General features: G+C 62.1%; 54 protein-coding genes (2 of these 54 cut by a window edge). 21 read left to right on the plus strand and 33 right to left on the minus strand.

The features are described 5' to 3' along the window. The 3 genes in view from miaB to hflX are tightly spaced (at most 26 nt apart) and all read left to right on the plus strand, a layout consistent with a single transcriptional unit that may run on beyond the window. Positions 1 to 454 carry the 3' end of a tRNA (N6-isopentenyl adenosine(37)-C2)-methylthiotransferase MiaB gene (miaB, locus tag E0E00_RS08190; protein ID WP_130812044.1) on the plus strand. Its footprint begins 920 nt before the window's first position, so only the last 454 of its 1,374 coding nucleotides appear in the window; its start codon lies off the left edge, out of view; the stop codon is at positions 452 to 454. A 26-nt stretch (positions 455 to 480) separates the two neighbouring features. Next, positions 481 to 1,443 carry a tRNA (adenosine(37)-N6)-dimethylallyltransferase MiaA gene (miaA, locus tag E0E00_RS08195; protein ID WP_242622194.1) on the plus strand — a complete coding sequence of 321 codons (963 nt, stop codon included), beginning with the start codon at positions 481 to 483 and terminating at the stop codon, positions 1,441 to 1,443. Further along, positions 1,430 to 2,770, plus strand: coding sequence for a GTPase HflX (gene hflX, locus E0E00_RS08200; protein WP_130812046.1), 1,341 nt, complete (start codon positions 1,430 to 1,432; stop codon positions 2,768 to 2,770). Before miaA ends, hflX begins: the two co-directional genes overlap by 14 nt. On the opposite strand, the gene E0E00_RS08205 is transcribed toward hflX, so the two are convergent. Both E0E00_RS08205 and lexA read right to left on the minus strand, forming a co-directional pair. Continuing rightward, the gene (locus E0E00_RS08205; protein WP_242622195.1) at positions 2,748 to 3,461 is read right to left on the minus strand and encodes a heparan-alpha-glucosaminide N-acetyltransferase; all 714 of its coding nucleotides are present in this window, start codon (positions 3,459 to 3,461) and stop codon (positions 2,748 to 2,750) included. The genes hflX and E0E00_RS08205 overlap by 23 nt on opposite strands. Positions 3,462 to 3,541: 80 nt before the next feature. Next, positions 3,542 to 4,204 (minus strand): transcriptional repressor LexA, encoded by a 663-nt coding sequence (gene lexA / locus E0E00_RS08210; RefSeq protein ID WP_130812048.1) that lies wholly within the window; start codon positions 4,202 to 4,204, stop codon positions 3,542 to 3,544. A gap of 196 nt (positions 4,205 to 4,400) precedes the next feature. On the opposite strand from lexA, the gene E0E00_RS08215 reads away from it, so the two are divergent. The 6 genes from E0E00_RS08215 to E0E00_RS08240 all read left to right on the plus strand — a co-directional run bounded on the left by E0E00_RS08215 (position 4,401) and on the right by E0E00_RS08240 (position 9,927). After that, positions 4,401 to 4,841: a LysM peptidoglycan-binding domain-containing protein gene (locus tag E0E00_RS08215; RefSeq protein WP_130812049.1), complete on the plus strand. Its 441-nt coding sequence runs from the start codon at positions 4,401 to 4,403 to the stop codon at positions 4,839 to 4,841. Positions 4,842 to 4,992: 151 nt separating this feature from the next. After that, positions 4,993 to 5,442, plus strand: coding sequence for a transcriptional regulator NrdR (gene nrdR, locus E0E00_RS08220; protein WP_130812050.1), 450 nt, complete (start codon positions 4,993 to 4,995; stop codon positions 5,440 to 5,442). After that, positions 5,439 to 5,885: a dUTP diphosphatase gene (dut, locus tag E0E00_RS08225; RefSeq protein ID WP_130812051.1), complete on the plus strand. Its 447-nt coding sequence runs from the start codon at positions 5,439 to 5,441 to the stop codon at positions 5,883 to 5,885. The genes nrdR and dut overlap by 4 nt, the downstream gene beginning before the upstream one ends. 99 nt (positions 5,886 to 5,984) lie before the next feature. Next, positions 5,985 to 7,298, plus strand: coding sequence for an NCS2 family permease (locus E0E00_RS08230; RefSeq protein WP_130812052.1), 1,314 nt, complete (start codon positions 5,985 to 5,987; stop codon positions 7,296 to 7,298). Between the two features lie 158 nt (positions 7,299 to 7,456). Then, positions 7,457 to 8,773, plus strand: a complete 1,317-nt coding sequence (locus tag E0E00_RS08235) for a solute carrier family 23 protein (RefSeq protein ID WP_130812053.1) — start codon at positions 7,457 to 7,459, stop codon at positions 8,771 to 8,773. A 197-nt stretch (positions 8,774 to 8,970) separates the two neighbouring features. After that, positions 8,971 to 9,927 carry an NAD(P)/FAD-dependent oxidoreductase gene (locus E0E00_RS08240; RefSeq protein WP_130812054.1) on the plus strand — a complete coding sequence of 319 codons (957 nt, stop codon included), beginning with the start codon at positions 8,971 to 8,973 and terminating at the stop codon, positions 9,925 to 9,927. 229 nt (positions 9,928 to 10,156) lie between these two features. Here E0E00_RS08240 and E0E00_RS08245 read toward each other — a convergent pair whose 3' ends face one another. From E0E00_RS08245 to E0E00_RS08290, 10 genes are all read right to left on the minus strand, one after another. After that, on the minus strand, positions 10,157 to 11,770 hold the full coding sequence (locus tag E0E00_RS08245) for a ClC family H(+)/Cl(-) exchange transporter (protein WP_130812055.1): 1,614 nt from the start codon (positions 11,768 to 11,770) through the stop codon (positions 10,157 to 10,159). A 153-nt stretch (positions 11,771 to 11,923) separates the two neighbouring features. Further along, positions 11,924 to 13,099, minus strand: a complete 1,176-nt coding sequence (locus E0E00_RS08250; RefSeq protein WP_130812056.1) for an NlpC/P60 family protein — start codon at positions 13,097 to 13,099, stop codon at positions 11,924 to 11,926. A gap of 174 nt (positions 13,100 to 13,273) precedes the next feature. Continuing rightward, positions 13,274 to 13,810 carry an adenine phosphoribosyltransferase gene (locus tag E0E00_RS08255; protein WP_130812057.1) on the minus strand — a complete coding sequence of 179 codons (537 nt, stop codon included), beginning with the start codon at positions 13,808 to 13,810 and terminating at the stop codon, positions 13,274 to 13,276. Between the two features lie 64 nt (positions 13,811 to 13,874). Then, a complete protein-coding gene (locus E0E00_RS08260) occupies positions 13,875 to 14,609 on the minus strand; it encodes a MerR family transcriptional regulator (RefSeq protein WP_130812058.1) in 735 nt (244 codons plus the stop codon). A gap of 3 nt (positions 14,610 to 14,612) precedes the next feature. Continuing rightward, the gene (locus tag E0E00_RS08265) at positions 14,613 to 15,047 is read right to left on the minus strand and encodes an FHA domain-containing protein (RefSeq protein WP_130812059.1); all 435 of its coding nucleotides are present in this window, start codon (positions 15,045 to 15,047) and stop codon (positions 14,613 to 14,615) included. Positions 15,048 to 15,089: 42 nt separating this feature from the next. Continuing rightward, complete coding sequence (locus tag E0E00_RS08270) at positions 15,090 to 15,467, minus strand: Rid family detoxifying hydrolase (RefSeq protein ID WP_130812060.1); 378 nt, start codon at positions 15,465 to 15,467, stop codon at positions 15,090 to 15,092. After that, positions 15,464 to 16,366 carry a hypothetical protein gene (locus E0E00_RS08275; RefSeq protein WP_130812061.1) on the minus strand — a complete coding sequence of 301 codons (903 nt, stop codon included), beginning with the start codon at positions 16,364 to 16,366 and terminating at the stop codon, positions 15,464 to 15,466. The genes E0E00_RS08270 and E0E00_RS08275 overlap by 4 nt, the downstream gene beginning before the upstream one ends. A 49-nt stretch (positions 16,367 to 16,415) precedes the next feature. Further along, positions 16,416 to 17,558, minus strand: a complete 1,143-nt coding sequence (locus tag E0E00_RS08280) for a D-alanyl-D-alanine carboxypeptidase family protein (protein ID WP_130812062.1) — start codon at positions 17,556 to 17,558, stop codon at positions 16,416 to 16,418. Beyond that, a complete protein-coding gene (locus E0E00_RS08285; RefSeq protein ID WP_242622196.1) occupies positions 17,558 to 18,289 on the minus strand; it encodes a CDP-alcohol phosphatidyltransferase family protein in 732 nt (243 codons plus the stop codon). Before E0E00_RS08285 ends, E0E00_RS08280 begins: the two co-directional genes overlap by 1 nt. Positions 18,290 to 18,443: 154 nt before the next feature. Beyond that, entirely contained in the window at positions 18,444 to 19,835 is a 1,392-nt protein-coding gene (locus tag E0E00_RS08290) for a M20/M25/M40 family metallo-hydrolase (RefSeq protein ID WP_130812064.1), read from the minus strand. A 168-nt stretch (positions 19,836 to 20,003) separates the two neighbouring features. On the opposite strand from E0E00_RS08290, the gene E0E00_RS08295 reads away from it, so the two are divergent. Then, entirely contained in the window at positions 20,004 to 20,342 is a 339-nt protein-coding gene (locus E0E00_RS08295; protein WP_130812065.1) for a DUF1292 domain-containing protein, read from the plus strand. Positions 20,343 to 20,449: 107 nt separating this feature from the next. Here E0E00_RS08295 and E0E00_RS08300 read toward each other — a convergent pair whose 3' ends face one another. Next, the gene (locus tag E0E00_RS08300) at positions 20,450 to 21,619 is read right to left on the minus strand and encodes a phosphoglycerate dehydrogenase (RefSeq protein ID WP_130812066.1); all 1,170 of its coding nucleotides are present in this window, start codon (positions 21,617 to 21,619) and stop codon (positions 20,450 to 20,452) included. Between the two features lie 48 nt (positions 21,620 to 21,667). Next, a complete protein-coding gene (serC, locus tag E0E00_RS08305) occupies positions 21,668 to 22,753 on the minus strand; it encodes a 3-phosphoserine/phosphohydroxythreonine transaminase (protein WP_130812644.1) in 1,086 nt (361 codons plus the stop codon). A gap of 228 nt (positions 22,754 to 22,981) precedes the next feature. Between serC and E0E00_RS08310 the strand changes: the two genes are divergently transcribed. From E0E00_RS08310 to E0E00_RS08325, 4 genes are all read left to right on the plus strand, one after another. Beyond that, on the plus strand, positions 22,982 to 23,758 hold the full coding sequence (locus E0E00_RS08310) for an HAD family hydrolase (protein ID WP_130812067.1): 777 nt from the start codon (positions 22,982 to 22,984) through the stop codon (positions 23,756 to 23,758). 49 nt (positions 23,759 to 23,807) lie between these two features. Then, the gene (locus tag E0E00_RS08315; protein ID WP_130812068.1) at positions 23,808 to 25,862 is read left to right on the plus strand and encodes an FAD-dependent oxidoreductase; all 2,055 of its coding nucleotides are present in this window, start codon (positions 23,808 to 23,810) and stop codon (positions 25,860 to 25,862) included. A 64-nt stretch (positions 25,863 to 25,926) separates the two neighbouring features. After that, positions 25,927 to 27,198 (plus strand): aconitase X, encoded by a 1,272-nt coding sequence (locus E0E00_RS08320; protein WP_130812069.1) that lies wholly within the window; start codon positions 25,927 to 25,929, stop codon positions 27,196 to 27,198. Further along, the gene (locus E0E00_RS08325; protein ID WP_130812070.1) at positions 27,198 to 27,647 is read left to right on the plus strand and encodes an aconitase X swivel domain-containing protein; all 450 of its coding nucleotides are present in this window, start codon (positions 27,198 to 27,200) and stop codon (positions 27,645 to 27,647) included. The genes E0E00_RS08320 and E0E00_RS08325 overlap by 1 nt, the downstream gene beginning before the upstream one ends. A 133-nt stretch (positions 27,648 to 27,780) precedes the next feature. Here the strand turns inward: E0E00_RS08325 and E0E00_RS08330 are convergent, their stop codons facing one another. Beyond that, positions 27,781 to 29,400, minus strand: coding sequence for an ATP-dependent DNA helicase RecQ (locus tag E0E00_RS08330; RefSeq protein ID WP_130812071.1), 1,620 nt, complete (start codon positions 29,398 to 29,400; stop codon positions 27,781 to 27,783). Positions 29,401 to 29,534: 134 nt separating this feature from the next. Here E0E00_RS08330 and E0E00_RS08335 point away from each other — a divergent pair, with 134 nt between their 5' ends. Continuing rightward, positions 29,535 to 30,893 (plus strand): MATE family efflux transporter, encoded by a 1,359-nt coding sequence (locus E0E00_RS08335; RefSeq protein ID WP_242622198.1) that lies wholly within the window; start codon positions 29,535 to 29,537, stop codon positions 30,891 to 30,893. Positions 30,894 to 30,939: 46 nt separating this feature from the next. On the opposite strand, the gene E0E00_RS08340 is transcribed toward E0E00_RS08335, so the two are convergent. Then, on the minus strand, positions 30,940 to 31,872 hold the full coding sequence (locus E0E00_RS08340) for a hypothetical protein (RefSeq protein ID WP_130812073.1): 933 nt from the start codon (positions 31,870 to 31,872) through the stop codon (positions 30,940 to 30,942). Positions 31,873 to 32,010: 138 nt separating this feature from the next. Next, complete coding sequence (locus tag E0E00_RS08345) at positions 32,011 to 32,727, minus strand: PTS transporter subunit EIIC (RefSeq protein ID WP_165443626.1); 717 nt, start codon at positions 32,725 to 32,727, stop codon at positions 32,011 to 32,013. 23 nt (positions 32,728 to 32,750) lie between these two features. On the opposite strand from E0E00_RS08345, the gene E0E00_RS08350 reads away from it, so the two are divergent. Both E0E00_RS08350 and E0E00_RS08355 read left to right on the plus strand, forming a co-directional pair. After that, positions 32,751 to 33,161, plus strand: a complete 411-nt coding sequence (locus E0E00_RS08350; RefSeq protein ID WP_130812075.1) for a hypothetical protein — start codon at positions 32,751 to 32,753, stop codon at positions 33,159 to 33,161. Between the two features lie 141 nt (positions 33,162 to 33,302). Then, positions 33,303 to 34,862 carry an IS3 family transposase gene (locus E0E00_RS08355; RefSeq protein WP_130812076.1) on the plus strand — a complete coding sequence of 520 codons (1,560 nt, stop codon included), beginning with the start codon at positions 33,303 to 33,305 and terminating at the stop codon, positions 34,860 to 34,862. A gap of 85 nt (positions 34,863 to 34,947) precedes the next feature. Here E0E00_RS08355 and E0E00_RS14995 read toward each other — a convergent pair whose 3' ends face one another. Next, the gene (locus E0E00_RS14995) at positions 34,948 to 35,316 is read right to left on the minus strand and encodes an ATP-binding protein (protein WP_256386427.1); all 369 of its coding nucleotides are present in this window, start codon (positions 35,314 to 35,316) and stop codon (positions 34,948 to 34,950) included. Between E0E00_RS14995 and E0E00_RS15195 the strand changes: the two genes are divergently transcribed. From E0E00_RS15195 to E0E00_RS08375, 4 genes are all read left to right on the plus strand, one after another. Then, entirely contained in the window at positions 35,239 to 35,646 is a 408-nt protein-coding gene (locus E0E00_RS15195; RefSeq protein ID WP_256386428.1) for an ATP-binding protein, read from the plus strand. The genes E0E00_RS14995 and E0E00_RS15195 overlap by 78 nt on opposite strands. A gap of 902 nt (positions 35,647 to 36,548) precedes the next feature. Further along, on the plus strand, positions 36,549 to 36,863 hold the full coding sequence (locus E0E00_RS08365) for a PadR family transcriptional regulator (protein WP_130812078.1): 315 nt from the start codon (positions 36,549 to 36,551) through the stop codon (positions 36,861 to 36,863). Then, positions 36,860 to 37,708 carry a hypothetical protein gene (locus E0E00_RS08370; RefSeq protein WP_130812079.1) on the plus strand — a complete coding sequence of 283 codons (849 nt, stop codon included), beginning with the start codon at positions 36,860 to 36,862 and terminating at the stop codon, positions 37,706 to 37,708. Before E0E00_RS08365 ends, E0E00_RS08370 begins: the two co-directional genes overlap by 4 nt. A 187-nt stretch (positions 37,709 to 37,895) precedes the next feature. Next, a complete protein-coding gene (locus E0E00_RS08375; protein ID WP_130812080.1) occupies positions 37,896 to 38,186 on the plus strand; it encodes a (2Fe-2S)-binding protein in 291 nt (96 codons plus the stop codon). A 6-nt stretch (positions 38,187 to 38,192) separates the two neighbouring features. Here the strand turns inward: E0E00_RS08375 and E0E00_RS08380 are convergent, their stop codons facing one another. From E0E00_RS08380 to coaBC, 15 genes are all read right to left on the minus strand, one after another. Continuing rightward, positions 38,193 to 38,843: an HAD hydrolase-like protein gene (locus tag E0E00_RS08380; protein ID WP_130812081.1), complete on the minus strand. Its 651-nt coding sequence runs from the start codon at positions 38,841 to 38,843 to the stop codon at positions 38,193 to 38,195. Between the two features lie 201 nt (positions 38,844 to 39,044). Beyond that, on the minus strand, positions 39,045 to 39,389 hold the full coding sequence (locus tag E0E00_RS08385) for a hydrogenase maturation nickel metallochaperone HypA (protein WP_130812082.1): 345 nt from the start codon (positions 39,387 to 39,389) through the stop codon (positions 39,045 to 39,047). Next, entirely contained in the window at positions 39,390 to 42,296 is a 2,907-nt protein-coding gene (locus tag E0E00_RS08390; RefSeq protein WP_130812083.1) for an FAD-dependent oxidoreductase, read from the minus strand. 3 nt (positions 42,297 to 42,299) lie between these two features. Then, positions 42,300 to 42,971 (minus strand): hydrogenase nickel incorporation protein HypB, encoded by a 672-nt coding sequence (hypB, locus tag E0E00_RS08395; RefSeq protein ID WP_130812084.1) that lies wholly within the window; start codon positions 42,969 to 42,971, stop codon positions 42,300 to 42,302. Positions 42,972 to 43,214: 243 nt separating this feature from the next. Continuing rightward, positions 43,215 to 43,859 carry a C39 family peptidase gene (locus tag E0E00_RS08400; RefSeq protein WP_165443627.1) on the minus strand — a complete coding sequence of 215 codons (645 nt, stop codon included), beginning with the start codon at positions 43,857 to 43,859 and terminating at the stop codon, positions 43,215 to 43,217. A 130-nt stretch (positions 43,860 to 43,989) separates the two neighbouring features. Beyond that, positions 43,990 to 44,487, minus strand: a complete 498-nt coding sequence (locus E0E00_RS08405; RefSeq protein ID WP_130812086.1) for an acyl-CoA thioesterase — start codon at positions 44,485 to 44,487, stop codon at positions 43,990 to 43,992. 7 nt (positions 44,488 to 44,494) lie between these two features. Next, positions 44,495 to 45,079 carry a cysteine hydrolase family protein gene (locus tag E0E00_RS08410; RefSeq protein WP_130812087.1) on the minus strand — a complete coding sequence of 195 codons (585 nt, stop codon included), beginning with the start codon at positions 45,077 to 45,079 and terminating at the stop codon, positions 44,495 to 44,497. A gap of 710 nt (positions 45,080 to 45,789) precedes the next feature. After that, positions 45,790 to 46,152 carry a DUF1667 domain-containing protein gene (locus E0E00_RS08415; protein ID WP_130812088.1) on the minus strand — a complete coding sequence of 121 codons (363 nt, stop codon included), beginning with the start codon at positions 46,150 to 46,152 and terminating at the stop codon, positions 45,790 to 45,792. A 3-nt stretch (positions 46,153 to 46,155) separates the two neighbouring features. Continuing rightward, entirely contained in the window at positions 46,156 to 47,430 is a 1,275-nt protein-coding gene (locus tag E0E00_RS08420; protein WP_130812089.1) for an NAD(P)/FAD-dependent oxidoreductase, read from the minus strand. Next, positions 47,423 to 48,913: an NAD(P)/FAD-dependent oxidoreductase gene (locus tag E0E00_RS08425; RefSeq protein WP_130812090.1), complete on the minus strand. Its 1,491-nt coding sequence runs from the start codon at positions 48,911 to 48,913 to the stop codon at positions 47,423 to 47,425. The genes E0E00_RS08420 and E0E00_RS08425 overlap by 8 nt, the downstream gene beginning before the upstream one ends. A gap of 235 nt (positions 48,914 to 49,148) precedes the next feature. Continuing rightward, the gene (locus E0E00_RS08430) at positions 49,149 to 51,008 is read right to left on the minus strand and encodes an ABC transporter ATP-binding protein (RefSeq protein ID WP_130812091.1); all 1,860 of its coding nucleotides are present in this window, start codon (positions 51,006 to 51,008) and stop codon (positions 49,149 to 49,151) included. After that, positions 51,008 to 52,759: an ABC transporter ATP-binding protein gene (locus tag E0E00_RS08435; protein ID WP_130812092.1), complete on the minus strand. Its 1,752-nt coding sequence runs from the start codon at positions 52,757 to 52,759 to the stop codon at positions 51,008 to 51,010. The genes E0E00_RS08430 and E0E00_RS08435 overlap by 1 nt, the downstream gene beginning before the upstream one ends. Positions 52,760 to 52,793: 34 nt before the next feature. Further along, positions 52,794 to 54,632: an ABC-F family ATP-binding cassette domain-containing protein gene (locus tag E0E00_RS08440; RefSeq protein WP_130812093.1), complete on the minus strand. Its 1,839-nt coding sequence runs from the start codon at positions 54,630 to 54,632 to the stop codon at positions 52,794 to 52,796. After that, on the minus strand, positions 54,632 to 55,498 hold the full coding sequence (locus E0E00_RS08445; RefSeq protein ID WP_242622199.1) for a deoxyribonuclease IV: 867 nt from the start codon (positions 55,496 to 55,498) through the stop codon (positions 54,632 to 54,634). Before E0E00_RS08445 ends, E0E00_RS08440 begins: the two co-directional genes overlap by 1 nt. After that, positions 55,495 to 56,611 carry the 3' portion of a bifunctional phosphopantothenoylcysteine decarboxylase/phosphopantothenate--cysteine ligase CoaBC gene (gene coaBC, locus E0E00_RS08450; protein ID WP_130812094.1) on the minus strand. The gene runs 107 nt beyond the window's last position, so only the last 1,117 of its 1,224 coding nucleotides appear in the window; the start codon falls outside the window, past its right edge; it ends in the stop codon at positions 55,495 to 55,497. Before coaBC ends, E0E00_RS08445 begins: the two co-directional genes overlap by 4 nt.

A 56,611-nucleotide genomic window follows, 5' to 3' on the forward strand; every position in this document is an offset into this window, starting at 1 on the left:
CATCGCCCTGTCTACCGACATCATCGTCGGCTTCCCTGGCGAGACCGAGGAGGACTTCCACGACACGCTCTCGCTTGTCCGTGAGGCCGGGTTCTCATCCGCCTTCACCTTCATCTATTCACCTCGCCCGGGCACGCCGGCAGCAAAGATGGTCGATGACACTCCGCACGAGGTGATTCAGGGTCGCTTCGACCGTCTTGCCGAACAGGTCGCCCAGCAGGCCCATGATGCCAACCAGGAGGACCTGGGACGGCTCGTCGGCGTATTAGTCGAGGGGCCGTCCAAGCGGGACGGCACCGTGATGGTGGGGCACAGCGAGAAGAACCGTACGGTCCACTTCCGGCTGCCCGATGGCACAAGTGCGCAGGACGCAGTGGGAAAGGTTGCCCGTGTGCGCGTCGAGGAGGCCCGGACCTGGTATCTGCGCGGCTCCGTTGAGGGTGAGCTCTTGTGAGCGATTGCCCCACAGGCGGACGGGTCGTGTGCATCGCAGGGCCTACCGCCTCGGGCAAGAGCACGCTCGCGGAGCTTGTCGCAGAGCGATTGGGGTCACCCGTTGTCTCGGTAGATGCCATGCAGATCTATCGTGGGATGGATATCGGTACGGCAAAGACGCCAGTAGCCGAGAGACGCGTCCCGCTCCTCATGGTCGATGTGGCCACCGTGGGTGAGGACTACTCGGTTCAGAGATTTCAGGATGACGCCCGCGTCTGTGTGGATGGGCTGCTGCGGCGCGGCCTGGTTCCCGTCCTTTGCGGCGGCGCGGGACTTTACCTCGACGCGGTCATCGACGAGATGGACTTTCCCAAGGGCATCAAGGGTGACCGGCGTCGTCAAGGATATGAGCGTATCGCTGCGGAGCAGGGCGGCCAGGCGCTTCATGACCTTCTGCGCGAACGCGATCCCAAGAGCGCCGCCCTCATTCATCCCAATAACGTTCGACGCTGCGTGCGTGCGCTTGAGATGCTGGACGAGGGTGTGAGCTACTCTCAAGAAAACGCCAGCCTCAGGCATCGTGAGCCTCACTATGATGATGCGCGCATCTGGGCCCTCTCCGTGCCACGAGAACGCCTTTACCAGCGCATAAACGAGCGCGTAGACAGGATGTTCGGAGAGGGCCTCGTCGAAGAGGTGCAGGGTCTTGTTGCATGCGGGCTTGACCGTTCGACTACGGCCGGACAGGCGATTGGCTACAAGGAAGTCTTGGCTGCGCTTGCAGGCGAGTGCACGCTCGAAGAGGCCAGAGACGAGGTCAAGCGCCGTACGCGACACTATGCCAAGCGTCAGCTCTCGTGGCTGAGAAGAGATGGCCGTGCACAATGGATCGATGTCGATAAGCTGGGCGTTGGAGAAGCCTGCGAGCTGATCGTGCGGGATGCGCGTGGGAAGACGTTCCCAGTGGCGTCGAGCCTGCGGGAGGGGAGTAGCCGTGTCGCGCTTTGAGCCCAGACCGACTGCGCCAGCGCGCGAGAGGGCCATCCTCGTGGGTGTCGACTTGGGCAGGAATGCCGACTGGACGCTTGACGAATCCATGGCCGAGCTGGCGCGGCTTGCCGAAACCGACGGCGCAGATGTGGTCTTCACGCTCACCCAACGCCTTGATGCCCCCGTGTCGCGCACCTTCATCGGCAAAGGCAAGGCGGAAGAGCTCGTCTCCCATGTGCGCAACCTCGACGCCGACATCGTGATATTTGATGACGAACTCACGCCTTCGCAGCAGTCTAACCTCGAGAAGATTGTGGGCGAGCCGGTCAAGATCATCGACCGCACCGCGCTCATTCTCGACATCTTTGGTGTGCATGCAACCACACGTGAGGGGCGCCTACAGGTACAGCTTGCCCAACTCCAGTATGTGCTCCCACGGCTCCGTGGCATGTGGGGTCACCTTGTGGGGGAGCAGACGCGCGGCGGCATCGGCTCTCGTTTTGGACAGGGCGAAAGCCAGCTCGAGGTAGACCGGCGCCTCGTGCGCAAGCGCATCTCGACGCTTCGCGACGAGCTTGCACGGCTTGAGACAAGGCGTGAGGTGCAGTCGAAGACGCGGTGGGACTCCGGTGTCTATCGCGTGGCCCTGGCCGGCTACACCAATGCCGGCAAGTCCACCTTGCTCAATGTCCTCACGGGCGCTGACGCGTACGTGCGCGACGAGCTCTTTGCCACGCTCGACCCCACGACGCGCTCGGTTGAACTTGAGGAGGGGCGCAAGATCACCGTCACCGATACCGTTGGGTTCATCCAGAAGCTCCCCACCACACTTGTTGAGGCGTTTAAGTCGACGTTGGCAGAAGTCCGGGCTGCCAATCTTGTCCTGCTTGTGGCCGATGCGTCTGACCCAGGCGCAGAGCGGCACCTATGCGCAGTTCGGTCGGTTCTGGACGAGATCGGGGCAAGCCAGATACCTTCTGTCCTCGTCCTCAACAAGTGCGACCTTCTCTCATCCGAGGATCTTGCCGAGCTGCAGTCCCGCTATCCTGACGCCGTTACCATCTCCGCGCGCGAGGGCACGGGTCTTTCTGGCTTGCTCTATCGGATCGCGCGCGAGGCATCGCGCGGTGACGCCACCGTCACCGTCCTCGTGCCCTTCGAGAAAGGCATCCTCATGAAGATGGTGCACGAGCGTTGCCAGGTCATCAGGGAGGTCTACACCGAGAACGGCCTTCTCGCTACGATACGCGCCTCCGAGAGGATGCGCGCCACCCTCGCGCCTTATACCGTCTCCGATGACGCTCTCGAGTTGGAAGAGCTTCCTACTCCCACACAACACCAGTGAGCAGCAGCAACACAGGCTGATGAACTACATAGACGAGGAGAGCATGACGTCCCACCAAGTTCAATACGGGAACGTGTGCGCGGCATGCCCACCTGGGGTAGCCTCGCTCCTCGAACCATGTGCCCATTGACGCTCCGGCAAGGTACATGAACACAAAGGGCACGAGGGGGTAATAGTCACCCGAGGAGAAGCCCGGACCGGGAATGCCCAGCCACGCAAGCCCAGGCGCCTCATAAAGTGCATGTGGCAGCGCGAGCGAGAGTGGGCCGATCCCAATGGTTCCCGAGGAGAAGCCAAGAAGCAGAACGAAGAGGATAAACAGGACCGCTGCCGCAATCGGACCCTGCGGAAGGCAATGGAGTTTTCCCAGCAGCCACGCCACCAACGTGCAGACGGACATGCAGTAGATGATGCCAAAGGAAATAGGCACATCAACTGCTGCAATTATCGTCACCACATAGACTGCAAGCGCCACCGTACCGTAGGCGAGCCCGCGCCTGAGGTTGCTCCTTGATAGGGGGCACATGCAGCCGGCGACGAACAGAAACGTCCACGAGATGCTGGCGCGCCAGATATCCTGTAGGGGAGGGGCAAACCAAGAGAGGTCTGCCCCGGCAAGAAAGCGCAAGTCATAGCAGAGGTGAAAGAGCACCATCGATATGACCGAGAATCCCCGGATCGCATCGAACACTCCAATCCGCTTGTGACGGTCTGCCTTGCTACTGACGCCGTCACCGACGCCAGGGCTTTTCAAGTCCGGCCCAGCCATCGCTAGGAGACTGAGCGGATAAGAGCCGTCACGCGTCCAAGGATGACAGGATTATCTGCATATATGGGACTCATGTGGTCGTTCTCGGGCTGGAGTCGGATGCGGTCCTTCTCGCGATAGAACGTCTTCACTGTTGCAGAGTCATCGATAAGCGCAACGACTATCTCCCCGTCGTGTGCGTCATGCTGCTCTTTCACAACGATGTAGTCGCCATCAAAAATCCCCGCATTGACCATGGACTCGCCGCGAACTCGAAGGATGAAGGAACTGGAATCTCCCACGATGCTTGTGGGCAGCGTGAGGGTCTCCTCGACATTCTGCTCGGCGAGAATGGGCATGCCTGCAGCAACCCGCCCGACAAGCGGAAGTGAGATAACGTTCTTGCCGACATCTTCCTGTACCGTAGCGAGCTTAGCCTGAGTGCTCCCGTCCTCCGACACCTGCTTGTCAGGAACAACCTCAATAGTACGGGGCTTCTTGGGGTCCCTACTGATGAGCCCCATCTCCTCGAGTACCTTGAGATGCATGTGGACTGTCGAGGGGGAGGCCAGGCCTACCGCGGCTCCAATCTCCCTCACCGAGGGGGGATAGCCGTGCTCGTCTGTGTAGGTGCAGATGAAGTCATAGATGGCCCTCTGGCGCTTGCTGAGCTTTCCCTTTGACATGGCGTCTCCTCTCGTCTGGGCTAATCATACCTGGGATTGCGATGTATTGCAAACAAATGTTCTAAATTGACTTGACACGAACAAATGTACGTTGATACTAGAGTACAGATGTTCGGTCTTAAACGCAAGGCTCTAATTTGTGTCCCGTGCGTTCGCTATAAACGTTCCCGGCAAGCACTCGAGAGGGGATTACATCATGGCAAGCACCAACCGCGTGTACGGTACCGAGGGCTCCTCCGCCCTTGTTCCTTCGTATCCAACGCTTACGCTTCTTGAGGGTGGGACTGGCAAGCCCTTTGTGGTGGAGCGCCAACATGAAGACAGGTCATGTCGGGACATGGCCCGCGGGAATGTCCTCACTGCCATAGTTTGCACGTTTCTGGTTTCGGTCGGGCTCGTTGCCGCGCTTCTGGTGAGCAATGCTGCCGTCTCTTCTCGCAAGGAGGCCGCCCTGGCGTCTCTCCCTGGTGAGGAGGTAGTTGTTGAGGCTGGTGACTCCGTGTGGGGTCTCGCCTTCCGGCACCCCGTCGATGGGTACAGTACGGCAGAGCTTGTCCAATGGATTACCGAGAAGAACTCCCTCGAAAGCCCGACCTTGCAGCCGGGGCAATCTGTCGTTGTTCCTGCTTCAAACTAACGTAAGCATCGGACGTTCGGGCATTAGCGGATGTTTGGGTTTGGCTTCTCCAGCGTTTCCTTCCTTTCCAGTTTGGTTTCGAAGCCATCTTTGTGATGGATATTTGGACGCTATGTGTTAAGTTCCTAGTGGAAGTCCATTAGGAGGTTTGATGCGCTGTCCAAAATGCGGCTGTGAGGAGTCCAAGGTTGTCGACTCCAGGCCATCTGAGAGCAATGATGCCATTCGTCGTCGTCGCGAGTGCGTCAAATGCGGCTACCGCTTCACGACCTATGAACGTCGTGAGGACATGCCGCTCCTCGTGATGAAGAAAGACGGCCGAAAGGAGACTTTTGACCGCCAAAAGCTCATGCGCGGTCTCTTGACTGCCACGGTAAAGCGCAGCGTGCCTGTTGAGCTGCTCGATGGCCTCATCGACGACATCGAGTCAGAGTTGCGTGATGAGGGTGTCAACGAGATTTCGTCACACGACCTCGGGAGCATGGTTCTCAAGCGTCTCGTGGATGTGGATAAGGTTGCCTATATCCGATTTGCCTCTGTGTATCGGGACTTCAAGGATGTGGACGAGTTTAGCGAGGAGTTGAGGAGTCTCAACAAATGACGGACAAGAGACTGACGCTTCCCATCAAGCGCCTTGATTCATCGGTCGACCTACCAAGCTACGCCTACGAGGGCGATGCTGGTCTTGACCTTAGGTCGAACGAGGACGTGACCCTGGCCCCCTTTGAGCGGAGGCTCGTGGGGACGGGGCTTGCCATTGCCATTCCAGAGGGCTATGCCGGCTTCGTGCAGCCTCGCAGCGGCCTTGCCCTGCGCGAGGGCCTGTCCATGGCCAACACCCCAGGGCTTATTGACGCTCACTACCGTGGCGAGCTCAAGGTGTGCGCCATCAACCTCGACCCATCAAAGAGCATCCATATCGAGCGCGGCGAGAGGATTGCCCAGCTCGTTATACAGCAGGTCCCCGTGGTCACGCTTGAGGAGGTCGGCGAGCTTGACGAAACCGACCGCGGTGCCGGTGGCTTTGGCTCGAGCGGTACATAGGCTCGTGCATTCCTTTCCACAGCGCGTCCTGCTGCTGTCCCATGGCAGCAGCTGTATGTATAGGCTCGGAACTTACAGGAAACCGAAAGGATGGGAAACATGGAGAAGTTCTTCAAGATGGGGGAGCGGGGAACATCCACCGGTCAGGAGCTTCGCGCTGGCCTCACGACGTTTCTGGCTATGGCGTACATCATCGCCGTCAACCCCTCTCTGCTTGCGGCTGCCAGCGTTCCCATGAACGCTGCCGTCACCTCGACGTGCATCGGTGCTGGCATCATGACCATCTTCATGGGGCTTTTCTCAAATAGGCCCCTTGCCTGTGCATCTGGCATGGGTATCAACGCGGTGGTTGCCTTCACCCTGGCAGCCATCAACGGAGCCGACTGGCAGGCGTCAATGGCGGTCATTTTCGTCGAAGGCTGCGCAATCCTCCTGCTCGTTCTCTGTGGGCTCCGTGAGGCCATCATGGATGCCATCCCAGTTTCGCTCCGCCATGCCATCTCCGTCGGCCTTGGCCTCTTCATTGCGATGATTGGCCTTGCCGATGGCGGCATCATCGTAGCCAACGAGTCCACCATGGTCGCCTTTGGTGACGTTACGAGCCCAACGTTTATCGTCGGCCTCATTTCGATCGCTGCTACGGTCGCCCTCTATTCGATGAACGTGAAGGGTTCAATCCTCATCGGCATCATCATCGCGGTGCTTTGCGGCATTCCCCTGGGTGTGACCCAGATGCCCGCTGGTATCGTCTCCACCCTCGACTTCTCGTCTTTTGGCGCGCCGTTCATGACGGACGCTACCGGTACCGTTGCCGTGGTCAAGGTGCTCACCACGCCCATCCTCCTCGTCTTCGCGTTCTCCCTCATGATGTCTGACTTCTTCGATACCATGGGAACGGCAATGGCCGTTGCCAAGCAGGGCGAGTTCCTCAACGAGGACGGAACCGTTGAGAACATCCGCGAGATTCTGATTGCCGACTCTGCGGCGGCGGCGGTCGGCGGCCTCATTGGCGCCTCCTCGATCACGACGTTCGTCGAATCTGCCTCCGGTGCCGCCGATGGCGGGCGCACGGGCCTTACTTCGGTCTTCACGGGCCTCCTATTTATCGTCGCTGCGTTCTTCGCGCCTGTCATCTCCATCGTAAGCAGCGCTGCCACCTGCGGTGCCCTTGTCATCGTTGGCTTCCTCATGATGACCGATGTGGTTGACATCGATTGGACCGACCTTCTCGAGGGCTTCCCAGCATTCCTGGTCATTGCCGGCATCCCCTTCACGTATTCGATTTCCAACGGCATTGGCATGGGTTTCATTGCCTATGTCATCGTCGCCCTGGTCACCGGACGTGCCAAGAAGGTCAAGCCGCTCATGTGGGTGTCTGCGGCCGCCTTCCTCGTCTTCTTCCTGCTCTCCTAGGGGTTTGCGCGGATGAGGAAATTGAAGTGATGCAACGGGGACTCGGAGGCTTTCCTTCGGGTCCCCGTTTTCAGGGGACCCGTCGTGTTGCAGCACAGAATGGCATCTGTGACTATCGGCAAGTCCCGACCAACTACGCAAGGAGTGTGGTGTATCGCATGCAACAGCACGAGCGAGAGGTAATTGGCGTTGACGACCGCGTGTCGGTCTCTCGTGCAATTCCTCTGGGCATCCAGCACATGATGAGCATGTTTGGCTCGACCGTTCTGGTGCCGGTCCTCACAGGTCTCGATTCAAACGTGGCCATCATGTGCTCGGGCATCGGAACCATCTGCTATCTCTTGGTTACGAGAAACAAGATCCCTAGCTACCTCGGCAGCTCCTTTGCCTTCATCAGTCCCATCGTCATTATTGGCGCCACACGCGGCCTCAATGCAGCCCTCTCCGGCGTTGTGGTTGCCGGACTCGTGTTTCTCGTTGTGGCAGGCATTATCAAGCTTGCTGGGACGGACTGGCTCGACAGGCTGCTTCCGCCCGTCCTTGTCGCTTCGGTCATGGTCGTTATCGGCGTAGGTCTCTCGGCTACGGCAGCGGGCATGGCCTTTCAGACAACCGCGGCCGATGGCACGACCGCCTTCTATGGGCTTGGGGCCATTATCGCTGCAATCACGCTCTTTGCTGCGGTTATCTTCTCGAGCATGGGCGGGCTGATAGGCACGGTCCCCGTGCTTCTCGCCATCATCCTCGGCTATGTCGTCTCCCTTGCCTGCGGCCTTGTCGACTTTCGGGCCGTCACCGATGCCGCTTGGATAGGCCTTCCAGAATTCCAGCATCCCGTGTGGGACTGGGGTGCCATCGCCCTTGTCGGGCCGGTCGCCCTTGTCGTGGTCATCGAGCACATTGGACACCTCCTGGCTGTGGGCGAGATCGTGGGCAAGGACTATCGACCCATGTTGCCGCGCTCGCTTGCCGGCGATGGCATCTCAACGGTCATATCGGGCCTTCTGGGAGGTCCCCCAACCACCACCTATGCCGAGAACATCGGCGTCATGAGCGTGACGCGCGTCTATTCCACGCAGGTCTTCTGGTATGCGGCGGGATTCGCCCTCCTGGTCGGTGGCTTCTGCCCCAAGCTCTCTGCCCTTATCCGCTCCATTCCGTCACCTGTCATGGGCGGTGTGAGTCTGCTGCTCTTTGGCCTCATTGCGTCGAATGGCCTCAGGATGTTTGTGACCAACAAGGTCGACTTTGGGGTCAACAGGAACCTCATGATTGCGTCGGTGGTTATTATTCTCGGCGTTGGCATGGAGACCTCCGGCATCTCTATCCCCATTGGCCAGTACGCGCTTCCGGGCATGGCCACCTCGACCCTCGTGGGCATCCTCATGAACCTCGTGCTTCCCATGCCCGCCACCGTGAATGCCGCAGGCGCCACCCCTGCCGAATCCTCAAAGTCACGGCTGCGCAACGGGTAGGGCCCTTCAGCCCTGCGGAGCCTCAAGCCCCAGATTTATCCCCAATCCCCACGAAGCCCTCGGGCTTCGTGGGGATTCGTGTCTGCCAGTGGCAACAGTATATGTTACCTAAGCGGTTGGGTATAGCAGAGACAGCAAACGCCACGGGAAAGGCCGGGGGAGTGGAACCCACTCCACCACGGTCGGATTGGATTCGTATGGGCAGCAATAACGAGCAGGTAAAAGACCTTGTCATAGTCGGCGGTGGCCCGGCCGGCCTCGCGGCCGCCATCTACGCCCAGCGCTCGCTTCTTGATGCGGTCACGCTCGAGCAGGAGGCATTCGGCGGACAGACCATCCTCACAAGCGAGATTGACAACTATCCGGGCCTTCCTCATGCGGATGGCTACACACTCTCTGAAGCCATGCGCTCCCAGGCAGCCGACCTTGGCGCCGAGGTTCGCATGGAGCAGGTGACGGGCGTCTCGCATGACGAGAAGAGCGGCCTTTTCACCCTCGACACGCCTGATGGTGAGCTTGTTGCCAGGTCTGTCATCCTTGCGGGTGGCGCCACGCCACGTCGCGCAGGCTTTGATGGCGAGGAGAGGTTCGCGTCGCACGGTGTCTCGTATTGCGCTACCTGCGACGGTATGTTCTACCGTGGCAAGCGCGTCTACGTTGTAGGTGGCGGTAACTCCGCTGCCGAAGAGGCGCTGTTCCTCACGCGCTTTGCAAACGAGGTAATCCTTATCGTTCGCAAAGATCACCTTCGCGCCCAGGCAGCCGTTGCCCAAGAGCTCGAGAATAACGAGAAGATAACCGTAAGATACCTTACGAGCATTGTCTCGCTTGGGGGAGACGAGCTGCCAAACAGCATTACGTTTAGGAACAACGAGACAGGCGAGACCACGACGGAGACGTACGATGAGGGCTCCTTTGGCGTCTTCGTCTTTGTTGGTCGCGTTCCGGCTAGCGAGCTTGTCAGGGATCTTGTCGAGGTTGACCCTGTTGGCTACGTGGTTACCGATGAGCGCATGGCGACAAGGACACCGGGGCTGTTCGCTGCCGGAGACGTGCGCAAGACGCCGCTTCGCCAGATTGTGACGGCTGCAGCAGACGGTGCCATTGCGGCAAACAGTGCTGCCGCATATCTCGGTAGGCCCGTCGAAGGCTAGCGACGCACACGCACATCGAGTGCGTGCGCGAAGAGGCCTTCTGCTCGGTGCGCCCCTGAAAAGGCCCGTGTAGGTCCTCCAGGGGCGCGTTTCCTTTCTTTCGAAATAATCCGTGATAATATATCTTATGTAAAGTAGAGAGAAGCTAGAGTAGGAGTGGGCACATGGCTTGCACCCTCGGTGCCTATGCCACCTACACCCCTACTGCGCCACCGTGCCTCTCTGCTGGCTAGCGTTCGTTCGAGGGCGACCAGTTTGTGTTTACTCCCGCACGTGTCATCTGTTGGAGCTTGAGGGCCGCGTCGCTTTCCGTATCGGTGCTCATGATGATGAGCAGCTCGTCCAAGGCCATGATCTGTGTGCTACCCGTAGGCACAATCTCCTGGCCGGCACGTTCGACCGTCACGACGCGTACGCCATCGGGCCACGGAATGTCCCTGATGGGCATGCCCTCGATTCTCGCTCCGGTGCCCACCTTGTAGGTGTGGACGATCTTCTCGCCAGCCCCACCGTTCACCATGGGGTCATCGGGCGTTACTCCCAAAAGAGCTGCTAGCAGGTGTTCGTAGAACGGGTCAACGCGCAACAGGTTTGCCGTCACGTACGCGAGTATGGCAACAATCGAGACGGAAAGCAGTGAGTCCAGTGACCCCGTGAGCTCGAAGACCAGCACGACGGCAGTCACGGGGGCCCTTACAACGCCCGAGAAGCATCCGGCCACACCGAGGGCCACGAAGTTCACCACGTAGGCCTGGGGCAGCCCAAGGGCGTTTATCGCTATGACGCCAAACAATCCCCCGACGAGAGATCCCATGGCGACAAGCGGGAACAATGTGCCGCCAGGAGCTCCCGAGGCAAAGCAGATGGTCGTGAACAGGTACTTTGCCAGCAGCAGCCCCATGATCGCCCACCATGCCAGACCGCCCGTCTTCTGGATGGTCTCGACGATGGCATCGCCCCCGCACATGAGCTGCGGAACCGTAAACGCCACAACGCCAGAGAGCGCAAACGGTATGGCGAGGCGGGCATACGGGAGGTGCCCTTCGATCCTTGCGTAGCACCGTTGGGCAAAGAACATACCCTTGTTATGCAAGGCCCCAAGCACGCCACAGGCAAGACCCATGAGAACGACGAGGAGATAGTCGACGTGTGGCAGGTCGGCGGCAAACGAGAGGCTCAGCACCGGCCGCACGCCAATCACCTGCGAGACGAGAAAGTCTGAGACAACCGATGCCGTCATGACCGAGATGACCAGCGGCGCATTGAACTCCTTGTGGATCTCCTCGACGGCAAAGAGGACCCCCGTGAGCGGCGCGTGGAATGCGGCAGACATGCCTGCGGCGGCGCCACAGGTAACGAGGAGGCGTTCCTCTCCCCTGCCGCGCTTGAGCGCCTTGGCAACCGCCTTGCCGGACATGCCCCCAAGCTGCACCGAAGGCCCCTCTCGTCCAAGCGAGAGGCCTGCGAAGGCGCAGAGCGTACCCTCGGCAAACTTTGCGGCGACAACGCGGTGCCAAGGCATGTCAATGCGGCCGATGACCTCAGCGTCTGTCTGGGGGATGCCGCTGCCTTGGGTGTAGGGCTCCCACAGCAAGAGCTTTGACACAGCCACGAGAATGACAGCGAGGATGGCAAACCAGGCGGCCACAAGGATCGCGTGGCCCGCAAACGCTCCCGTAATGGAGCGTAGGCCCTTCTCGGCAAGGGACAGTGCAAGACGGTAGAGCGTCACGACGCCTCCGCCCAGAAGCCCGGCAAGCGCGCCCTCCCCCACCAGGTTCACCTGGAACCGGCGAGAGAGGCGACGCCCCACCGTAAGCCTACGAGCCGCACGCTCTGTCATGCACCAACCACCGCCATCATCCCGTCCACTCAGACCAGCAACAACCAGCCTACTCCTTTGCATGGCCGGCGGTTAGGGTCTGATACAGACAAGAAAAACGCCCCCGTTGGTTCGGGGGGGCGCAAGCAAGCCATGCATATGCAGCAGAAGCGACTAGTACGAACCGCCGCCGCAGAAGCCGTAGATGCCGCCAACGATGACGCCGGAAGAGGGGTTGGCTGCGTGGACGATCTGGCCGTTGCCAAGGTAGATGCCCACATGGCTCCCGCCGTACTCGAAGACAAGGTCGCCATAGGAGAGCTCGTCGATGCTCGTCTTCCATCCGCCGCTCGCCTTGATGGAGCCAATCATGTCATAGGTAGTGCGCCCACGGGCGCCCCCATAGACGTAGCAGACTAGACCCGAGCAGTCGAATGCATTGGGGCCGGAGGCACCATACACATAGGGGTGCCCAACGAGCGCGAGTGCGGCCGAGACGCCGCCGCCCGAGGGTACGTTAGGGCTGCTTGAGCCGCTGTTGGAGTTCGAATTGGAATTCGAGTGGCTGTTCGAGTTGCTGTTGCTGTTCGTGTTGGACGAGGTGCCACCACTGTTGGTGTTGCCTGAGGTGTTGTTCTCGGTGGTGCCGCCGCCGCTGTTCGAGTTGATAGTCTCTTGGGTCTGGATGGCCTGGACCACCGTAGTCACCGAGCTTGCCTGCTGCGCCTCTGCAGCCGCGGCTGCCTCTGCAGCAAGCTGAGCCTGGACCTCCTCGTTGAGCGAGTCGTAGTACTGCTGGGCCTCGGCGACCTGATTCTGGTAGTCAGAGGTTTGGGACTGGAGACTGTCCACCTGCGCCTGCTGATCCGACTGCTGCTGCTCGAGGTCGCTCTTCTGCTGCTCGAGCTGATCGGAGAGCGACTGGACCTCTGCGATTGCCTCGGCATCGGACTCGGAAACCTTGTCGAGGTAATAGATGTTGGAGGAAAGCTCCTCAAACGAAGCAGAGGAAAGGATCAGGTCGAGCGCGCTTGAGGAACCCGACTTGTACGAACTCTTCATGCGGCCACCCAGTTCCTGGCGCTTCTCGTCTAGCTGGGTCTGCGTGTCAGAGATCTGCTGCTCGGTCTCGGCGATGCTGTAGCCGGTCTGCTCGAGCTCGGAGGTGGCAGTGGAGAGCTGGTCCTGGAGAGAGGAAAGCGTGGAGCCAAGGGAGTCAAGCTTGGCCTGTGCAGCGGAGAGGTCATCCTGAGGGCTTGCCATGGCAACGGTGGGTACAACCGAGAGCGTGCATGGCGTGGCAAGGGCAAGAACCAGTCCCGCTGTGACGATTCTTCTTGCATGGGTCATTGCATAAGTCCTTTCGACGCTTGGAGAACATTCTACGCCAGACTCCGGCGAACGGCATGTCTTTCCATACGATGGGCAGAAGGCTCTGGGGCGCTTTCAGGTGCCTCGCATATGCAAGCCGACCGCCCCGTTGCGGGGACGGCCGAAAAATCGCTGGTAGAATGTACCAATTCCCTACTTGACGGGGATGAGCGTGTAGACCTCCTCGTTGGGATAGTCCTTGGCGATAACGTCGCGCGGATTCAGGAATGTGAGCTCGAGGATGAAGGAGAAGCCCCCGATGCGAGCGCCGGACTGCTCGACGAGCTTTGCCGCGGCAGCGGCCGTGCCACCCGTAGCCACTAGGTCGTCCACGATGAGCACCACATCATCCGCAGTGAGGGCATCCTTGTGAATCTGCAGCTCGTCGGTACCGTATTCGAGCGAGTAGGACTGGGAGTAGACCTCACGGGGGAGCTTGCCGGGCTTGCGGGCAGGAACGAAGCCCGCACCAAGCTTGTAGGCAACCGGTGCGCCCACGAGGAAGCCACGGGCCTCAGCGCCAACGACCTTCGTGATGCCGCGGCCAAGGAAATGGTCGGCGATATCGTCAACGAGATGCACGAGGCCGTCGGGATCGGCGAAGAGCGGGGTGATGTCCTTGAAGGTGACCCCCTTCTCCGGATAGTCGGGGATGCTCATGATGCGGCTCTCGTAGTCGAAATCAGACACGTGCGGTTCCTTTCCCTATTGCTGGTATGCGTGCTGCGATAAACCCTGCTATTGCAGGGGCGCCTTATGAGCCTTCCATGCCCTTGAACGACTGGTGCACAAGACGGCGGATGAGCTCGTTTCGCACGGCGTCGGTAAGTCCGAGCATACGTGAGAAGGCCTGCTCAAAGCGCTCCCGAGCCTCGTCTGTAACCTCGACCTCGACGCCGCCGCCCCTCTTTGCATAGACAACAAGCGCCTGTTCGAACATGGCAGACTCGCGGTTGGCCGAGTTCACGTACTGGCGCAGGTTCTTGGGTCCGATCCCATAGTGGCGAAGCTCATCACAGGTGCGGATGAGCCCGATGTCATGCCCGTCCACAAGGTCGCGCCCATGGGGAGAGCGCTTAAGCGTGATGACGCCTGCCTCAGAGAGCTGGCGCACAAAGCTTACCGAGACGCCCGCGACCTCAGGCATTCGATCGATGGGGTGGAGCCTCTCAACGGCCTCGCCATTCACCGGACACATGAGTGACGCCTCGACCGCGGAATCAGCAGCATGAGGCTCCCCTGCGTCCTCCCGCTCAAGCTCGTCCCTTATGACGGAGAGCGGGAGAAACCTGTTCTTCTGCAGGTAGAGGATGGTCTCGAGCCGCTTTATGTCACGCTGCGAATAAAGGCGATACCCGCCCGGCGTGCGGGATGGGTTGAGAAGCCCCTCGTCCTCGAGGTAGCGGACCTTCGATATGGTGAGGTCGGGATAGAGGCTCTGGAGCCGCTTTACGACCTTGCCGATTGTGAGGTATCCGGCGTCAGGCATGGCCTAGCCCTCGGCGTCGATCCTGCGCGGACGAGCGTTGGTATGGAATACCATGCGGAACGTGCCAATCTGGATGGTAGAGCCATCCTTGAGCGACGCCTTGCTCACGATGGCACCGTCGACCCACGTCCCGTTGAGAGAACCAAGGTCCTCGACCGTGGCCCTCCCCTGCGGGCATGCCGAAAGATCCATCTTTGCATGATGGCGCGAGACGGTCATGTCGTTAAGAAAGACACTGTTGCGCGGGTCGCGGCCCAAGGTGATGATGGGCGTGTCAAGCTCGAACGTCTCGCCAATCTGGGGGCCCTTGACGATGGTCAGCGTGGGATGCGCAGGCTTCTGCTCGGCCATGAGGTCGGGGACGGTTGCGTCTGCGGAGGGCATGCGAAAGATCTCCGTTGCCCCCATATCGGTGGCGTGGTTGTTGGTGGGCTGCATCAAATCTCCCCTCGAATGAGCTTTACGATTCCATGATACCGCTTACCTGCAGGCCACGCAGTCCATCTCGACAAGTGCTCCCAAAGGAAGCGCGGATACCGCAACGACGGAGCGTGAAGGCGCAGGCTGTGTGAAGCGCTCGGCAAAGACCCTGTCCATGGCGTCGAAGTCTTCCATGCGTGTCAGGTAGACAGTGGTCTGGGCCACATCGGAAAGCGAGCAGCCCACCTCCGCGAGGATGGCCTCGATGATGTCGATGACGCGTGACGTCTGGGTGGCCACGCTTTGCCCCACGACCGTCTGGCCGTCTGGTGCCACGGGAAGCTGTCCCGAGGTATACACAAAGCGCCCCGCAGTCGTACCTTGGGAGCAGGAGCCATAGGCATCCGGTGCCTGGGCGGCGTTGATTGCGTATTTCATATTCTCCCCCACTCTTCGCGAATGCCGCGTGCGCCAACAAAGTCGTTCCCCGGGCGAAGGAGTCCCCAGTTGCGCAGGTTCTGCTCGCCGATCTCGACAACGTCGCTCGACTCAAGCGGCCTTGTCCAGGGGCGCCTCGACCACGCTTCCAGCACGGCGTTACGCCCTACGGGCATAACCCACTCGAACGAGAGAAGGCTGCGCCACACAACACGGACGGCGCCCTGGTGAACGAGAAGCACATAGGAGGTGACACCGGCACCATCAAGCGGAAGCCCCATCGCAAGTGCCGGGATGTGCCCATCGAGCGAGACGCTCCCCACCGAACCGCGCGCGGGCAGCGAGCGAGCGGCATGAGGCAGGTAGTCTGCGAGAAGCTCGTTTGCCCGCTCGCCCATGACGAGAAGCGGTACGAGCATGCCGCTTGCCTCTTCGAGCGTCGTGCCCTCATAGGGCGCGTTGCCGTTGCTGCTTATCTGCGAGAGAAACGTAAGCCACCCGGCAACGACCGGACCCCTGTGCGTTGGGTCGAGAAGCACGTATTCGTGCCTGCCGGTACGGGCCACAAGTGGCACCGAGGTTATGGTTCCGTCACCGGTAAGCGCAGGCTCGAAGGCGCATTGCCCTACGCTGAGCTTGCGTGCGCAGAAGGCCGCCTCGCAGAGCTCCTGGGGGTGCATGCCAGAGATGAAGCGGTAGGTTGCGCCGGTGAGGTCTGCAACAGCGGCACCCCCGAGCGCCTTCGGGAGCGGCTGCTCACCGGGGTACGAGACGGGATAGGCAAGGCCCGTGTCCTCCGCGCGCCCAAAGCCTGCACCCAAGAGAAGATGCTCCTGGTAGAGTGCGCCTCTCACCGTCTTGGGAGAAGGCCCTCTCCCCTCTTCCTGCTCGTCTGCCATGAGAACTCCCTTTTTGAAGCTGGCGGGACCAGGCCCCGAGTGACCTCTGCTATGCGGCATACCCATAGAGGGGCAGCGTGAACACGTTAACACGGGGAATGTCGTCTAGCGTGGCGTGAGCCGTGTAATGGACGCTCCCTGCCAGCCTTCCGCCCTGCGTCCATACGGACGAGCCAACCGGCTGGCCATCGTCGACAAGCAGATCTCTCCGGAGCATCGTCGTGCTATAGGAGAGGTCCCCGCCATCGGGCCAGACAACCGCGCCCTCGTCATCTGTGGGAGTAACGACGCAGGACACGGCAAAGTTGTATGCATACGGTCGCACACCCACAACCCATGACCTCTTTGCCACGGAGCGCATCTCATAGTTCTCGTATGCCCAGTCGAGAAGCGACACGGTGTCGGTGAAGCGGCCCAAGCTTGTCTGCGCGCCCAAAACGCAGGTGAAGAGTTCCACGCCATCTCGCTGGCATGCGCCCAGGAAGGCGGCGCTTCCCTCGACATAGCCGGTTTTGATGCCACGAATCCCCTTGTAGGTTCCCAAGAGCTCGTCAGTCGAGTAGAACGTCTTCTGTGTGCCGCCAATGCTTACGGTGACGGAGCGCGTGTGCACCGTGGCGGCGACGAACGGGTACTCGGAGAGTGCCACCCTGCCCATGAGGGCAAGGTCAGAGACGGTGGAGTAGTGTCCGCTCTCATCAAGGCCGTGGGGGTTCTCAAAATGGGTGCTCGTCATCCCCAGCTCTTGGGCCTTCTCGTTCATGAGCTCAACGAAGGCCTCCTCGGAGCCTGCGACGTTCATTGCGACGTTCACTGCGGCGTCGTTGGCAGAGTAGACAAGCATCACGCGGAGAAGCTCGCGCAAGGTGGGTGTGTCGCTCTCAGTGAAGCCAGCCGTCTGCGAGTCTGGCCCCAAATCAGTCGCATAGATCCGACAGGGGGTGTCGAGGTCCATCCCAGCGTCGAGGGCCACCATCGCGGTCATTACCTTGGTTATCGACGCCATGGGCATCTGGGTGTCAGCGTTTTTCGAGTAGAGGACGTTGCCTGCGGAGTCCTCGACAATCGCGCATTGGGCCTCGCTTAGGGCGGGCTCCCCGAGCGAGTCTGCGGCGAGGGCTACATGGGGAAGCAGGAGGAGAAGCGCGCAGGCGATAAGCGCTGCACCAAGGTGGTTCTTGCGGACAGGCATCACCGGTCCCCCCTTCGCTCCCCAAGTGCCTCTCGGCGAATTTGCACGCCTTCGCAGGTGTAGATGACGGCGGTGGCCACCGAGCAGACGAGCCCCGCGTAGACGAAGAAGATGCCCAAGGTGGCAGGCTCGGCGTTGAGGCCAGGGAGCCATGAGACATCGCAGAGGCCAAGGCCACGTACGACGGGAGCTCCCAGGAGCAGGTCGCAGAAGCCAAGCATGAGAAGTGCCGTTGCGACCTTGCCGATGTAGACCACGTCCACAGGTCGCCGGCGGTATCTCTGAAGAATGAATGCTCCCACGGCAAGGTAGCAGTCACGGCCAATCACGAGCACCGCCACCCAGATGGGGAGCTCGCCGGTGAGAACAATGGCCAGCACGCCTGTGAAGAGCAGGACGCGGTCCATGATGGGGTCCATGACCTTGCCCAGCCAGCTGACGGTTTGGGTGCGTCGGGCAACCTGGCCGTCAAGGAAGTCTGTCACTGCGGCGATGGCATAGAAGCAGAGCGCGAGCACGCGGTTGGTGCCCTGCACAAAGAGCACGAGGAAGGCAATCGTGAGCGCGAGGCGGCATGCCGTAATGAGGTTGGCAACGGTGAGCACCTCGAAAGAGGGGTTGTCCGGAGTTCCTACCGGTGCGGTCGTGGTGCCCTTGCGCTGCGCAGCCTCCGCGTCCGAGTCGGTCACGGTCCTGATCTGGGAACCCAGGTTCTCAAGTTTTCTTGACACAGTCCTGTCCTTCTGGCGCTCGTCCGACCCGGCTATCCACCCTATTGCGAATGCCCGAAGCCCCATACTACCCCAACTTTGGCCGGATGCCGCCCCCTCGACACCGACCCCAAAACCTGACCAAGGCCTGATGCGCACTGGGCGGCTCCCCTCCCTAGAGGATGGTCCTCTCGAGAAGGCGTACCAGCACACGGATTCCCTGTGCGTATGTTTGGCGAGAAATGCGCTCGTTTACTCCGTGGACGCCGGTCGCCTCCTCCGGAGTTGGCCTAAAGGGGATGACGCGCAGTATGGAGTCGCAGATGCGCTCGTAGCGTATGGCGTCGGTGCCGCCGCAGACAAACGAGGGCACCACCTCGACGCCACCATAGAAGTGCTCTAGGGCCTCAGCAACCTCGGCGTAGCCAGCCCCCTCCGTCGAATCTATCCTCCCCGCGGGCGTGGCGTGGGCGACGTGCACGGTGATGCCTGTGCCGAGAAGCGCATGCTCCGCCCAAGCCAGCACGTCGCCTGCCGTGGTTCCTGGCAGCAGGCGAAAGTTGACAGTCGCGCTTACGTCACCCGGCATCACGTTGGGGGTGGCCGAGCCTCCTTCGAGCATGTCGACGGCCATCGTGGTGGCTACAAATGGATAGAGCTCCCGTCGCCCTGCAGCGAGGCAGGCGATCTTCTCGGCGTTGGCGTCTACGTCTTTGACAAGGGTGCGGAGGGGCTCTTCGGCAATGCGTGGCGCAAGGGTGCGGAAGGTGTCGCGCACGATGGGTGTGAGCTCTGGTGCAGGGCGCGCCTTCGACAGGCGCGAGATGCCATCGCAGAGGCGTTCGAGCGAGGTCCCCCCAAAGGGGTTTGAGGAGTGGCCACCCCCTCCCTTGGCCTCAAGACGCAGGTCGAGGTAGCCCTTCTGAGAGATGCAGATGTCCGTGAGGACGCGTCCGGGTGCACCCCAGATGGCACCGTCGACCATCGTCGTGGTGCCCTCGTCAAGCAGCCATGCGGCGTGCATGCCGCGCTCTGCAAGGAGGGCCGAGAGCCTCGTGGCCCCGGCGCTTGCGGTCTCCTCGTCTGCGCCGAACGCAAACACGACGCAACGACGTGGCTTCTCGCCTCGTGCGAGAAGGTACTCGAGCGCCTCGAGCTCCCCCATGAGCATGTCTTTGATGTCAAGCGTGCCCCTGCCCCAGATATGGGCCTCGTCCATGTCGCCAGAGAATGCGCCATGGAGCCACTCTTCCTCGGTACCCGGCACCACGGGCACCACATCCTGGTGGGCAAGGAGCAACACGCAGGGAAGCACGGGATCGCTTCCCGGGCAGGTGATGAGAAGGTTCCTTCCCACCTCCTCGAAAGCCGAGGAGGCCATGATGTGGGGATAGGAAGAGCGGACCAAGGCATGCAAATCATCGAAGGGCGCCTGCTCGGTATTCTCGCCACGATCTATGGTCTTGCATGAGACGGCTTGCGCAAGCCGCTTGGCCGCACCGGCGTAGTCGAGGTCAGGGTAGTCCCCCTCACATTTGTAATGTGCGTATACATTGATACCGCTCATGGTCTCCTCCCTACCGTCCACGGTTGGGCTCGGTTGTCTTTCCTATGGTAGACGGCGTAATTAGGTCTGTTCACCGAGAAGGCTTGCCTTTCACGTTCAGGAAATGATTGTGCAGATAAACTGGTCAATGGGTGCACGGGGTACCCGGTCCCGGATGAAGGAGAAGCCATGGCGGAAGACGAGGAGTACTTCGAGGACGCCGAGCTCGACTTTGACGAGCTGGAAGGAGACGACTTTGGCCTCGGGGACCAAGGCGGCTGGGCCGACGATGACCCGGAGTCGATTACGCTTGAGTATGACGACGGAACCTCCGAGAAGTGCGATGTGTTGGGAATCTTCCCATACGACGGCAGAGAGTACATTGCGCTCGCACCTGAGGGCAACCAGGAGTCGCTCTATCTCTACGGGTACGTTGAGCACGATGATGGCACCAACGACATCGTTCCCATTGACGATGACACTGAGTTTGACGCCGTGGCAGCGGAGTACCAGGAACTCATGGAATAGCCTGCTGCGGCGGTGCCCAATCGCCACCTGCTGCTCACGAAAACCGCCCCGCCCGGACGCGTCCGGGCGGGGCGAGCCTTTCGAGAGGGCACAGATGGTCCTGCCACTCACTGGGCACGGATGACACGGACACGGCGTACGCCTTCGGCCTGCGCAAGGTGGTCGATCACGTCCGCGGGAACCTCGCCTGCAATATCGATGAGGGTGTAGGCCATGGAGCCGCGACTCTTGTTGGCCATGTTCTCGATGTTGATGCCCGAGTCAGCAAGGTACTGGGAGAACTTGCCGATCATACCCTGTACGTTCTGGTGGATGAGGGAGAGACGCCCGCCAGACGCGATGGGACCGAGGTCGACAGAGCCAAAGTTCACCGAGTGGGAAACGTTGCCGTTCTCGATGAAGTCGCGCAGCTCCTCGGCTGCCATCACGGCACAGTTCTCCTCTGCCTCGGTGGTGGAGGCACCAAGGTGCGGCAGAACGATGGCGTTCCTCATGTCGGCCGAGACAGGATTGGGGAAGTCCGTCACGTAGTGCGCGATGTGGCCCTCTGCGAGGGCGGCCGCCATGGCACGCTCGTCTACGATGGTGTTGCGGGCAAAGTTGAGCACCACGGCACCTGGCTTCATCTGGGAGATGAGCTCTGCGCTCACCATGTTCTTGGTCGAGTCCATGGCAGGCACATGAATGGTGATGTAGTCGCAGTCGGCGACAAGGCGGGAGAGGTCACTGGCGTGCTCGATGCGACGGTCGAGGTTCCACGCCGCAGAGACCGAGAGGTACGGGTCATAACCTACGGCCTGCATGCCAAAGCGCGTGGCGGTGTTGGCCACGGCGGCACCAATGGCTCCGAGGCCGATGACGCCGAGGCGCTTTCCGGCAAGCTCATGGCCGGCAAACTGCTTCTTTGCCTTCTCGGCGTGCTTTGCGAGATCGGGGTCATCGGTGTTGGTACGCACCCACTCGATGCCGCCGACAATGTCGCGACTGGCCAGCAGCAGGCCAGCAAAGACAAGCTCCTTCACCGCGTTGGCGTTGGCACCAGGCGTATTGAAGACCACAATGCCCTCGTCTGCGCAGCGGTCGCACGGGATGTTGTTCACGCCGGCTCCGGCGCGCGCGATGGCGATCAGGCCCTTCGGGAACTGAGTCTCGTGGAGGCTTGCGCTTCTCACCATGATGGCGTCTGCGGCCTCTAGGGTGTCAGTGAGCTCATAGTTGGCGCCAAGGCGGTTGGTGCCCGCCTTGGCGATGTTGTTCATGCAGTGCACCTTGTACATGGAAGCGGCTCCGTTTCGTGACGTGACGAGCATGATGCCGGGGTATGGCTATGCCTTGTGGGAGCGCTCGAAGCTATCCATGAACTCAACCAGCGTCTCGACGCCGGCCTTGGGCATGGCGTTGTAGATGGAGGCGCGCATGCCGCCTACGGTGCGGTGTCCCTTGAGGTTCACAAGGCCTGCGTCGGCCGCCCTTGCCACAAACTCGGTGTCGAGGTCCTTGTCGCCGGTCACGAAGGGGACATTCATGAGCGAACGGCTGGCGGGATCGGTCACCGTGGGGTGGAAGAGCTCGGAGGAGTCGAGGTAGTCGTAGAGAACCTTGGCCTTCTCGGCGTTTCTCTCGTGCATTGCCGCAAGGCCACCGTTGTCGAGCAGCCACTGGAACACGAGGCCGCACATGTAGATGCCCCAGCAGTTGGGCGTGTTGTAGAGAGAGCCCTTGTCGGCCTGGGTCTTGAAGCGAAGCATTGTGGGAACTCCGGGAAGGTCATCGGGAATGAGGTCCTCGCGCACGACGACGATTTGCACGCCAGCGGGACCAACGTTTTTCTGTACGCCGGCATGGATGCAGCCAAACCTGGTCACATCGACCGGCTCGGAGAGGAACATCGAGCTCTGGTCGGAGACGAGCATGTGGCCCTTGGTGTTGGGCAGTGCGTGGTACTGCGTGCCGTAGATGGTGTTGTTCTGGCAGATGTAGAGGTAGTCCGCATCGTCACGAATGGGCAGGTCCGAGCAGTCGGGGATGTAGGTGAAGTTCTTGTCGGCAGAGCTTGCCACCACGTTGGCGTCACCCAAGACCTGGGCTTCCTGGTAGGCCTTCTTGGCCCAGTTGCCGGTGATCACAAAGTCTGCCTTGTGGTGAGGCGCAAGGTTGATGAAGGTGGTCGCGAAGAGCAGGGAGTCACCGCCCTGCAGGAAGAGCACCTTATAGTTCTCGGGAATGCCCATGAGGGTACGGATGTCGGCCTCCGCCTTGTCAAGGATGCCCTGGAAGGCCTTGGACCTGTGGCTCATTTCCATGACGGACATGCCCGTGCCTTGGTAGTCGAGAATCTCTGAGCCCGCGCGAGAGAGCACCTCCTCCGGAAGTACGGCGGGGCCGGCGGAGAAGTTGTACACGCGCGCCATGTAGATCACTCCCATTTTCTGGTGCATCGGGACTTCTCGGCTGCTGGTTGGATTGGTGCCACGGCTGCAGCCGACTCGTGCTTCAACATGATAGCCACGCGATGACGGGAAATTGCAATCGTTACGTTTTGATAACCTAGAGGCGCAGTGGGAATTTGCTCCGCAATCGCGCATAGGCTGTCGGCTGCTAGAATTGGTGTAGCGACTTTGACGAGGAGGGGAAAGCCCATGGAGCAGACGGCAGAGCGTGCGCACGCGGAAGAAGGCCTTGTCGACATAGTCTTCTTTGACATCGATGACACCCTCTATGATCAGGCCAAGCCCTTTGCCTATGCAGTGCGGCGCACCTGCGGGGACATCCCCGGCGCAACTGACGATGACCTCTACGAGGCCAGTCGCAAGCACAGCGGCCCCATATTCGCGGCCTTCTCGGCCCATCGCGTGCCCACGGTCGAGGAGTACGCCCTCCGCATGCAGCGGACGCTCGCCGACTTTGGCGTCTCGATAGACTTTGCGATGGCATCGGAGGCGCAGCGCGTCTATTCAGAGGAGTCCGGCGTGGCAATGTCGCTCTCCCCTTCCATGGCATCCTGTCTGGACGTATGTCGCGCACGGGCGCGCCTGGGCGTGGGGGTCATCTCGAACGGGCGTGTCGCCCTGCAGGACGAGAAGCTGGACATCCTTGGCATTTGGCGGTGGGTGGACCGCGATGCAGTCTTTGTCTCGCAGGCAGCTGGCTTTGCCAAGCCAGACCCGGAGCTCTTTCGCTTTGCATGCAGTCACATGGGCGTCTCGCCCGAGCGCTGCGTCTATGTGGGAGACGCCTGCGATACCGATGTTGTGGGCGCATGTGCGGCAGGAATGCCGTGCGCGTGGCTCAACCGGCGCGGACAGCCAAGACCGCGGGGCACCAGGGGGGTTGCCCCGACCTGGGAGGTTTCTTCGGAGGAGGGCCTACGGGCTCTTCTCGGCAGCGAGGACTTCTGGAACCTGGGCCGTTCGTGACGTGCGCCGCCACGGTGGGCACGCGCCATAAGGAGAGAGAGGGCATGCTATGGATTCAAGGCTCGAGCCGCTGTTTACCCCATGGAGCATCGGCGAATGCGAGATAAAGAATCGCATCGTCATGACGTCTATGGGCGGAACCAATGTCTTTGGGTGGATGGAGAAGAACCACTTCGATCGCGATGGTGCCCGCTTCCTCATGGAGCGCGCACAGAACAACGTCGGCCTTCTCCTCCCTGGCTGCCAGCCGGTCTACAACCCCATCGGCGGGCAGTGGCTCGACAAGAACCGCACCATGTACGAGGAGTTCAAGCCCTTCATGGAGCGGCTCCACGCCACGGGTGCCAAGATGTTCGTACAGCTCACGGCTGGCTTTGGGCGCAGCTTCACGGTATCGGACTCCATGGAGGGGCTCTACACAAACCCGCTCCTGCGCGCCCTCTCACGCCCGTTCCTGGACCTGGACAGGATTTGCGCCACGGCGTCCCCCTCGCCTAACCGCTGGTCGGACAAGGTGCCCTCCCGCGAGATGACCATCGGCGAGATCGACCGGCTGGTGGAGGCCTTTGCCACCTGCGCCAAGCTGCTCAAAGACGCCGGCGTTGACGGCGTGGAAGTCCATGCCGTACACGAGGGTTACCTTCTCGACCAGTTTACGCTCCCCTACGTGAACCACCGCAACGACATCTACGGTGGTTCTCGCGAGAATCGCTATCGCTTCCCGGTGCGCATCGTCCACGCCATCCATGACGCCGCGGGCGAGGACTTCCCCGTGTCGCTTCGCTACTCGGTGGTGAGCCGCACCAAGGGCTTCCGCGAGGGTGCTCTTCCCGGTGAGGACTACGTCGAGGCCGGTCGTACGATGGAGGAGTCCGAGTGGGCCGCGCGCTACCTCACCGACGAGGGCTACGCGATGCTCAACTGCGACAACGGCACCTATGACGCCTGGTACTGGGCTCACCCGCCCATCTACATGCCCGAGAACTGCAACCTCGCCGACGTCGAGCACATCAAGGGCTTCGTGGACGCGCCCGTCATCTGCGCCGGCCGCATGGACCCCTATGTGGGTGCGCAGGCCGTGGCCGAGGACAAGATCGATGCCGTGGGCTTTGCCCGCCAGTTCCTGGCCGACGGCGAGTGGGTGACCAAGCTTGTCGAGGGGCGCGAGAAGGACATACATCCCTGCATCTGCTGCCACAACGGCTGCTTCAACATGTGTCACTACAATGGCCATGCCAACACCCAGACGCTTGGGGATTCGCTGCACCTCTCGCGCTGCGCCGTGAACCCCGAGACCATGCAGCATGGGAGGCACCACATTCGCCCTACGACTACGCCTAGGCGCGTTGCCGTCGTGGGAGGTGGCATCGGTGGCATGGAGGCCGCGCGCGTGCTTGCGCTGCGTGGCCACTGGCCCGTCGTATACGAGCGGTCCGACCGCCTGGGCGGGGTCTTCCGCGAGGCGGCGTCTGCCAGCTTCAAGGGGAAGCTCCGCGACCTTCTCGCCTGGTATGAGCGGCAGATGGAGGTCTTGGGCGTCGAGGTCCACTACAACCACGAGGTCATCGGCGTGCGGGAACTCGACGAGGACTACGCCATTGTGGCAACGGGTGCCACGCCCAAGCGCCTGCCCGTCCAGGGCTTCGAGCATGCGATGGATGCCCTTGACTACCTCGGCGGCCAGGAGGTCGGCCAGCGCGTGGCGGTCATCGGCGGTGGCCTCACCGGCTGTGAGGTGGCGCTTGAGCTCTACCTCTCGGGCAAGACGCCCGTCATTGTCGAGATGAAAGACGACCTGGTGGCACAGGACGGCGTCTGCCTCGCCAACTCGAGCTACCTGCGGGAGTTCTTTGCGTGGAAGAAGGTCCCCGTCTACCTCGAGACCACGGTGCATGCCATGGGTGACGGTTGGGTGCAGATCTCCCGCAAGGATGGAACGCTCGAGCGCATCGAGTGCGACTCCGTGGTGAGCGCCGTCGGCTACACGCCCGACCCCATCGCCAAGCCCGAGGGACGCCACGTGCAGCTTGTTGGCGACTGCGCCGGCGTGGGCAACCTGCGCTCGGTCATCTGGCGCGCCTACGAGGCCGCCTCGCGAGTCTAGCGGCAGGCGGCGACGCGAAAACCGCAATACTGAGAAGAACGCAACCAAGGAGGGAGGCTAGCCCATGGAGCTGACCCAAGAGGAGCGCGACATCCTCAATGGCAAGCAGGGAGAGACGCTTGCGAAGGTGATGCGGACGCTCGTCGAGTACGGAGAGGCCTTTGGCGCCAAGCGCATGGTGAAGGTGACCGCACCGGGACACCTCGTGACCAGTTTCGGTATCTCGATTCTCAACGCGAACTTCCGCCTCATGGACGAGCTCATCGACGCGGGGCTCAAGACGAAGGAGCCCTTCACCGTCGACCCGCGCCCCATCGACAACGCCGACGTCCCGGCGAGCCTCGTGCAGAAGATCGTGGGAGCGGTGACCTACAGCAAGCAGGAGTCCTACGAGCGCCAGCTCCGTGCGGTTGGCCTCAAGGACGAGAACGCCTTCACCTGCGCCTGCTACCTGCCCGAGGTCGGCAACACCCCCAAGCGTGGCGACATCCTCAGCTGGGCCGAGTCGTCGGCCGTTGTCTACGCGAACTCCGTCCTGGGGGCTCGGTGCAACAGGAACAGCGGCTTCATCGACCTCTTTGGCAACATCGTGGGCGAGGTGCCGGAGTTTGGCTTCCTCACCGACGAGGGACGCAAGGCGACCTGGGTCGTGGACGTGGAGTGCACGGAGAAGCCGCAGGCACAGGTGCTGGGCTCCGCCATCGGCATGAAGGTCATGGACGAGGTCCCCTACATCCGCGGCCTCGACCGCTGGCTTGGCGGGACCCTGGGCGACGACGCGAAGGCCTACCTCAAGGACATGGGGGCTGCCACGGCGTCGAACGGCGCGGTCGGCCTCTACCACGTGGCGGGCATCACGCCGGAGGCGGCAGACCTCGGCGAGTCCCTCGTGGCAGAGGGCGCCAAGCACTACGTGATCGACGACGCCGAGCTCGAGCGCGTGAAGGCGAACTACCCCAACATCTGGAAGAAGCCTGACGCCAGGCCACGCCTCGCGTTCATCGGCTGCCCGCACTGCTCGCTCGACCAGCTCGAGGACTGGTCGCACCGCATCCCCGAGGCGCTCGCGCGCGAGGGCCGCACGAAGGTGGCCGTGCCGACGGTCGTCTCCAGCGCCCCCGACGTCCTGGCCGCCTTCGACGGCGCGCCCGAGAAACGCAGACTCCTCGCCACAGGCGCCAAGCTCACCTACATCTGCCCGCTCATGTACATGGACAACCCTGCCACGGACCTCCCGGTGGTGACCTGCTCGAACAAGCTGCGCACCTACACGAGCGCCCGCTACTTTGACGAGGACGACCTGCTCCGCATCATCGCGAGGGGAAGGATCGACTAATGGCTGAGAAGACCTTTAAGGGACGCGCGGTCATCGCGGGCACCACGAGCGCGAAGGCGCTGGTGAGCCACGGCGGCTTCAACACGCTTGCGAGCTACCAGCAGCCCCTCATCCTGAAGAACGTGAAGGCGCCCTGCTCCGACCAGAACAACCTCGACCTCTACAAGAAGCCCCTGCAGGGAGCGGCGATTTGCCTTCCGCAGACCATCGGCTCCACCACGGGCGGCATGGTGCTCATGTGCGCGTGCGATATGGGCGCGGGGCCGGCCTGCATGCTCTTCTCGAAGGCGATCGACCCTTTGGCCGCAGCGGGTGCCATTCTTGCCAAGAACTGGACCGAGCATCCGTTTGTCGTTGTGGACCAGCTCGGCGACGAGTTCCTCGACTACGTGCACGACGGCATGGACGTGAGCGTGGCGGAGGACGGTACCGTTACGGTTTGCGGATAGCTTTGGGGGCGCCACCACAGTGGTGCCCCTCTCGGTTGAAGCTGGCGTGATTTCTCGACGTTTAGATGGCTCTAACCGTTCGGAATCTACGGGAGACAGTGGCCGACGGTCGCCAGGCACTATCGCTGCTCCCCTATCGATTGATCTCCTCGAGAAACTGCCTCCCGTAGCGCTCGAGCTTGGTGTGACCCACGCCAGAGACGGCGAGAAGCTCCTCCTTGTCTTGGGGTCTCCTTTGCACCATGGCTCGCAGCGTGGCGTCCGAGAAGACCACATAGGGCGGCACGTGGGACTCGTCTGCCAGGCGCTTGCGCAAGGCGCGCAGCCGCTGAAAAAGACGCTCGTCCTCATCAGTGACCTCAGCCTCGCTGGGAAGCTCGCGCGTGCGGTAGCCACTGGCACCCATGGCACCACGAGCCCGCCGCGAGCAAGGCCTCCTGAGATGCTCGGCCGCCGAGCTCCCGAGGCACACGGAGCATCCGCCACAGCCATCCTTTCCCTTCCCCACCGCAACCGACGATGCATCCTGCCCAAAGTAGCGCAGCACGCGGGCCCGCAGGCACGTGTCGCTCATCGCATAGCCGATTATCGCCGAGAGGAGACGCTCCCGGTTGCGCAGGAGGGTGGCCCTCTCCGCCTGGGGCGTCTCCGGTGGGAACTGGGTGTTGTCGATGAAGAAGTGGCAGGTACGGATGTCCCCACGACTCCAGAGGAGATAGCACTCCGCCGGCTCCCCGTCACGACCCGCGCGCCCTGCCTCCTGGTAGTACTCCTCGAGCGAGAGGGGCAGCCCGCAGTTGACAACGAATCGCACGTCGGACTTGTCGATACCCATGCCAAATGCGTTGGTGGCCACCATTACGCGGGCCTCGTCGTGTACGAAGGCTTCCTGCGAGGCCGTACGCTCGGCGTTCTCCATTCCCGCGTGATAGCTAACGGTACGGATGCCTGCTGCCCGCAGGGTCTTTGCAAGCTCGTCCACTTTCTTGCGCGTGTTGGTGTAGACGATGCCAGACCACGTGGGGTGTGCCGCGAGGTAGCCCATGAGCCAGCGCGTGCGCTCGCCGGGAGTGAGCTCGAAAGACGAGAGTCGCAGGTTGGGGCGGTCAAAACCATTCACCTGCACCATCGGGTGGCGAAGGTCCAAGAGCCTCGCAACGTCCTCCCGCACGCGAGGCGTGGCCGTAGCCGTAAGGGCACAGACCACGGGGCGCTCTGGCAGCTGTGCGACAAAGGCGGGTATGCCACGGTATGCCGGACGGAAGTCCTGGCCCCACTGGCTCACGCAGTGGGCCTCGTCGACGGCCACAAGCGGTATGCACACCCGCTGTGCGAAGGCAATGAAGCGCTGGTCAGAGAGGCGTTCGGGTGCGATGTACATGAGGTCATACCAGCCGGCAAGCCCCCGTGCCATCACCACCTCCTGCTGGCGTGGGGTGAGCGTGGAGTTGAGATAGGAACCCCTGATGCCCACCTCCTTAAGAGAGCGCACCTGGTCGCCCATGAGCGAGATGAGCGGAGACACCACGAGGGTGAGTCCACCGAGAAGAACTGCGGGAACCTGATAGCAGATGGACTTCCCGGCACCCGTGGGCATGACGGCAAGCGCGTCTTGGCCTGAGAGTACCGACGCTATGACCTCGCCCTGACCAGGACGGAAGGAGTCGTAGCCAAAGTAGGTGCGGAGCGCCTCCCGCGCGTGCGCAAGAGTCCCCCCTCGCCTGTCCTGGCCCCTCTCGCCCGCCGCTGCCATTGGCCCTCCCGCGTCCCCTGGACTATGTCTTCTGAAAGTTAGTGCCGTTCGTAGTCGCAATGGCACCGCCCGGCGGTACTACCATACAACGGATGAACGAAGGCAAAGACACAGCAGCGGCCAAGTATCGGCAGATGACAGAGGAGCCCATTCGACCCCTGATCCTCTCGCTTGCCGCGCCCTCCATCATCTCGAACCTCGTGACCAGCATCTACAACCTGTGTGACACCTTCTTCGTGGGGTCGCTTGGCACATCCGCCGAGGGGGCAATCGGCATCTCGTTCGTGGTCATGACGGCGATACAGGCCGTGGGGTTCGGCATGGGGCAGGGCACCGGCAACGCCATCTCGCGCTTCCTCGGCGCCCGCGACCGTGAGCGCGCCTGCATCATGGCCACAAACGGCCTTGCCATCACGCTCCTTCTCGGCACGCTCATCGCCATTCTCGGCAACGTCTTCATCGAGCCGATCTGCATTGTCGCCGGCTCGACCGACACTATCCTCCCCTACGCCAAGACCTTCATCGGCATCATCCTTCTCGGTGCCCCCTTCATGTGCAGCTCGCTCATGCTCAACATGCAACTGCGCTTCGAGGGTGAGGCGCTCCACTCGATGATTGCCATCATGACCGGCGCTATCATCAACATTGCGCTGGAGCCGCTCCTCATCTACGTGGTTGGGCTGGGAATCGCCGGCAGTGCCATTGCCACGGTGATATGCCAGTTCATCAGCTTTTGCATTCTCGTCTGGCAGATCCAGCGCGTGGGCATCACTCCCCTCTCGCCCAGGTGGCTGAGAAGGCCCACCCGCGCCATGGTCGCCAGAATCGTGAACGGGGGACTTCCCTCCTTCGTGCGACAGTGCATGCTCGGCGTTGCCACCACGCTCCTGAACGAGGCGGCGCGGCCCTTCGGCGACGCGGCCATCGCTGCGCTCGCCGTGGTGCAGAGAATCGCGAGCATAGGCAACTACGTGCAGATAGGCATCGGCCAGGGGTTCCAGCCCGTGATCGGCTACAACTACGGGGCCAAGCTCTACGAGCGCATCCGTGCCGGGTACCGCTTCTCGGTGCGCACGGCGTTCGTCGCCGTGGCCCTTCTCGGCGTCGTGACGTGCGCCTTTGCTCCGCAGCTCATTGGCCTCTTCTCGGGCAACCCGGAAGTGCTGGACATTGGCACGCTCGCGCTGCGTGTGGAGAGCTTCACGCTTCCGCTCACGGGGACGGCGATGATCACGAACTTCCTGCTCCAGACGACGGGTCGCATGTGGAGGGCAACGATCCTCGGCGCGTGCAGACTCGGCCTCGTCCTTGGGCCCGTGGTGCTGGTGCTGCCACCCCTCCTGGGGCTTCTCGGCGTGCAGCTCGCCCAGCCCGTGACCGACGTCGTCACGTTCCTGGTCACGATACCCATGGCCTGGTCGATCCTGCGCGAGCTTGCCGCCGAAGAGCACGAGAGCAAGCGAGCGAGTAGCGCTACTGTCCCGGCAAGGTAGCGCGTTGCTTCAGCTCATAAGCGCTGTCGCCATGCGAGAGAACCACTCATCCGCAGCGGCCTTGGGAAAAACCGTAAAAAACCGTAATGTAGCTCTCGAAGAACCTGCCATACTCGGTTTGGTCCACCACATACCCCAGATAGCCGTCGACATAGCCACACACCAGCACGGGGACGGGCGAGGCATCTCTCAGCTGCTCTCCAAAAGAGAAGACAACCTCGGAGGGAACAAGGGTAAGTCTCACGCACCCAAGGTCAGCCAGAGTAACTGAGACGTCAAGGCGTATTCGGGGTATTGCCAGTTTTGCCTCAACCATACCAAGCATCTGGCGAAGGTCATCCGCGCGGGCGGCAATGCCGGAAGTCTTGGCAGCAGCGGGTTCTTTGAGGAGATTAGTGAGCGTGCGTTGGGCGGAGAGGAGCGCCTCGTCCTCTGCCGGCACGTAGTCGAGGTGGACCGGAACATCCTGAATTCCGTTGAGCGCTATCGGGGCGGGCTGCAGCGTTGCCGCGGCAAAGCGCCGGGCAATCTCTCCGCCAATGCGTTCAACCCCGTCGAAGCCCTCCCCGCGTCGCGTGAACCTCGTGCTTGAATCACCGGCGTCGCCAACGAGGACAACCGCTTGAGAGCCCCTGAGCGCCTCGCACTTCTCGCGAGGAGCTCCCACATAATCCGTGGAAAGTAGGTGGTTCTCGCCATGGAGCACAGTGGGATGACAGGCAACGTGAAGGATGTCGATACGCTGGGAGCCGTCATCCGGGGCAAAGCTGAGAACGGTTCCGATTGTATCGCAACCTGCGCCAGCGCCGTTGCGGTTGGTGAAGAGGCCAGAGAGGTCGCACGTGCCAAAACGTGCCGTTACGTTTCCCCGGCTTGCCTGCTGAGACATACACTTCTCGGCACAAGCGACCATCGCGTCAAGAAGAGCCTCGATGAACGAAGGGTCTGGCGGACATCCTGGGTCTGCGAGCTTGCTCACCTTTGGGCCCGAATGGGTGTGGACTGTGGCAACATGCACGCTATCTTTGGGAAGACCGGTGTACGAGGCAATTGCCTGGCGCGCCTTCTCCGCGAGCGACAGTTCGAGAAAGAAAACGTCCGCAACGCAAAGCGCATCTTAGGCTGCCTTTGTCGCCGTTTGCTCAACGCTCTGCTCGGTTGCATCGCCCTTGCTTTCAAATCCAAAGACGAGCACGAGCACAAGCGCGACGACAAAGCTTACGGCCGCCTCGGCAAGGAACCATGCAATAGGTGTAAACGAGGCAAGCGTGAACACGTTGACCAGGAAGTTGAAGACAATGAGCTGAACGTTGCCAATACCGCCAACGGCTCCGCCAATCGCGCCGGCCACAACGACCATGGGGATGAGTTTGCGGTCCCTCATGATGACACCGTAGATGAGGGGCTCGTTGACGCCCGAGAGAATGCCGGAGATGAGATACGAGCCAACGAGGATCTTGTAGCTCTTGTCCTTGGTGCGCAGGAAGACGCCAAAGCTCACGCCAAGACACGCAAAGACGCTGGCTGCGGCAAGAGCAAAGATTGGGTCTCCCCCGTTTGCGTTGAGGTTTGCAAGGATGATGGGAATGATTGCCCAGTGCACGTCAAAGATAACGAGAAGGCCCCAGAACCCGCCCATCACGATGCCGGCGACAACCATGTTGGCGCTGACGAGGTAGTTGATAGCGGCACCTGCGCCATTCGCGACGGCGTTGCCGATGGGGCCGAGGACCAGCACGGTGAGGGGTACCATCACGGCCAGGTCAATTGCGGGGACGAGGAAGCTCCGCAGGTTCTTGGCTAGATGGGGACCCCGGACGAACGGTCGGACCACGAGGTCCGGGATTGGAGTCCGGGATGTACACCAAGGAGGAGAGGGAGGGGATCCTCTGGGAGTTCCACTGCAGCGGGCTGTCCGCGAGGAAGGCCTGCAGGACGCTCCCGCCGTTCCTCAACCCAGGCAACCTCTACAGGTGGCTGCGGATGGAGGACGCCGGCGGGCTCGCCGCCCGCGAGATGCCCGACCGCCTGTCGAGGATGCACTGCTCCCACGGCGAGGGCAGCCCGAGGTACGCCGAGCGCTGGGAGCACACCTCGCCCGCCCGTGGCAGCCTTGGCCGCGAGGGCGACGGCGGAGGGGGCCCACGCTGGCGGACACCGAGGGGCACGCGGAGCAGACGGACTGGCGCGACTGGGGCCGCGACCTGCTGCCGGAGGACCCGGAGGGGCGCGCCCGCATGGCGGAGGTCAAGCTCGCCGAGGCGCTAGCGGTGTTGGACGTCCCAAAAGCACCCGGCCCTGGCTTTTTGGCCAACGCGGAGAGGTTCCTCGTTAACGTCAATAATCTTTTCACCAGCTGGGACTGCGGTGGAAATCCTGGACCAAGGCAGGACCGGGAGGAACACGCAGATGTACAGCAAGGAGCAGAGAAGGAAGGCCATCGAGACCTTCGCCAGGTTCGACCATAGCTACGCGGACACTGTTGCTGAGCTGGGCTATCCCACCACTTCGGCATTGCGCGGGTGGTGGAAGGAGTACCAACTCCACGGTGACGAGTTCCTGGAGAAGAGTTGCCGCAAGCCGAAGTACCCCGACGAGAAGAAGCAGGCGGCTGTTGACTACTACCTGGAGCACGGAAAAAGCCTCACACGGACGATAAGGGCCATGGGGTATCCAAGCCGCGAGATGCTCGGCACCTGGATTGACGAGCTCGCGCCCGGCCAGAGGAAATACCGCGGGCCGAATCCCAAGAAGGGCGTTCTGCCGATGGAGATGAAGGTGCAGGCCGTGGCGGAGCTCGAGGCACGGACCGGCAGTGCCGCCGAGGTTGCCGAGCGCTACGGCGTGTCCCGCGTCGCACCCTATGCCTGGCGGCGAGAGACCCTGGGGCATAATGAGGGGAATCCCGAAGAGAAAGGGGTTCCCGTGAGCAAGCCCTACGATGATCTGCCGGATGACATTCGCGAGTTAGAGAGGATGCAGTCCGACCTGAAGGCGCAGGTCAGGAAGCTTCAACTCGAGATAGACGTGCGCCAGGCGACGCTCGAGGCCCTAAAAAAAGAACCGGGCACCGACCCGAACCGGCTGACGAACGCGGAAAAGGCGGCGATAGTCTCGTCGCTGCGTCCGAAGTGGAGGCTCAAGGACCTGCTGGCGCTGATGCAGATGGCGAAGAGCAGCTATGAATACGCGGCTGCCGCCCTGGTACGACCTGGGAGCGCGGAGCGCGCCGAGTTGAGGGCTGCCGTCATCAAAGCGTTCGACGACAGCGGCGGCACGTACGGCTACCGCAGGATCGTCGCTCAGACGGGCGCTGGGGAGTGGACCGTGCGGACGATCATGGACAAGGAGGGCCTCGTCGCCCGCACCGCAAAGAGGAGGCGCCGCCACGGCTCCTACCAAGGTGAGATATCCGAGGCGCCGGACAACCTGCTGCGCGACGAGCGCGGGAAGCACCACTTCAAGTCCGAGAAGCCGAACGAGCTCTGGGTGACGGACGTCACGGAGTTCCGTATCCCCGCCGGCAAGTCCTACCTCTCCCCGATAATCGACTGCTTCGACGGCATGCCGATAAGCTGGACGATATCGACCTCCCCGAACGCCGAGATGGCGAACTCGTCGCTTATGGGCGCATGTGCCCAGCTCAGGGAGGGCGAGCATCCCAAGGGGCACAGCGACCGAGGCTGCCACTACCGCTGGCCCGAGTGGATCAAGATATGCGATGACCACGGCATCGTGAGGTCGATGTCGAGGAAGGGGTGCAGTCCCGACAACGCAAGGGCGGAAGGGTTCTTCGGAAGGCTGAAGATAGAGTTCTTCTACGGAAGGGACTGGAGCGGGGTTACGCTCGATGGGTTCGCGGACGTGCTCGACGCGTACCTGAGATGGTACCGCGACGTCAGGCTGAAGAGCGACCTGGGCTACAGGAGCCCGATGCAATATCGGAGGGACCTGGGCCTGATCGCCTAGGCCGAAACGGTCCAGGATTTCCACCGCAGTCCCGCTCCGCAAACCGGGAGGTGCCGATTGCGCTAACGTATCTTCGCCGATCGCGTCAGTCGCCCCCGCCGCTTCCGGCGCCCCCTCTCCCCTCCGGCAGGAGGTCCTTGATCCTGTGCGGCCTTCCCGTCATCCTCAGCACGTGGCAGTGGTGGCAGAGCCTGTCCGCCATCGCCGACGCCACCGCCGCGTCCCCGAGGACGTCGGTCCACGCCCCGATGCCGACGTTGGTCGTGACCATCGTCGACCTCTTGCCGTACCTCCTGGAAACGAGCCGGGAGATCAGGTCGGCGCCCATCTTGCCGGCCTCGAGGCACCCGAGCCCGTCGATCGCGAGCAGCGACAAGTGCGAGCAGAGGCGCAGCCTCCGCTCGGGCGCGCCCTTCTCGGCTGCGCGCTCGAGGCCGGCGACAGCCCCTGGCAGCCGAGGAAGCGGGCGGGCCTGCGCGCCCCCGCCGCCTCGACGCCGAGGGCGACCCGGCGGGGGATGCCGGTGCGCTTCTTCCAGACGGCGACGCTGGTGCTCCAGCTCGGCAAGGCCAAGCGCGAGGGGACGCTCGACCGGCTGCTGGCGGACGTCGGCAGGGCCGACCTGATCGTCCTGGACGAGTTCGGCCACGTGCCCTTCGACGTGGACGGCGGCCCCAGCCACCGGCTCGAGGAGTCGCTCATGCTCGGAAAGTCAGGAAGCCAGCGGCGTGCCCGTGACCGAACCCGAAGAAGTTGCGTGCCCAAACCCGAAAGTTTTCCGTGACCATTTGGGGGTGGTATCGGAAATCCGTACCAGACGATGATGTCTGGAGGATGGTGCGTGCCCCCTTGGGCAGAGGGTAAGGGCGGCCGAGCCTTGCATCAAGCATGGCCTTGAGGCTACGGCTACGACACGTGAGCTGGGACATCCAGGCCGGGCGCGGCCCGTGGGGTGGCACCGGGAGCGGCGGGACGACGGAGGCGCGCTGGTGCTCATAGGGGCTCTTCGATGTCCCCAGGAAGCCGGCGGTCGAGCGGAGGGGCAGGCCTGTCTCCCGCCTCAATCCCTCTCCGGGCTCGCACTTGCCCCTGTCCGAGATCGAAGCCGGGTCCCACTCGCCCGCTTCTAGGTCGGCCAACACCGCCCTGAGCAGCAGGTCCTCTATCTGGTCGGGGCCCAGCCCGGCGAACGGGCCGCTCCCCGGCGGGTCGTAGGCCCCCCTCGTCGGCATGGCCCCGTCCCCTTCTCGCCTTTCCCGTCGCCGACACTCTACGCGGTTCCCCGGTGTAGCCGTGCGGGAGGTCGCCCGCGGCCCAGTTCTTCGCCGCCCTCCTCTTCACGCCCGCGAAGTCGGCGGCGCCCGGTATCCGCATCCCCTCGTCGATGGCGAGCAGGAACAGCTCGACGGACTCCTTGCTGTACATGCGAACTCCAATCCGGACCCTCCAAGGTCCAACTTTTCGTCCGCATCCCAAAGCGAACTCTCCAGAAGCTCAAATTCTCAAGTAAGTCCGTAATGCTTCTTGACAACGATACTATGCGATGCATAGTATCGTTGTCAAGAAGCATACTATGTATCGCATAGTATCCGCCTTGGCCAGGGCGACGAGTGGAGTGTCTGCGTTTCTGCAGGAGCACAGATCCCCGCCCGCATGACAGCTCCATCAACCAGGAAAAGGAGGACCATGGAAACACAGCTCAAACGGGGCTTCCTTGATATATGCGTGCTTGCCGCGCTGTCGCGGGAGGATTCCTACGGCTATCAAATAATCAAGGATGTTCCGTCGACACTTGAGCTCTCCGAATCAACGCTTTACCCCATCCTCAAACGCCTCAAGGCGCAGGGAATGCTCGAGGAGTACACCCGCGAGCATAACGGCAGGCTAAGGAAGTACTACACGATAACTGATAAAGGCCAGGCAGCCCTTCAAGACTTTGTACAGGAAGAGGCGGGCATTACTAAGATTCTGGCCTACATCCGTGAGGGAGCGGAGTCATGAGCTACGAGCAGTGGAATTCTGAGCTTAAAGAAGCCCTGCGTAAGAGGGGCGTTAGTGCAAAAGAGATTGACCGGGCCCGCGAGTACTGGTACGAGGCATACAACGATCGCATCGAATCGGGAATGGACGAGGAGGCTGCCATTGAAGACCTTGGGAGTGTTGAGGTTGCCGCAACGTCGGTGGTAGAGAGCCTTCCGACGATCCAGCGCAGCTTCTGTGGCCTTCGCCAGAACCATGAGAGAACGGCGTTGGTTACGGTGCTTCTCGTCCTTGGGGCTATTGCCTGGGTACCAGTCGTCTTTGCCATCGCTATGCTGGCCGTTGCTGTGTATGTGCTCCTATGGAGCCTTATCCTAGCTGCGTGGGCATTTGTCGCGTCCGGCTATGTCTTTGGCGTTTCGTCGGTCATTGCGTTCATGCTTGGGGCGACATCGGGCAACTTGATTGCCGGCGCGATGGATGGTGGCGTCTCTCTCGCGCTTGGCGGTGCTGCCATTCTCCTCACTCCTCTTGCAATTCAGGTGACAAGCATCCTGTATCAGGCATCAATCCGCTTCGGTCGCTGGGTCTCCCACTTCTTCGTCCGGGTGGCAAAGGGAGAGGAAGCGGCCCCCGCCGAAGGGGGTCCACTTTCGCTCTGGTGGTCGCGTCACCCCGACACCTTTCGTGTCTTCATGGTGGTAGGGGGCATCATCTGCGGCGCAGGCCTGGCATTGGCGCTTGTCGGCCTTCTTGCCTGCGGCTTTGCACCAAACACGGTGGCTCCCCTGCCTACGGTCGATGCGGGGTTCTTGGGCAAAATCAGTTACCCGCACCTCGCGCAGGTCGTAGGATTCAGAAGCTAACAATGTCATGGGCAAGGGTATTTGCCCGGTGGTCTCCACAGACTGCCGGGCGTTATTTACATTATGGTGCTTACAGGGTTGTGCGGCTTTTATGCCATATGCTATGAGTTGAGTAACATAATTTTCGGTTCTATGGTTAGGTCCAATATCAAACGTCACATCACATATTAATCACGGGGGGAAAGCTATGTACTCTGATCATCGTGAGCACCATGACCACTGCGGCCGTCACCACCATGACCACCACGGCGAGCATGGTCACGTGCACGGAGGCGCCAACGGTCACGCAGGAGATGATCCAAATCTTGTCTGCCCATGCGTAGGCGTAACCAAGACAGACATCGAGCAGGCCGTTGCCAACGACGCAAGGACGCTCGAGGACGTGGGGAATGCAACCGGTGCGGGTACGCACTGTGGCCGCTGCGTGGGCGCCGTCGAGGCATGCCTCCAGGAGACGCTTGCTGCTCAGGCGTCATAGCGCTACCTATCCGAGAAGAACGCGGCGCAGCACATCAACCGTATCTACCACAGTTGTGGCACCGGCGTCGAGAAGTTCTTCTCGGGAGCCGTAGCCATAGGTGACGCCCACAAAGCCTACCGAGGCAGCCTGTGCGCCTCGAGCGTCCTGAGCACGGTCTCCCACCATGGTGACTTCGTTCTTCTCGGCTCTCTTGTCCAACCGCTCGAGCGCTTCGTTGATCACATCGGCCTTTGCCGTGCGCTTCTCGTCAAGCGTCGCCCCTACCACCTGGTCAAAGAGGTCCGTCATCCCAAAGTGGTCGAGGATTTTGAGCACGAATGGCTCGGGCTTGGAAGAGGCCACGCAGGTGATGATGCCAGCCTCTCTCAGTGAGCCGAGAAGCTCAACAATTCCCTGGTACGGGTGGTTCTCGAAGAGTCCAACGGTTGTGTAGCGCTCGCGATAGAGTTCGAGCGCCCTCAGCGCCTCGTTGTGCGACATGCCGGAGAAGTCCATGAACTCCTGGACGAGCGGCGGACCGATGAACACCGTGAGCGCAGAGGGGTCCGGCACCTCTCGCCCCATCTTCACGAGGGCATACTGGACGGACTTCACGATCCCCTCGCCAGATGCGGTAAGCGTTCCGTCGAGGTCAAAGAGAACCGCCTTGGCCACGTTCCCTCCCCTGCATCGTAGCCTTTCCAAGAAGCCATGCCGCGCCGATTACCAGAGATTAGCTCCTTTTCTTAATCGGCTACTAAGTTTGCCCAGGTAGCCGATAGCAGTTTTAAGAAAGGGAGCTAATCTCCGCGGCGAAAAGCGCCGCACGACGAGAAGGACGAAAGCGACCTCGAGCCAGAGCTCGGGGCCGCTCATCTACACCGCTTGGATGTCCTTCACCATCACGTCGCGGCCGGTCACGAGGTAGGTGTTGTGGCCTCCGCAGACGGGACAGGCCTTCCCGTACTCCGTCGTCCGGTAGGTCTTCTTGCAGTCTTGGCAGTACGAAATGCCCGCCACGACGATCATATTGAGCTCGCACTCGCGCATGTACTCCGTGCGGAGCTTCGCCCACTCGAAGCAGTCGCGGAAGTAGTTGGGCACGATGGTGCTGACCTCGCCCACCTCGAGGTCGACGCGTACCACCTTGCTCACGCCGTTCTTGCGGGCTGCCTCCTCGACCATATCGATCACATGCACGACTATGCCCAGCTCGTGCATCTACGCGTTCTCCTTGCGCGTCTCGTCGCTTGCGTTGCCCGTGTAGGGGTGCGTGCGCTCGAACTCCCTGTGGGTGCGGTTGTACTCGCGGCGCTTCTCTCGCATGACCTTGGCCTCCTCGGAGCCGGAGTTGGCCACAATCCTCGCTGCGCGCTTGATGGCGTAGGTGGCAAGTCCGCCAACCTTGTCCTCCGCCGCGCGCATGTCGGACATCTCGGGATGGTCGCGGTAGAGGTGGATGGCGTCGAACTTGCAGCGCGTGGTGCAGATGCCGCAGCCGATGCACTTGTTGGGGTCGACAACCGAGGCGCCACAGCTCAGGCAACGCTTGGTCTCTGTGGCCACCTGCTCGGCCGTGAGTGTGTGGTGCGTATCGCGGAAGCGATCGGCACCCTCGGGGCCCATGCCCTCCTCTTGGCGCCCGGCGTTGTCGTAGGAGTCGATGAGGAGGTCGTCCTTGTCAAACTCAAGGTAGTTGTGGCGGTCACGGCCGATGGTCATGCTCGCCCCATCCTGCACGTGACGGTGAAGCGACTCGGCCGCGTAGTGGCCGGCGGCGATGGCGTCAATCACAAACTTGGGGCCGGTGAGAGCGTCGCCACCCACAAAGATGTCGGGATCGGCCGTCTGGAAGGTGAGAGCGTCTGCCTGCGGATAGTTGCCGTGGTGGAACGTGACGGAGCGCCCATCGAGAAGGCCGCCCCACTCGATGGCCTGGCCAATGGCGAAGACCACCTGGCTGCAGGCAACGGTCATGGTCTCGTCTTCGTTATAGAGCGGCGAGAAGCGCTTGGTGTGCGGGTCGAAGACCTGCGTGCAGCGCTTGAGGATGATGCCCGTGACGCGTCCGCCCTCGTCGGTCAGGACCTCCTTGGGCCCCCAGCCGTTCTGGACGCAGACGCCATCCTCGAGGGTCTCGGCGATCTCGGCGTTGGTTGCGGGCATCTCGTCTCGCTGCTCAAGCGAGACCATCATGACGGTGCCGGCGCCACGGCGCTTGGCGTTGCGGGCGCAATCTACGGCAACATTGCCGCCACCGACGACCACGACGTCCCCCACCAGCGCGGGGTTGCCCTTGGCCATGGAGTCCTCAAGGTAATGCACGGCCACGTCGGTGCCCTCTGCGGTGTCGCCGGGGACGCCGGGACGCCTGCCGCCCTGGCAGCCAACGGCCACGAAGAAGGCCTTGAAGCCCTGCTCGCGCAGCTGGTCGAGCGTGATGTCGCGGCCTACCTCGACGCCGCAGCGAATCTCGACGCCCAGGCTCTTGATGATCTCGGCCTCGGCGAGAAGCACGTCCTTCTCGAGCTTATAGGAGGGAATCCCGTACATCATCATGCCGCCGGGCTGCTCGTGCCTCTCGAACACGACGGGAGAGTAGCCGAGAAGCGCAAGGTAGTAAGCGCAGGAGAGGCCTGCGGGACCGGCACCGATGATGGCGATCCTCTGGTCGAAGCGGCCGTGGAGGGAAGGCACCGCGCGGCCCGGAACGGCGTGTTCCGCCTGTGCGAGGTCGTAGTCGGCCACGAACTTCTTGACCGCATCGATGGAGACGGGTGTATCGATGGTGCCGCGCGTGCAGGCGTCCTCGCAGCGCTTGTTGCAGATGCGGCCGCACACGGCGGGGAATGGGTTCATCGTGCGGATAAGCTCAACGGCCTCCTGGTACTTGCCCTCTTTGGCCTTCTGGAGATAGGCCTGCACGGGAACGTGCGCCGGGCAGGCGACCTTGCAAGGGGCGGAGCCCGTGGGCCAGGTATTGTGCATACGGACGGTGTCGCGGTAGTTCTCGTCCCAGGCGTACTTGCCCCAGCGGATGGCGTCGGGAAGTATTGCGCGCGGATACTTGGGCTGGCTGCCGTCCTTGCGGCAGAGCTTCTGGCCAAGCTTCACGGCGCCTGCGGGGCAGGACTCCACGCACAGGCCACAGGCGACGCAGTTCTCGGGCGTGACCTTGGCCGTATAGGAGCTGCGGGAGAGGTTGGGCGTGTTGAAGAGCATGCTCGTGCGCAGGGCGTTGCAGATCTTCACGTCGCAGTTGCAGATGTCGAAGATCTTGTTCTCCCCGTCGATGTTGGTGATCTGGTGGACAAAGCCGTTGTCCTCGGCGCGCTTGAGAATCTCAAGCGCCTCATCGGTCGTGATGTAGTGAGCACGGCCCGTCTCGACGGTGTAGTCGGCCATGTCGCCCACCTGAATGCACCAGTCGTCAGGGTCATCGGCGCAGCCCTCACCCAGCTTGGTGCGCGAGTAGCGGCAGGAGCAAATGCCAGCCGCGATGTGCCCCTCGTACTTTTTGAGCCAATGGGAGATGCGCTCAACCTTGACGGCCTCGTTCTGGAAGTTGACGGCCTCCTCGACGGGGATGACGTGCATGCCAATGCCGTCGCCGCCGGGCGGGACCATCTGGGTGATGCCCGCAAGCGGAATGAAGGTCATGCGTTCGAAGAAGCTTGCCACTGCAGGGTTCTTGTCGACGCGGTCCTTGCTCGAGTTGAAGAGCTCGGCCGAGCCCGGTACAAAGAACGAAAGGCGCCAGCGCTTGGTGCGCGGTGCGTCCGCGATGGGGCCATCGTCGCTGTAATGGTCACCGTAGTCGTACTCGATGATGCCAACGACGCTCATCTGGTCGAGGAGCTCCTGCAGGTGTGCGGGCTCGATCTGGGGGGCGAGGGCCATCATGCCGTCAAAGTCGTAGAACCGGCGGAGCTTCATGCGGTTGGCGAGGTCGACCATCTCGTCGGTAAGAACCTCTTTGAGGCCCCAGTACTCTGGGTCATCGGTTTTCACGCCACCGACCTTGTGCTTGACGACGTCGGTGATCTTGCGGCCGAGCTTGGCCACGGCCGCATTGCGCTCCGCCTCGCTCTGGTAGATGGAGCGGGGCTGTTCGAACTGTTCCGGCATCTTTTACGCCCTCCAGAGGTCGACTTCGTGACGAACCCAATTGGCAAGCTGGTCCATGCCCTCGCCTGTCTTGGCTGAAATCTTGATGAGCTGGCAGTTGGGGTTGCGCTGGCGGAGATAGGCCTCGAACGCATCGAGGTCAAAGTCGAAGTAGGGCAGCACATCGATCTTGTTGAGGAGGACGACGTCGGCCTTCTCAAACATGAGGGGGTACTTGAGCGGCTTGTCGTCTCCCTCGGGAACGGAGAGGATCACGGCATTCTTGGAGGCCCCGGTGTCGAACTCGGCGGGGCATACAAGGTTGCCGACGTTTTCAAGAAAGACAAGGTCAAGGCCTGTAGCGTCAAGTGAATCGATGCCCGTGCGCGTCATGCCGGCGTCGAGATGGCACATGCCTCCCGTGTGAAGCTGGATGGCGCGGGCACCCGTCTGGGAGATGATGCGGTCGGTGTCTACGGCGCCGTCGATGTCGGCCTCCATGACACCTATACGATAGTCATCCTTAAGCAGGTTGATGAGGCGCGTGAGCGTGGTGGTCTTGCCAGATCCGGGCGAGCTCATCACGTTGAGGAGGAACTGCCCGCGAGACCTGAGGTCCTCTCGCACGCGGTCCGCCTCGGCGTCATTGTCGGCAAAGACGCTCTCCTTGAGCTCGATCACCCTGACTTCTTCCATGCGCTTCTTCTCCAATTGCATGTCGCACGCAAGGACTGCACCCTTGCGGCCCCTTACCGCGAAGGCACAGGGAACGTCCAGCTTCACGTGTACGCCCCGGCATGCTGTTTCTAGCATATTTCCCATATCCTAACAGGTGTCTGACCAAATTCAGACGCCAACAGGGAAGGTTTCTCCCACGCGGTAGCACGTTCGGCTTGGAAGGGCATGCGTGGGGGCGTGGGAGCATGCGGCAACATGGACCTATGCTGCCGAGAAGCTCCAAGCCGCCTCGGCCTCGGCGCAGATGGTCGAGAGGTCCCAGCGCCAGAGGCTCCGGGCTCGGCTATTGGAGTCGTGGACGATGGCCTTGCCGTTCTCGTCCAGCCCCTCGATGGCTATATAGTGCCCGACCTCGGTGAATGCGCCAGGACCCATCATGCAGATGACGGGGTGACCGGCCTGGAGCGCGGCGGAGAGCGCCGCAGGCGTGGTGACCACCGACTCGCTTGTGAGGCCGAGCTTCTCGGCACCCGCTGACATGAGTAGCCACGAGCTGCCGTTCTTGTTGGTCGAGTAGCCATTCTCGGTGCTGAAGGCCGCCATCTCGGCGGGGCCAAGCGACGTATCGCCCGTGAGGTCTATGTAGACCATGGAGAGCGCCGTTGGCCCGCACCCCTGCGTCTCGAGGGTGTCGCCACTGTAGGGGACGTCCTTGTACTGTGGGTCTATCTGGTAGAGGCAGGGCATGGAGCCTTGGTGCCACTCGTCTCTCGGCGTTGATTGTGGGGCCTGCGTGACCGGCACCACTTCGTCGTCCATGGCAATGGCACGCTGTGTACCAGTGATTTCCTTGCGCTTCGCGGCCTGGTCCGCCAACTTGAGCGCTATGACGCATACAACAGCCACGATCGCCGCCATCACACATATGGCAGTGCTGAGTCGGACCTCTTGCATTGACAGTCGCCGGTGGCGACCGCGCATGTGAACCGCCTCCCAGGGGAACTCGATTGGCTCGCAACCAAGTGTACCGCAGGGGCTAGAACCCCTCCGCGGCCCTCGTCTTACGATTGACTATCCGCTTGAGGGCATCCTCGTTCTCGCGACGCTCCTCATCGGTCTCGAAGGCGAGACCGTACTCTATGGGCGTGGGATTGCCCATGCTATCGACGCACACTTCGGTGAGGTAGGCTTCGTTGATGAGGCGCCTCTCCCCTGTTACCACGTCTTCAACGTAAGAGTCGACGCGCACCTCCATCGAGGTGCGTCCCACGTGGGTTACCCTGGCGACAATTGCCACTACATCATTGAGGAGGACCGGGTTCTTGAACGTGAGCTGGTCCACGCAGGCCGTGGTGATGTCGCGACCGCAATGCTTGCGTGCCGCAACGCCTGCGGCCTCGTCAATCCACTCCATAAGCCTACCGCCGAAAAGGCGGTTATTGCCATTGATGTCCTCGTAGCGCACGATCCTCATGCTCTCGGCGAGCGAGTCCGATACGCTCTTGTTCCCCCTGGGGAAGCTTCTTTCGTCCATACCTCACCTACCTGTGTTCATTTGCTATTGTGGACATGCTAGCCACGGCTTGGCTTGTTGTTTCAACTCTCGTGCCAAAACAGCGCGTCATGTGCTCGAGTGCGCCCTCCTGCGTGCCCACCAGGAACGTGCGCGTAGCATCAGACACGACGATGGAGTCGTAGCCCAGGTTCCAGGCATCTGCGAGTGTGTGCAGGACGCAGATGCCGGTGTCCTCCCCCACCGCGATGACGGTGCGAACGCCAAGCTCGCGCAGGGTCAGGTCGAGGTCCGTTTGGAAAAAGCCCGAATAGCGGCGCTTTGGTATGACAAAATCAAGCGGTCCGCTCCCCGCCTCGAGCGCGGGATGCGGATGCGCCTTGCCCTTTATGCCATGCTCGCCCCAAAGCGCTAGCTCCCGGTCAATACCGGGGATGTGCTGGTCGCAGAGGAATATGACGGGCATGTTGGCCCTTCTGGCCGCCTGTGTCAGAGCAGTGGCATTGGTGACAAGGGCCTCCTCCTCGGGGCTTGTTGCATAGATGGCATCTGCGTCATCGGTGACGAGGACGTCTATGACGAGAAGTGCGGCATTCGAAGCGCCTAATGACATGCGTGCCTCCAAAGTACGTAGTCTCTTGTGTGGCAAATGATACCCTTTGAGTCGGATATTATGCATTCGGTCGCAGCCTAGTCGGTGGGGCGCGCCGGGAGGGCTGGAATGATGGGCGCCCTGATGGGCAGTGCGGCTCTTGCACCGCCCACCACGGAAAGGATCCCCAAGGCGCCTACGCGGTCTACGTTTCCGGCAGGGTCGAGTCCCCCCGGTATCGATGAGTGCCGGTGATGGGGTCGTTTGCTAGTCCGATTGGCTCGAATTGACGGTTGGTGGCAGTTTTTTGGGATACCCCTGAGTAGCAAACGGTTTGAGATTTGTTAAACCCCAGGTCAAGGATTTGCAACTGGTAAGATGGCACATAAGAGATGTAACAAAAACTGCCACCAACCGTAAACTCAGGTTTCGGCAGTCCGAGGCAAAGCCGGAACAGTCACGCGATACCAACCGAAAAGCGTCAGCGGACCGTTGGCCACCCAAGATTTTCCCTCATCCCGATGGGCCCAGAATCCAAAATGACGGTTGGTGGCAGTTTATATTGCATTCCTTATATGATATTGCCTCTATGGCAATCTGTTTACCTGGCCTTTAACAAATCTCAAAGCAGTTGATACTTCGCATGTCCGCCTAAAACTGCCACCAACCGTAAAAATGCGCCAAACCACGTGTACGCAGGCTGTTCCGAAGCCGATGACCGAGACCCCTCGCTACGCGTCCCTGGTCGCCACGATATCGACGCCGGTGCCAGCGACGTCGCTCACGATGACGTCACCGATGTGGACCGGCGCGCTCGCGGTAACGCCCCTGAGTGCGCGCATCACGCCGGGGACGCGGTCTTTGGGAACGTCGCCCGCCGTCTTGACCGAGACCATCTTCTCCGTGGCAGAGCCCACAACTGGCACCGAGGTTGTCACCACACGCACGGGATGCGTGACCTCGTCGCGGACGTACTTGTCGCCGCGCATGCAAGAGTTGCCCGCAACCTTGGCAACGCTACCGTCGTCTGCCAGGGTGACGGTCACGGCGCACCCGCGGGGGCAACGTATGCAGGTCAGCGTTCTTTTCTTCATGCCCTATGCCTCCTCGAGCGTCACGACGATCTTCTCGACTCCTGCCCGAGCGAGAAGATCTGCACGCCTCAGCGTGACATCTTCCATTTCGCCAGGCACGAGAATCGGGCGACGCTTGGACAAGATACGCTCGTCGCCGAGGTATACGCTGATGCGCTTGTCCTCAAAGACGCCGCCTACGCGGAAGCGCACGGTGAGCTTCTCGGGCATACGTGCAGGATCTATTGCCTGCGGCACGGTATAGCGCACGCCCCCCTTGGCAACCACTGGGATGCCAGGCGCCTCTTCTTGCGGCGGCTGCCCTGCGTGATCGTCTGCCCAAGCACCCGCTGCAGCACCGGCGGTCGTAGCCTCCTGCGAGACGTAGTCGACAAGGTCGTGGACGTGCAGCACGTTGCCACAGGCAAAGATGCCCGGGACACTGGTCTCAAGGCTCTCGTTGACCTCGGGCCCGCGTGTCACGCGCGAAAGCCTGACGCCGGCCGCACGGGAGAGCTCGTTCTCGGGGAGCAGCCCCACCGAGAGAAGCAGCGTGTCGCAGGGATAGCGCTTCTCGGTACCGGTGACGGGGTGGCCCCTCTCGTCCACCCGGGCAATCCAGACCGCCTCCACGCGGCTCTTACCCTCGACGCGCGTAACCGTGTGCGAGAGCAGGAGCGGAATGCCAAAGTCGTCAAGGCACTGGACGATGTTTCTCTTGAGGCCGCCCGAATAGGGCATGAGCTCGGCCACGCAGGCGACATGGGCTCCCTCAAGCGTCATGCGGCGAGCCATAATGAGCCCAATGTCGCCGGAGCCGAGGATGACCACCTCGCGGCCCGGCATGAGCCCCTCGATGTTCACCAGGCGCTGTGCCGTACCGGCGGTATAGACGCCTGCCGGCCTGAAGCCGGGGATGTTAAGCGCCCCTCTCGGCCGCTCGCGACAGCCCATGGCGAGAACCACGGCACCTGCCGAGATCCGCTGCATGCCGCGTGCCTCGCTCACACAGGTGACCACGTGGTCATTCGAGACGTCAAGCACCATGGTGTCGAGAAGAAACTCGACGCCTGCCTCGTGCGCAAGCCTCTCGTAGCGCGACGCATACTCGGGGCCCGTGAGCTCCTCGTTGAAGGTGATGAGCCCAAATCCGTTGTGGATGCACTGGTTGAGAATGCCGCCGGGCTTCTGGTCGCGCTCGATGACGAGAACAGAGCGCCTTCCATCACCCTTGGCGGCAATGGCTGCGGCAAGGCCTGCGGGACCTCCACCTATGACAATGACGTCGTAGTCACTCATGTGTGCAGCCCTCCTTGGCGATGGCGTCTTTCACGTGGCCAAAGACGAACTCCGAGCCCGGACCGGCCTTGGTGACCGTCTCCATACTCACGCCCGGTAGCTCACGGGAAAGGATCTCCATGATTTTCGGCGTGCAGAACCCCGCCTGGCAACGGCCCATGCAGGCACCCGCGCGCCTCTTGACGCCATCTAGCGAGCGTGCGCCACAGGGGCGATGAATCGCATCGACGATCTGCGCTTCCGTCACGTGGCAGCAGCGGCAGATGACCCTGCCGTAGAGGGGGTTCTCCTCACAGAGGCGCCCCCACTCGTCGTAGGTGAGGTCGTTCATGTTGGGGATGCCTTGGCGCGTCTCGACAAACTCGCCTGCCGCACGCTCCCCAAGGCCCAAGATGTCGCAGACAATGCCCGCAACCATGCGCCCGATGGCAGGAGAGGCCGTGAGACCGGGTGACTCGATGGCAGAGCAGTCCACAAACCCTGGCGCCGAGGGGTTCTCGCCAATCAGGAACTCGTGCTCGGCCCTGTGGGCGCGAAGGCCCGAGAAGGACGTGATGACCTCGCGGAGAGGCACGTCGGCCACGGTGATCCCGCACTTCTCGGTCACCTCGGCAAGGCCTGCCGCTGTGGTGTCGGTACCCTCCTTGTCCTGGATGTCCTCGGCGGTGGGACCCACGATGAGGTTGCCGTGGATGGTTGGCGAGACCAGCACGCCCTTCCCCATCGCGGAGGGCAGTGCAAACACCACATGGCGAACGTGGCTGCCCGCAGTGGTGTCGAGCAGCATGTACTGGCCACGGCGAGGAACAATCTCGAGCTTGTCCTCGCAGACCATGTTGTGAATCTGGTCGGCATAGACGCCGGCAGCGTTGACCACGCATCGAGCAAGGAATCGCCCCTGAGGGGTCTCAAGCGCAAAGCCGCCCTCGGGCCTGCGCTCCATGGCCGTCACAGGCGCATCGAAGGCAAACCTCACGCCGTTTTTCGCGGCATTCTCTGCAAGGGCAACGTTGAGTCCAAACGGGTCGACAATGCCTGCCGTTGGGGCCCACAGGGCACCGACCGCATTGACCGAGATGTTGGGCTCCATCGAGCGCAGCGTGTCTCGGTCAACAATCTCGAGGTTGGGTACGCCGTTGGCCACGCCGCGCGCAAAGAGCTCACGGAGGCCGTCCATGTCGCGCTCGCTCGTGCACACGACAAGCGAGCCAATGCTCTTGATCGTGAACTGCAGCTTCTTTGCAAGCTCGTACATGAGGGCGTTGCCTTCGACGTTGAGGCGTGCCATGAGCGAGCCCGGCATTGCGTCGTAGCCGGCGTGCACGATGGCGGAGTTCGCCTTCGACGTTCCGCAGCAGACGTCATCCCCGCGCTCGAGCACGCAAACGCTTGCCGTGGTGCGCGCGAGTTCGCGCGCTACGGCGCAGCCGGAAACGCCGGCACCAATGACAACGACGTCGAACTGTCGTCCCAAGTCCTGCATCGGCCTCTCCTCGTTTCGATGGGCGGACGTGGCGAGGCTCTCTAGAGACCTATCGCCGGGGCCGATTATCCACCCGCACAGGCAAACTTCATCCAGATGCTAGACGGACGGTAGTGCGACCCCGTAGAACGGCAGCACTCGTCCGTAAACGGCAATGTCCGTTGACGGGCCTGCCGTTCTGTCAACAGTGGTGCCGCAGGAGAGGCCACGGGTCATGACGGGCCACAGCGCGCGCCTACCGCGTGCCTTCGAACTGGCTCTCGTAGAGGCTGGCGTAGAACCCACCTTGGCAGAGCAGCTCGCCGTGCGTGCCCCGCTCGATGATGTGCCCGTCCCTCATCACGAGGATGCAGTCCGCGTCACGAACCGTCGAGAGGCGGTGCGCCACCACCAGCGAGGTGCGCCCTTCCATCATGCGGTCGAACGCGTCCTGAACCTGCAGCTCGGTGCGGGTGTCGATGGAGCTTGTGGCCTCGTCCAGCAGCAATATGGTGGGGTTGGCGAGCATGACGCGGGCAATGCAGAGGAGCTGTCGCTGCCCTTGGGAGAGCGAGCCTCCGTCCTCGCCGAGCAGCGTGTCGTAGCCCTGTGGCAGCTGTTCGATGAACTTGTGGGCATGCGCCTGCTTCGCGGCTGCGACCACCTCGTCAAGCGTTGCGCCAGGCGTCCCGTAGGCGATGTTCTCGCGCACCGTCCCGCGGAAGAGCCAGGTGTCCTGGAGCACCATGCCAAACAGTGCGCGAAGGTCTTCCCGGCGCATGTTGCTGGTGTCGTGTCCGTCCACAAGTATCTGCCCGGCGTCCACATCGTAGAAGCGCAGGAGCAGATTGATGAGGGTGGTCTTCCCACAACCCGTGGGACCGACGAGCGCGATGGTCTGCCCTGGCTCAGCCTTAAACGAGATGTCCTGCAGAAGCGGCCGCTCAGGGACGTAGGAGAAGTCGACATGCGAGAACTCCAGGGTTCCTTGGGGCTCTTCGTCTTGCTCGGGCTCGGATGGGTCGGCACTCTGGGCAGGCGCGTCGATGAGCGCGAAGAGGCGCCGCGCCGAGGCGTAGGCGGTCTGGATCTGCGTGATGACGCCCGAAATCTCGTTGAAGGGCTTCATGTACTGGTTGGCGTACGAGAGAAACGTCTGCACCTGCCCCACCGTAAGGACGCTCGGCCACCCGGAGATAACGCATATGCAGCCCACCACAGCAACAACGGCATAGGTGATGTTGTTCACCAAGCGCGTCGCAGGGTTCGAAAGCGAGCTTGTGAACTGAGCCCGCTCCCCCACGCCACGCAGGCGCTCGTTAATGCCGTCGAAGCCAGCCTGTGCACGGTCACCGTACGCAAAGGAGCACACCAGCTTCTGGTTTCCCACCATCTCCTCGGCGTAGCCGCCAAGGGAGCCCTGGAGGGCCTGCTGGTCCTTGAAGCCCTGAGCCGAGTAGCGAGCGATGAGCCACGCCACGAGCATCGAGGCGGGCGTCACGATGACCACCACAAGGCCCACGGGAACAGAGACCGAGAACATGAAGGCAAGGGTTCCCACGATGGTGACAACACCCGTGAAGAGCTGTGTCAGACCTTGGAGAAGACCGTCTCCGACCTGGTCCGCGTCATTGACCACGCGGGAGAGGAGGTCTCCGTGCGAATGTGCATCCACAAACGAGAGCGGAAGGTCCCTGACTCTTGCAAACGCATCGATGCGCAGGTCACGCACGGTCTCATAGGTAAGTCTGTTCGTGCAGTAGCCAGAGAGCCACTGCGTGACAGCCGCCGCCACAACCACAAGCGCAAGCTGCTGGAGCAATGGCATAAGGGCCGCAAGGTCAACGGCACCCGCCGAGACCATGCAGTCGATGGCACGGCCCACAACGATGGGCGCATAGAGCTGAAGAACCACAGAGACCGCCGAGGCGACAAACGACGCAACGAGGGAGACCATGTGGGGTCGCGTGTAGGCAAGCAGGCGCCTTGTCACCTCGGCCGTGGGGATGGCCCTCTCGTCCAGGCGTCCCGCGGGTCCGCCGTCATCACCAATATCGCCGCGGGCGTTTGCCATGATGGTGCCAGCACCTCCGCTGGCGGCATACGGGTTGGCCATTACTCGCCTACCTCCTCGGGACGCAGCTGCGAGAGGCAGATCTCGCGGTAGATGGGGCAGCTCCTCATGAGCTCGGTGTGAGACCCCAGGCCAGCCATGCGGCCGTGGTCCAAGACAAGGATCTGGTCGCAGGACATGACCGCCGAGACCCGTTGAGAGACGATTACGCAGGTAAGCTCAGAGCGTAGGCTCCTAAGCGCTTGGCGCAGGCTTGCGTCGGTGCGGAAGTCGAGCGCCGAGGCGGAGTCGTCGAGAACCACGATGCGCGGGTGGCCCACAAGCGCGCGGGCGATGGTGAGTCTCTGCCGCTGGCCTCCGGAAAAGTTCTTGCCGCCGGCTTCCACGACGGCATCGAGCCCGTGGTCCTTGGCCCGCACGAAGTCTGCCGCCTGGGCAAGCTCGAGCGCGCGCCAGAGCTCCTCGTCGGTTGCCGAGGCGTCACGCCAGCAGAGGTTCGATCGGATGGTCCCCGAGACAAGCGAGGCCTGCTGGGGGACGATCGAAACAAGGGAGCGCAGCTGGTCGAAGGGGTACTCGTGCACGTCTCGCCCAAAGACGCGAACGCTCCCCTCGGTGGCGTCATAAAGCCGTGGGATGAGGTTTACCAGCGAGGACTTGCCCGAGCCGGTGCCGCCGATGACGCCCAAGGAGCCACCCGCGCCAAGTCGCAGCGTCACGTCATCGACAGCGGGACGCTGCGTGCCCTCATAGGAGAAGCTCACGTGCTCGAGGGCAAGCGCCACGCCAGATGCAAGGGTACCGCGGCTGAGCGCAACATCGACAGTGCCCTCGTCGGTAACCTGGGGCTCGCAGTCGAGCACCTCCATGATGCGTCTCGCCGACGCCGTTCCGCGGTTGATGGTGATGACCAGGTTAGCGACGTAGACGATTGACACAAGCATCTGGGTCATGTAGTTCACGAACGCGATGACCTCGCCCTGGGTGAGCTCACCGCCATCGATGCGGATGCCTCCCATCCAAAGGATGGCGACAATCCCGAGGTCCATCACGAGGAGTGTGGCCGGGTTGAGAAGCGAGGAGAGCTTGCCGATCGCGACTGCGGTCTGCGTCTGGGCGTTGGCGGCATCGCGGAAGCGGTCGTTCTCGCGCTCCTCTTGCCGAAAGGCCCTCACCACGCGAACACCCGAGAGGCCCTCGCGTGTGACAAGGCTCACCTTATCGAGCCTGCCCTGGAGTTCGCCAAAGAGCGGTATGGACCGCGACATCACGAGCCAAAATACAACGGCAATGGCAGGCGTACAAACCAGGAAGACCAGGCCAAGCTGAGCGTCGATGAGCATTGCGCAGACCATGGAGCCAATGCCAAGGATGGGCCAGCGGATGATCTGCCGTATGCCAAGGGCAACGGTGACCTGCACCTGGTTGACATCGTTTGTGATGCGCGTGATGAGGGAGGGCGTACCAATGCGGTCGAGGTCAGCCGGCGCAAGCTGGTTGATCTTCGCATAGAGGTCATGCCGGATGTCAGTGCCAGAGTCCTGCGAGACGATCGCTGCCATCTTCTGACAGACGAGCGTGAAGCAGAACCCCACCACCGCAAGGACGATGAGAAGCGCGCACATACGCAACACGTAGCCCTGGTCACGGCCCGCAATGCCCACGTCGATCATGCGTGCCACGATGACCGGGGTGATGAGGTCGAACACGACCTCGACGGCCTTGCACAGCGTGCCTGTGATGATCTTCCCCCGATACTTGGGAAAGACGAACCTCCAGAGGATTTCGCCCACCAGTACCCCTTTCTATGGCTGACGGCCCATCGTCCTACTCAATGCCGAGCCTCTCCGAGAGCTCGAGCCACTCGTCCTCAAGCGACTCACGAGCTGCCAGCGCATCGTCAACCGCCTTCTGCGCAGCAACAAGCTTCTCGTAGTCAGTAGGATCGACCTCGGCAAGCGCCGAGCGACGCCGGTCTGGCTCTCCTTCGGTCTTCTCCAGTTTCCGAGACACCGCATCAAACCGCTTTTTTAGTTCACGGCGTTCTTGGTTCGACAGCCCCACGCCCCGCGCGCCTCCCGAGTCGCCCGACGTGGCCGGCCCTTCCGTAGCGGAGTTTCGCGAAGCGCACTCCGCGGAGGAAGGGGCTGCCACACCCCCCTGCGAGTCGAGGAGGTCGAGGAACTCGTCTACGCCGCGCGGGCAGTGGCGCACGTGGCCGCCAAGCAGCGCGTGCTGGTCGTCGGTCACACGCTCCATGAGGAAGCGGTCGTGCGAGACCATGAGAAGGGTGCCCGGCCAGGTGTCGAGCAGGTCTTCGAGAACGGCAAGCATGTCGGTGTCGAGGTCGTTGCCCGGCTCGTCAAGCACCAGGACGTTGGGCTCGTCGAGAAGCACCGTGAGCAGCGCCAGACGGCGGCGCTGGCCGCCAGAGAGGTCGCGCACGAAGTTCGTAAGCTCCGAGCGCTCAAACCCGAGGCGCTCCAGGAGCTGCGTGGGGCTCTGCGGCTTTCCGTCCACGTAGTAGGTGCTCTTGTAGCGCGAGAGCACCTCGAGCACGCGCCAGTTCTCCTTCTCCGAGAGCGTGTCCAGATGCTGCGACATCCAGCCAAAGCGCACGGACTTGCCAATGCGCACGGTCCCTGAGGTGGGTTCGAGCTTGCCGGTCATGACCTTGAGCAGCGTCGACTTGCCCGCACCATTGGCGCCCAGAATGCCAATGCGGTCACCGGGACCAATCGTCCAGGTGATGTCGTCGAGCACGCGCGTACCGTCGTGGTAGGCAAACGAGACGTCCTTCATCTCGATGACCTGCTTGCCAAGCCTGCTTACGGCAAGGCGCTTGAGCTCGATGGTGTTTCTCAGCGGTGGGTCGTCGGCGAGGAGGGCACGGGCGGCCTCAACGCGAAAGCGAGGCTTGCTCGTACGCGCCTTGGCGCCGTGCGCGAGCCAGTTGAGCTCCTTGCGCAGCGTGTTCTGGCGACGCTCCTCGGTGGAAGCGGCCATGCGGTCTCTCTCGACGCGCTGCTGGATGTAGGCCGAGTAACCGCCGTCGAAAGGCTCGATCTCTTGGTCGTGCACCTCCCACATGTGCCCGCAGACCTCGTCCAAGAACCACCGGTCGTGCGTGACCACGAGAAGCGCCCCCGCACCCTCGGGCCAGCGGGTCTTCAGGTGGTCCGCCAGCCAGCGAATGGCGTGCATGTCCAGGTGGTTCGTGGGCTCGTCCATGAGGATGACATCCCAGGTGCCCACGAGCAGGCGAGCCAGGTCGCAGCGGCGACGCTGGCCCCCGGAGAGCGTGCCTACCGTTGCATCCCAGTCCACGTCACCCAAGAGCTCGGAGATGATCTGGCGAACGTGCGGGTCAGAGGCCCAGACGTAGTCAGGAATCCCCCCTACCACGGCGCGACCTACGGTCCAGCCATCCTGAAGCTCGTCGTCTTGGCCGAGAAAGCCAACGTGAATGCCGTTTCTCCAGGTAACGTTCCCCGCATCGGGCTCCAGACGGTGTGCGATAAGCTCGAGCAGCGTCGACTTGCCGTCGCCGTTTCTGCCCACGACGCCTATCCGCTCGCCTTCATTAATGCCAATGGTCTGGTTGGAAAGCACGGGCTTGCCAGGCCATTCGTGCGAGAGGTGCTCGCAGCCTATGAGAATCCCCATCAGTCTTTCCTATCTCCACGGGCAATGCCTCTGAGAAGCGCAATCTCGTGTGCATAGCCTTCAAGCTCGTTGGGCGTCTCGAGAACCATCGGCAGGCCGCGGAGCCGAGGGTTTGTCACCACTGCGCCAAACGTCGAGAGGCCGAGCGTCCCTTGGCCGATCTTCTCATGACGGTCCTTGTGGGAGCCGAGCGGATTCTTCGAGTCGTTCAGGTGCAGGGCACGAAGGCGCTCCAGCCCAATGACGCGGTCGAACTCGTCGAGGACCCCATCGAGGTCAGAGACAATGTCGTAGCCGGCATCTGCCACATGGCAGGTGTCAAGGCATACGCCGAGAAGGTCCCCCTCGCGGGTGCCCTCGATGATGCGCGCGAGCTCCTCGAAGCGAGAACCCACCTCGGATCCCTTGCCCGCCATGGTCTCCAGAAGAACCGTCGTCTTCTGGCCACGGGCCAACACTTGGTCGAGCCCCTCGCAGATAAGGCGTATTCCCTCGTCAATGCCCTGACCAACGTGACTTCCAGGATGGAAGTTGTAGTAGTTGCCGGGCAGCTCCTCCAAAAGCCTGAGATCTCCTGCCATGGCCTCGCGGGCAAACTCGACCGTCTGCGGCTTGGCGGAGCAGAGGTTCATGGTGTAGGGGGCATGTGCCACAAGCCGGCCAAAGCCATGCTCGCCAAGGATGGCGAGAAGACCCGCGATGTCTGTGGGGTCTGGCGTGCGAGTGCGGCCACCCCGGGGATTTCTCGTAAAGAACGCAAACGTGTTGGCACCAATCTTGAGTGCCGTCTCCCCCATCTGGGTAAAGCCGCCCGCCACCGAAAGGTGGCAGCCAATGGTCATCTTTCCGTGGCCCGTCTCGCTCATGCGCGCCCCCCTGTCACGAGCAGGGCAACCTGGTCACAGATGGCGGCGGCCACGCGGTCGAGCGGAAGCGTGTCGAGCTGCTCGGTTCGATCGGGCCACACGAAGGCGATGCGGCTCGTGTCTGCGCCAAACGTGGAGTCCGGACGGGACACGTCGTTGGCCACGATGAGGTCGCAGCCCTTGCGGGCAAGCTTGCTGTGGGCGTTCTCCAAGAGGTCATCCGTCTCGGCGGCAAAGCCCACCACCACGCGGCCACCCTTCGTTCGAGAGAGATCGGCGAGAATGTCTGCCGTCTGGACAAGGTTCAGCGTACCGAGGTCGTCTGCGCCCTTCTTGAGCTTGCGTGTGGCGAAGGCCGCGGGTGTGTAGTCCGCCACCGCGGCGGCGCAGATGGCCGCATCGGCATTCGCAAATGCACCAAGCGCAGCGTCGTGCATCTCGGCGGCAGAGACAACCGGGACCACGTCCACGTCACGGGGAGCCTCGAGTCCAACGGGGCCCGAGACCAGCGTCACCGCAGCGCCACGACGTGCCGCCTCGCGTGCGATGGCATAGCCCATCTTGCCCGTGGAGGCATTTGCGATGTAGCGCACGGGGTCGATGGCCTCGTGCGTGGGCCCGGCCGTGATCACGAGCCTCATGCCCGCCATGTCCCGTTGCGCAGGATTGAGGGCGTCAAGCGCGGCGGCGGCAATCTCCTCCACCTCGGCAAGCTTGCCCTCGCCAATGTCCCCGCAGGCGAGAAGGCCTGACTGCGGCTTCACAAAGCGCACGCCGCGAGAGAGCAGCTTCTCGATGTTTGCCTGGGTAGCGGGGTTTCTCCACATGTGGACGTTCATGGCGGCCGCCACAAGCACCGGACAGTGCGTCGCTATGAGCGTGGTGGTGAGGCAGTCGTCGCCAATGCCTGCGGCCATCTTGGCAAGCACGTTTGCTGTTGCGGGGACAACGAGCACAAGGTCTGCCCAGTCGGCAAGGAAGATGTGCGGAATCGCGGAGTCGGGGTAGCTGTAGAGGTCATCGGCTATGGGATGCCCCGAGAGCGCCTCAAACGTGGGTGTGCCCACAAAGCGCTCCGCGTCAGCCGTCATGGTCACGCGCACGTCACAGCCG

The organism is Olsenella sp. Marseille-P4559 (assembly GCF_900605015.1).
Taxonomy (GTDB): Bacteria; Actinomycetota; Coriobacteriia; order Coriobacteriales; family Atopobiaceae; genus Tractidigestivibacter.

Excerpts from the sequence above, each read along its gene's own strand:
- lexA (WP_130812048.1), bottom strand. The coding sequence starts at position 4,204 with ATGTCAAAGGGAAAGCTCAGCAAGCGCCAGAGGGCCATCTATGACTTC.
- E0E00_RS08215 (WP_130812049.1), top strand. The coding sequence starts at position 4,401 with ATGGCAAGCACCAACCGCGTGTACGGTACCGAGGGCTCCTCCGCCCTT.
- nrdR (WP_130812050.1), top strand. The coding sequence starts at position 4,993 with ATGCGCTGTCCAAAATGCGGCTGTGAGGAGTCCAAGGTTGTCGACTCC.
- dut (WP_130812051.1), top strand. The coding sequence starts at position 5,439 with ATGACGGACAAGAGACTGACGCTTCCCATCAAGCGCCTTGATTCATCG.
- E0E00_RS08230 (WP_130812052.1), top strand. The coding sequence starts at position 5,985 with ATGGAGAAGTTCTTCAAGATGGGGGAGCGGGGAACATCCACCGGTCAG.
- E0E00_RS08235 (WP_130812053.1), top strand. The coding sequence starts at position 7,457 with ATGCAACAGCACGAGCGAGAGGTAATTGGCGTTGACGACCGCGTGTCG.
- E0E00_RS08240 (WP_130812054.1), top strand. The coding sequence starts at position 8,971 with ATGGGCAGCAATAACGAGCAGGTAAAAGACCTTGTCATAGTCGGCGGT.
- E0E00_RS08245 (WP_130812055.1), bottom strand. The coding sequence starts at position 11,770 with ATGACAGAGCGTGCGGCTCGTAGGCTTACGGTGGGGCGTCGCCTCTCT.
- E0E00_RS08250 (WP_130812056.1), bottom strand. The coding sequence starts at position 13,099 with ATGACCCATGCAAGAAGAATCGTCACAGCGGGACTGGTTCTTGCCCTT.
- E0E00_RS08260 (WP_130812058.1), bottom strand. The coding sequence starts at position 14,609 with ATGCCTGACGCCGGATACCTCACAATCGGCAAGGTCGTAAAGCGGCTC.
- E0E00_RS08265 (WP_130812059.1), bottom strand. The coding sequence starts at position 15,047 with ATGCAGCCCACCAACAACCACGCCACCGATATGGGGGCAACGGAGATC.
- E0E00_RS08270 (WP_130812060.1), bottom strand. The coding sequence starts at position 15,467 with ATGAAATACGCAATCAACGCCGCCCAGGCACCGGATGCCTATGGCTCC.
- E0E00_RS08275 (WP_130812061.1), bottom strand. The coding sequence starts at position 16,366 with ATGGCAGACGAGCAGGAAGAGGGGAGAGGGCCTTCTCCCAAGACGGTG.
- E0E00_RS08280 (WP_130812062.1), bottom strand. The coding sequence starts at position 17,558 with ATGCCTGTCCGCAAGAACCACCTTGGTGCAGCGCTTATCGCCTGCGCG.
- E0E00_RS08290 (WP_130812064.1), bottom strand. The coding sequence starts at position 19,835 with ATGAGCGGTATCAATGTATACGCACATTACAAATGTGAGGGGGACTAC.
- E0E00_RS08295 (WP_130812065.1), top strand. The coding sequence starts at position 20,004 with ATGGCGGAAGACGAGGAGTACTTCGAGGACGCCGAGCTCGACTTTGAC.
- E0E00_RS08300 (WP_130812066.1), bottom strand. The coding sequence starts at position 21,619 with ATGTACAAGGTGCACTGCATGAACAACATCGCCAAGGCGGGCACCAAC.
- serC (WP_130812644.1), bottom strand. The coding sequence starts at position 22,753 with ATGGCGCGCGTGTACAACTTCTCCGCCGGCCCCGCCGTACTTCCGGAG.
- E0E00_RS08310 (WP_130812067.1), top strand. The coding sequence starts at position 22,982 with ATGGAGCAGACGGCAGAGCGTGCGCACGCGGAAGAAGGCCTTGTCGAC.
- E0E00_RS08315 (WP_130812068.1), top strand. The coding sequence starts at position 23,808 with ATGGATTCAAGGCTCGAGCCGCTGTTTACCCCATGGAGCATCGGCGAA.
- E0E00_RS08320 (WP_130812069.1), top strand. The coding sequence starts at position 25,927 with ATGGAGCTGACCCAAGAGGAGCGCGACATCCTCAATGGCAAGCAGGGA.
- E0E00_RS08325 (WP_130812070.1), top strand. The coding sequence starts at position 27,198 with ATGGCTGAGAAGACCTTTAAGGGACGCGCGGTCATCGCGGGCACCACG.
- E0E00_RS08330 (WP_130812071.1), bottom strand. The coding sequence starts at position 29,400 with ATGGCAGCGGCGGGCGAGAGGGGCCAGGACAGGCGAGGGGGGACTCTT.
- E0E00_RS08335 (WP_242622198.1), top strand. The coding sequence starts at position 29,535 with ATGACAGAGGAGCCCATTCGACCCCTGATCCTCTCGCTTGCCGCGCCC.
- E0E00_RS08350 (WP_130812075.1), top strand. The coding sequence starts at position 32,751 with ATGTACACCAAGGAGGAGAGGGAGGGGATCCTCTGGGAGTTCCACTGC.
- E0E00_RS08355 (WP_130812076.1), top strand. The coding sequence starts at position 33,303 with ATGTACAGCAAGGAGCAGAGAAGGAAGGCCATCGAGACCTTCGCCAGG.
- E0E00_RS08365 (WP_130812078.1), top strand. The coding sequence starts at position 36,549 with ATGGAAACACAGCTCAAACGGGGCTTCCTTGATATATGCGTGCTTGCC.
- E0E00_RS08370 (WP_130812079.1), top strand. The coding sequence starts at position 36,860 with ATGAGCTACGAGCAGTGGAATTCTGAGCTTAAAGAAGCCCTGCGTAAG.
- E0E00_RS08375 (WP_130812080.1), top strand. The coding sequence starts at position 37,896 with ATGTACTCTGATCATCGTGAGCACCATGACCACTGCGGCCGTCACCAC.
- E0E00_RS08385 (WP_130812082.1), bottom strand. The coding sequence starts at position 39,389 with ATGCACGAGCTGGGCATAGTCGTGCATGTGATCGATATGGTCGAGGAG.
- E0E00_RS08390 (WP_130812083.1), bottom strand. The coding sequence starts at position 42,296 with ATGCCGGAACAGTTCGAACAGCCCCGCTCCATCTACCAGAGCGAGGCG.
- hypB (WP_130812084.1), bottom strand. The coding sequence starts at position 42,971 with ATGGAAGAAGTCAGGGTGATCGAGCTCAAGGAGAGCGTCTTTGCCGAC.
- E0E00_RS08405 (WP_130812086.1), bottom strand. The coding sequence starts at position 44,487 with ATGGACGAAAGAAGCTTCCCCAGGGGGAACAAGAGCGTATCGGACTCG.
- E0E00_RS08410 (WP_130812087.1), bottom strand. The coding sequence starts at position 45,079 with ATGTCATTAGGCGCTTCGAATGCCGCACTTCTCGTCATAGACGTCCTC.
- E0E00_RS08415 (WP_130812088.1), bottom strand. The coding sequence starts at position 46,152 with ATGAAGAAAAGAACGCTGACCTGCATACGTTGCCCCCGCGGGTGCGCC.
- E0E00_RS08420 (WP_130812089.1), bottom strand. The coding sequence starts at position 47,430 with ATGAGTGACTACGACGTCATTGTCATAGGTGGAGGTCCCGCAGGCCTT.
- E0E00_RS08425 (WP_130812090.1), bottom strand. The coding sequence starts at position 48,913 with ATGCAGGACTTGGGACGACAGTTCGACGTCGTTGTCATTGGTGCCGGC.
- E0E00_RS08430 (WP_130812091.1), bottom strand. The coding sequence starts at position 51,008 with ATGGCCAACCCGTATGCCGCCAGCGGAGGTGCTGGCACCATCATGGCA.
- E0E00_RS08440 (WP_130812093.1), bottom strand. The coding sequence starts at position 54,632 with ATGGGGATTCTCATAGGCTGCGAGCACCTCTCGCACGAATGGCCTGGC.
- E0E00_RS08445 (WP_242622199.1), bottom strand. The coding sequence starts at position 55,498 with ATGAGCGAGACGGGCCACGGAAAGATGACCATTGGCTGCCACCTTTCG.